Origin of the sequence: Streptococcus sp. 20925_1_44 (assembly GCF_041432435.1) — a bacterium.
Lineage (GTDB): Bacteria > Bacillota > Bacilli > Lactobacillales > Streptococcaceae > Streptococcus > Streptococcus infantis.
Window position 1 is genome coordinate 1 of the sequence record NZ_JAPVZQ010000007.1, and the last position, 46,026, is coordinate 46,026.

The window sequence follows — 46,026 nt, forward strand, 5'->3', positions numbered from 1 at the left end:
CAACTGTAAATTTACCAACGCCTTCTACTGTCTTAGTTGTTGAACCATCGTCAAATGTTGCTGGAACATCTTCGTTGATTGGAACAGTCTTTTCAACACCGTTAACTTCAACTGTACCACCCTTGAATTCAGGTTTACCTGTTTGTGTTGCACCTTGGATGTCTTTTGTTTCTGCTGGTGTTGCGGTTGGTGTTACTCCTACTACAGTTGGTGTGTACTTAGCTGTAGCAGTCTTAATGTACTCCTCTTGAACCTTACCATCTTTGTTTCGACCAACTGGTGCTGACAATGTAACTTCAATGCCTTTAGCTGTTCCGACAAAGCTTGGTTCTGGAGTGAAGGTTACTTCACCTGTTGAAGGATTGATCGTGTATGTTCCTTCTCCTGCTACTGTTACAGATGTCGCATCAGTAGTAAGACCAGTTGCTGGGTCTACCAACTTAGCAGGATATTCTGCACTTGGAGTGACTGCAATCTTGTCACCATTTAAGTTAGTAGCAGTTGTGTTAAAGGTTGGTATTTCTTTTTGAGTTGCACCTTGAATATCTTTAGATGTCTTGTCAACCCCTTCAATTTCAATCGGAGTGACTGTTGGAACGTATTGACCATCCATGGTATTCAACTGACCATCAATATTTGGTTCTTGGTCTGGGAATTTTGATGACCAACCAGTATCGTAACCGTTGTTATCTACACGACGGATTGAGATACCATCAGCAGTTCCAAGGAAGTTATCCTCAGGAATAAACTCAACATCTACATCTTTACCTTTAGCAGTAATCTTGTACTTACCTTGTCCTTTAACGACGTAGTAACCGTCTGCATCAAGGGTTGCACGATTGCCATCTTTGTCAACGATGTATGGTGCTACTGTTTCATCGATGACTGCCTGAGAGTTACGTTGATACTTGTGCTCTCCACGTGCTGTAAAGGTTACTGTTGCTGTTTGTTTAGTAGCTTGAGGACCAGAAGTTTCCTTGAATTCCCCTTTAGGTGGGTGGGTGATTTGAGTCTTGAAGTCTTCTACTTCCCCTGAAAAGGCCATACCCGTTGGGCTTTCAATCTCAGTAGCTTTCTTAGCAATACGGACACGAGCACCAAGCTCGTTGACGCTAGGATCGATGTAAGTCTTGCTGTTTGCAAAGGTCAACTCGACTGTACCATCTTGTGTGATTGTAGCGAGATTTGAGCGTTCATCCTCATCGAATTTACCATTTTGGTTAAAGTCTACCCAACCATAGATATGTGCTTCTGAAGCTCCATCCAAATGGGCTTGAACTGACATCTTGTAGTTACCTGGGCGTGTACGGTCCATCTTGATCATCTCATTGGTTGTCCCTTTGAGTTCATCTGGAAGTAATTGGTCAATTCCTTCATCGGCCGTAGTTGCCTTATCATCACCGAACCAGTCAAGAGTCGTGTTTTCATCCATATCAGGACTCACGTTACCAAGATACGGTTGATTTACTTTAGCTCCAGTAACACCGTCTACGGTTGCAATGGTATGAACTGCCTTACCATATGACTCAGGAGCATCCCCTTCATCAAGTGGGAAGAATCCTAGCATAGCAGACTGTTTACCACCTGAAGCAATGTAAAGACCAATCTCAGAAGCCCCCCTAGTCATAACAAGAGGAACATCCACATCAGCAGCAGAAATATTTGGTCCGAAGATCCCTGTTCCGAGACCTCCAGTTGTTAAATCGGCACTTCCAAAGTACTTCCAAGCAACTGCTTTTTTATCTGGCCCAACTTGATTTGCTCTTCGAAGTTGGTCAAGGTTGATCCTATTGAAATTCATGCCATTTATTTTAGTGGAAGGGTTCGAACCAAATAAATTGTCTGTGTCTTGAGGAATATAAGTTACATTATTTCCTCTGACCGATTTTTTCCATTCCCCTATATGTTGCCATCCTTGTCCGTTTGTGGTGAACATAACCAATTCACCGATGCTAGCAGATTCCCCATCCGCCATAACAATGGCAGGTTTGACCACTTTTCCACGGAAGGTCGCAGAAATTTCAAACTGGACTCCAATGTTCCCACCATTTAATTCTGAACTAATGGTAGTTTTCTTTGTCCCAGTATCAATACCTTCGAATTTAATTTCAGTCCAACGGTTTTGAGCCTCGGCAATAACCTTTGCTTCGTGACCAGCGTTCAATTCTGCAAGCGCTTTTTGATCAGTAGTCCCACTCACATAACCATTTCTGGCATTTGGATCATAGGTAGCCTTTTCAGCTGCCGTCGCTCCTCGGTCTTCTAAGCGCTTTTTGTAGATTTCTGTTGCTTGGAAGGGTTTCAAAGATTTAACTTTGACGGTTACCACGTAACCCGGCATAATTTCCTTAGTATAGGTGGCACCAACTTGAAGGGCAAGATCCCCATTCGACGTTGTTGTAGTACCCGTCCAGTTGGCTGTATCCCCAAAGTCCAACCAAGTAATCTGTCTAGTCATAGATTTGGCATCAAGATTTGTTGTATATCCTGGTTTTTCAACCTTTGGAGTTGATGTTGCGTCTACAACGTCTGCACCAATTCCAGTAGCTGTTGCAGCATCTGCACGGAAGGCAGTATTCTTATCAATCTCTTTACCATTACGAGGGTCGTTTTTCCCTGTATTTGCGATTGCGTTAGTGCCTTCAGCTGGCTTTGTGTTTTCTGCAGGTTTACCTGTAGTGGCTTCTGTCTTTTCAGTAGCTGCTACTTTTTCTTCGGCTACAGCTTTTTCTTTGTTTTTAAGTTTAGAATTGACAATAGTTACAAGTGATTGGTAAGCTGCGTCAAGTTCAGCTTGGCTTGTAGCAGAAGTAAGTGCATTTTTAGCATTAGCAAGACCTACCTTAAGAACTTCAACACTCTCGTCTGTCTTGTTGCTGTATTTGCCATTTGCCACGTTTGCTTCAATTTCAGCAACGTAAGCTGCCAATTTGTCGCTATTTAGCTCAGGTTTTACTTCAGTAGAAACTGCAGGGGCTGCTTCTGCTTTATAAGTTACTTCTTTAGCAGGAGCTGCTTCTGTAGTTACAGGAGTTTCAGCTTTGTCTACTTCTGTTGTAGCCGCAACTCCGTCAGCTTGTTTTTCTTCAGTTACTTCATCAGCTCCGACACCTGTAGCAGTTCCGAGCATTACCAACGTTCCGAGTAAGACCGAGCAAACTCCTACATGAAGCTTACGGATCGAGAATCGACTAATTCGGTCGTTAAACAGATCATTTTTCATGATTTACCTCCATCACCCTTTCGGGAGTGTATATATTGTTATATTTTATGCATTGTTTTTTTCAAAACCCTAAACATGCAACGCTTCTATTTTAGCACTATTGTACTTAAAAACCAAGCATTATGCTTATTATTTTGAAAGTTGAAACTAATATGCATTTATTCCATTTTTTCAAGAAAATATGCATTACGTTTTCATTACCTATACACACCAAAAGAGGGAAATCCCCTCTTTTGGATAAATCGGTTTATTCACTTGTTTCAACAGTCTCGACTTGGACATCCACTTGCTCTTCTTGTGAATCTGCAAGGAGGGATTCTTCGTTGACTGCTTGTGGTTCAAGGTTGCGGTAGCGAGCCATACCAGTACCCGCTGGGATGATCTTACCGATGATAACATTTTCCTTGAGACCAAGGAGATGGTCTTTCTTACCACGGATAGCCGCATCTGTAAGGACACGAGTTGTTTCCTGGAAGGAAGCAGCTGACAAGAAACTATTTGTTTCAAGTGAGGCTTTGGTAATTCCCATAAGGACTGGGCGACCAGTTGCTGGAACACCACCTGCGATAAGAACATCTTTGTTGGCATCTGTAAAGTCGTTGATATCCATGAGAGTACCCATAAGAAGGTCTGTATCCCCTGGATCCATGACACGAACTTTGCGGATCATTTGACGAACCATTACCTCGATGTGTTTGTCACCGATTTCTACCCCTTGGCTACGGTAAACTTTTTGTACTTCACCGAGGAGATAAGTTTCAACTGACAAGACATCACGTACAGCAAGGAGACGTTTTGGTTGGATAGAACCTTCTGTAAGAGCTGCACCACGAGAGATTTGATCGCCAACTTCTACACGCATACGTGCTGTGAATGGTACCACGTATTCGCCTTCTCCAGTTTCACCTTTAACGAAGACTTTCTTAGTACGAGTTGAAGCATCTTCTTCGATTGCTGTAACTTCCCCTTTGACTTCTGTGATAACCGCTTCCCCTTTAGGATTGCGGGCTTCAAAGATTTCTTGGACACGAGGAAGACCCTGAGTGATATCGGTATTTGAGGCAACCCCACCCGTGTGGAAGGTACGCATTGTAAGCTGTGTACCAGGTTCCCCGATAGATTGGGCAGCGATTGTACCAACTGCTTCACCAACCTCAACCGCATCACCAGTCGCCAAGTTGATACCGTAACAGTGACGGCAGACACCATGACGAGTGTTACATGTAAATACAGAGCGGATGGTTACTTCTTCAACACCGGCATTAACAATTTCACGAGCCTTGTCTTCTGTGATCAATTCATTTGGACCGATGATAACTGCACCAGTTTCTGGATGTTTAACAGTTTTCTTAGTGTAACGACCATTGAGACGTTCTTCAAGAGACTCAATCATCTCTTTACCTTCAGTAATAGAACGGATCAAGAGACCACGGTCAGTTCCACAGTCATCCTCACGAATGATAACGTCTTGGGCAACGTCAACCAAACGACGAGTCAAGTAACCTGAGTCGGCTGTCTTAAGGGCCGTATCGGTCATACCTTTACGGGCACCGTGAGTTGAGAAGAACATTTCGAGTACTGACAAACCTTCGCGGAAGTTTGAAAGGATTGGCAATTCCATGATACGTCCGTTCGGAGCAGCCATCAGACCACGCATACCGGCAAGCTGTGAGAAGTTTGAGATGTTACCACGGGCTCCAGAGTCCATCATCATAACGATAGGGTTCTTAGGATCTTGGTTGGCAACCAAACGTTTCTCGAGTTTTTCACGGGCAGCACGCCATTCAGCTGTAACAGCATTGTAGCGCTCGTCGTCTGTGATCATACCACGACGGAATTGTTTTGTGATTTGTTCTACACGTTTGTGTGATTCTTCGATGATTTCAGCCTTGTCTTCAACGACTGGAATATCGGCAATACCCACTGTCAAACCTGCAAGAGTTGAATGGTGGTAACCGAGGTTCTTCATGCGGTCAAGTAGGGCAGATGTTTCTGTCGTACGGAAACGTTTGAAGATTTCAGCGATGATATTTCCAAGGTTTTTCTTCTTGAATGGCGGGTTGATTTCAAGTCCTTCAATAGCTTCCTTGATATTTCCACCTAATGGCAAGAAGTACTTAGCCGGAACACCTTCTGTCAAGTTAGCGTTAGTTGGTTCTTGCAAGTAAGGTAGCCCTTCTGGCATGATATCGTTGAAGAGGATTTTACCAACAGTTGTAAGCAAGATTTTGTGTTTTTGCTCTTCTGTCCATGGTTTGTTCAAGCTATCTGTTGCGATACCAACACGTGAGTGGAGGTGAACATAACCATTACGGTAAGCCATGACCGCTTCATCACGATCTTTGAAGACCATACCTTCGCCTTCACGACCAGCTTCTTCCATAGTCAAGTAGTAGTTACCTAAAACCATATCCTGAGATGGAGTAACAACTGGTTTACCATCTTTAGGGTTCAAGATATGCTCAGCAGCAAGCATCAAGATACGAGCTTCTGCTTGGGCTTCTTCTGAAAGCGGTACGTGGATGGCCATTTGGTCCCCGTCAAAGTCGGCATTGTAGGCTTCACAGACAAGCGGGTGCAAGCGAAGGGCTTTACCGTCAATCAAGACAGGTTCAAAGGCTTGGATACCCAAACGGTGAAGGGTAGGTGCGCGGTTAAGAAGTACTGGGTGTTCTTTGATAACTTCTTCGAGGATATCCCAGATACGTTCATCTCCACGTTCTACCAAGCGTTTAGCCGCTTTAACGTTTTGAACGATATCGCGCGCAACGATTTCACGCATAACGAATGGTTTAAAGAGCTCGATTGCCATTTCACGTGGCACACCACATTGGTACATCTTAAGAGTTGGACCAACGGCGATAACAGAACGTCCTGAGAAGTCAACACGTTTACCGAGCAAGTTTTGACGGAAGCGTCCTTGCTTCCCTTTGAGCATGTGGCTCAATGATTTAAGCGGACGGCTACCTGGCCCTGTGATCGGACGACCACGACGGCCATTGTCAATCAAAGCGTCAACCGCTTCTTGAAGCATACGCTTCTCATTTTGAACGATGATACCTGGCGCGTTCAACTCAAGCAAACGAGCCAAACGATTGTTACGGTTAATAACACGACGGTAAAGGTCGTTCAAGTCAGATGAGGCAAAACGGCCACCATCCAACTGCAACATTGGACGAAGATCTGGTGGAATAACTGGAAGGATGTTAAGAACCATCCATTCAGGCTTGTTTCCAGACTTGTGGAAAGCATCCAAAACATCCAAACGACGGATAGCTTTCACACGTTTTTGTCCAGTAGCTGTTTTCAACTCTTCTTTGAGTTCAGCAATTTCTTTTTCAAGATCTACTTGCTTCAAGAGGTCTTGGATAGCTTCGGCACCCATCTTGGCAACGAATGAACCATGACCAAACTCACGCAAGCGCTCACGGTATTCGCGCTCTGTCATGATAGACTTGTGCTCAAGTGGAGTATCCTTCGGATCAATCACCACATAAGCAGCAAAGTAGATAACTTCCTCGAGGGCACGAGGACTCATGTCAAGGGTCAAGCCCATACGGCTTGGAATCCCCTTGAAATACCAGATATGAGATACAGGAGCTTTTAACTCGATGTGTCCCATACGTTCACGACGAACTTTTGTACGCGTTACTTCAACACCACAACGGTCACAAACAATCCCTCTGTAACGAATGCGTTTGTATTTACCACAAGCACATTCCCAGTCTTTTGTAGGACCAAAGATCACTTCATCAAAGAGTCCTTCACGTTCTGGTTTCAACGTACGGTAATTGATTGTTTCAGGTTTTTTGACTTCTCCATAAGACCATGAACGGACTTTACTTGGAGAAGCTAGTGTGATTTGCATACTTTTAAAACGATTTACATCAACCACTATTTCTTCCCTTTCTATTATAAGTGAACTGCTTATTCTTGTTCAGCAGCTTCTTCTGTTGTTTCCGCTTTTGCATTTTCTTCTGCTTCAAAGGCTGCTTTAGCCTCTTGAGCTGCTCTTTCGCGGGCTTTTTCAAGGTCATCTACGTGGATGACATCTTCGTCCATTCCTTCATCAAGGTCACGAAGTTCCACTTCTTGATCGTCTTCGTCAAGGACACGCATGTCAAGACCAAGAGATTGCAATTCTTTTACAAGAACTCGGAATGATTCTGGAACACCTGGTTTTGGAATTGGTTTTCCTTTTGTAATAGCTTCATAAGCTTTCAAACGTCCGTTGATATCGTCAGACTTATAAGTCAAGATTTCTTGAAGGACATTTGACGCACCATAGGCTTCAAGCGCCCAAACCTCCATCTCACCGAAACGTTGTCCACCAAACTGAGCTTTACCTCCGAGTGGTTGTTGCGTAACAGTTGAGTATGGTCCAACTGAACGAGCGTGCAATTTATCATCAACCATGTGGTGGAGTTTGATCATGTACATGACACCAACTGACACACGGTTATCAAATGGTTCACCAGTACGACCATCGTATAGGATAGTCTTAGCGTCGCTATCCATACCTGCTTCTTTGACAGTGTCCCAAAGGTCTTCAGAACTTGCTCCGTCAAAGACTGGTGTTGCGATGTGAATACCAAGAGTACGAGCCGCCATACCAAGGTGAAGCTCCATAACCTGACCGATATTCATACGTGATGGTACCCCAAGTGGGTTCAACATGATATCGACTGGAGTTCCGTCTGGAAGGTAAGGCATGTCTTCTACAGGAACGATACGAGAGACAACCCCTTTGTTCCCGTGACGTCCGGCCATCTTATCTCCGACCTTAATCTTACGTTTTTGTGCGATGTATACGCGAACCAGCATGTTGACACCAGATTGCAATTCATCACCGTTTGCACGTGTAAAGATTTTAACATCACGAACGACACCATCGGCACCGTGTGGTACACGAAGGGAAGTGTCACGAACTTCACGAGATTTGTCACCGAAGATAGCGTGCAAGAGACGCTCTTCAGCAGAAAGGTCTTTTTCACCCTTAGGTGTGACTTTACCTACAAGGATATCCCCTTCTTTAACCTCAGCACCGATACGGATGATACCCATTTCGTCAAGGTCTTTAAGGGCGTCTTCACCAACGTTTGGAATTTCACGAGTGATTTCTTCAGGCCCAAGCTTTGTATCGCGTGTTTCTGATTCGTATTCTTCGAGGTGAACAGATGTGTAAACATCGTCTTTCACCAAGCGTTCACTCATGATAACGGCATCCTCGAAGTTGTACCCTTCCCATGTCATGTAGGCAACGATTGGGTTTTGTCCAAGCGCCATTTCACCTTTTTCCATAGAAGGACCATCAGCGATAAAGTCACCTTTTTCGATGACATCGCCAACTCGAACAAGGGTACGTTGGTTATAAGCAGTACCTGAGTTTGAACGACGGAATTTTTGAATGTGGTAAACATCAAGGGATCCATCTTCACGACGAACTTCTACTTTGTCCGCATCCGCATAGGTAACCTTACCATCATGTTGTGCAATAACTGCAGCTCCTGAGTCATGGGCTGCTTGGTATTCCATACCAGTCCCAACGAAAGGCGCTTTAGGATCGATCAACGGAACAGCCTGACGTTGCATGTTGGCTCCCATGAGGGCACGGTTGGAGTCATCGTTTTCCAAGAAAGGAATACATGCTGTCGCAACGGCAACTACCTGTTTAGGAGAAACGTCCATATAGTCAACGCTTGATGCTGGATATTCTTGGTTAACCCCTTGGTGACGTCCCATGACAACTTTTTCAGCAAAAGTTCCATCTGCGTTCAATTTAGAGTTAGCCTGAGCTACTGTGTATTCATCTTCTTCATCGGCAGTCAACCAAACAATTTCGTTGGTAACTTTACCAGTTGCACGGTCAACCTTACGGTATGGTGTTTGAATGAAACCATACTTGTTGAGGTGTCCGTAAGAAGACAAGTTGTTGATCAAACCGATGTTTGGTCCTTCAGGCGTTTCGATTGGACACATACGACCATAGTGAGTGTAGTGCACGTCACGCACTTCATATCCAGCGCGGTCACGTGTCAAACCGCCAGGCCCTAAGGCAGACAAACGACGTTTGTGAGACAACTCAGAAAGTGGGTTGTGTTGGTCCATGAACTGTGACAATTGTGAAGAACCAAAGAATTCTTTGATCGCTGCAGTCACTGGACGGATGTTAATGATTTGTTGAGGTGTCAATACTTCGTTATCTTGAACAGACATACGTTCACGAACATTACGTTCCATACGTGAAAGTCCAAGACGTACTTGGTTGGCAAGCAATTCACCAACAGCACGAATACGACGGTTTCCGAGGTGGTCGATATCATCGATACGACCGATGCCTTCAGCCAAGTTAAGGAAGTAGCTCATTTCAGCAAGGATATCTGCCGGAGTGATAGTGCGAACTTTATCATCTGGATTTGCATTTCCGATGATTGTTACAACACGGTCTGGATCAGTTGGTGCCACAACCTTGAATTTTTGAAGAACAACTGGTTCTGTCAAAACAGCTGAGTCATTTGGAGTGTAGACAATCTTGTTCAAATCGCCATCCAAGTGACTTTCGATGCTTTCGATGACATCGCGAGTCATAACAGTACCTTTTTCAACCAAGATTTCACCAGTTTCAGGGTCCACCAATGGTTCAGCGATTGTTTGGTTGAGCAAACGAGTTTTAATATTTAATTTCTTGTTAATCTTGTAGCGTCCAACAGCTGCCAAGTCATAACGACGTGGGTCGAAGAAACGAGCTACAAGCAAGGTACGTGAACTCTCAGCAGTTTTTGGTTCACCTGGACGAAGACGCTCATAAATTTCTTTCAAAGCTTCGTCTGTACGAGAGTCCATTGGGTTTTTATGGATATCTTTTTCAACAGTGTTGCGAACCAACTCGCTGTCCCCAAAGATATCAAAGATTTCATCATCACCTGAGAAACCAAGTGCACGAACTAAAGTCGTAAATGGAATTTTTCGTGTACGGTCGATACGAGTATAGGCGATGTCTTTTGAGTCACTTTCCAGTTCCAACCAAGCTCCACGGTTAGGGATAACAGTTGAACCGTAGCCCACTTTACCGTTTTTGTCTACTTTATCATTAAAGTAAACACCTGGAGAACGCACCAACTGTGATACGATAATACGTTCACCACCGTTGATGATGAAAGTACCCATCTCAGTCATGATTGGGAAATCTCCAAAGAAGACTTCTTGAGTTTTGATTTCGCCAGTTTCTTTGTTAATCAAGCGGAAAGTTACAAAGATTGGTGCTGAATAACTTGCATCATGGATGCGAGCTTCTTCAAGCGTATATTTAGGTTCTTTGATTTCGTAGCCAACAAATTCCAACTCCATTGTTTCTGTGAAGTTTGAAATTGGCAATACATCTTCAAACACTTCCTTCAGACCATGGTCTAGGAAATCTTTAAATGAATCAGTTTGAATTTCAATCAAATTTGGTAAGTCAAGAACTTCTTTAATTCTTGAAAAACTACGACGGGTACGATGTTTCCCGTATTGAACGTCATGTCCTGCCAAGATGATTCTCCTTTGTAAATAAAGTTCCAAGCTTAGTCGCCTAAGCTAATAATTATCGTTTAGTGGTTCTAAAACCTCTATCAACTTATCCCCCTTGACTAATTTTTCAGAATCTTTAAATCTCTGTTACAGATGCAAAAAATACCGAAAAAAAGCACAAAAAGAGCAGTTAAATCTGACTTTTTTCAGGAGATTTAACTGCTGTGAGCCTTGTCCGGACAATATTTCAGACAAAACCTACGACAAATGATTACTCATATTATACCCGATTTTCTCTAATTTTTCAAGTCCTTTGAAGGATTTTTCTTGCTTTAGTATAGTTGTGGCTTGTTTTCAGAAAAGGTGATTTTCATGATTGTTCTTCTCTCTTCCTAAACTTTTTATTCTCCACTCCATATTTCAATGTTTTTATATTTTTCCTAAGCATCTTTTAAGGAGAAAGTTTATGTGCTTCTCACTAAAAACAAGAGGCGATATTTTATAAACTATCTAAAATCATGTAAAAATTCAGTCATAAACTAAAGAAAATACTTTTTTATGATAGAATATTAGCTGGAGGATTTTTATGATATGAAACGAGTTTTAACAAACTTGATAGAACAACGAGTCTATTACTCATCTTGTCTCATTGGCGCCTATCTTCTGATGATATTGGTCGAATTGTTAACTTCGACTCCCCATGATATTTTTCTCAGTTTGGCTCCTATTTCCACTCTAAGCTTAGGAATCTTTTTTGTAGTTGGATCCAGCTTGATCCTTTTTACTGAAAAAATCCCTGCTTTTAGCATTTCCAAAGTCAATATCCTGTTGACGAATATTGTCCTATTAATAGCCATTTATAAAAGTATGTCTTTTTTCTTGTCTCTAGGGCTGCTATTATCTGCTTTCGTGCTATATACAGGTAGTTTTCTAAGAAAAGAGAAATTGTCCTTACTATATCTACTAGTAATTGTATTTTCAACACCCCGTCTCTTGACTTTAGCTACTTCTAACTTTCAGGATACGGCACTTAAGTTTCATACTTTCAACCTAGCCGACACTCGATTTAACATCATTATTTGGTCTGTAATTTTTGCCACTATTCTATCTGGAGCTGTCCTTCTGTTAATCCATAACTCTCCTATTAAGCAATATTTAGAACGCTACAGAAAATTACTAACCTATGTTATACTTTCACTAGCCACTCTCTATGTAGTCTATCTATCAGTCGTTTTTGTTTATAAAGTGAAAACCTTTGATGGTTCTACCTTTGATATTGGTCTATTCTCACAGATGTTTCATCGCATGAGCACCGACTTGAGCGCTATCACAACACTCGAGCGCGATCGAGTATTATCTCACTTTGCAGTTCACATCTCACCCATTTTCTATCTGATGTTACCTTTCTATAAGCTTTTCCCACATGTTGAAACTTTAGAAGTGCTACAAATTTGGGTTGTATTCTCTGCAGTAATTCCTCTAAGATTGCTTCTCTCCAAATTGAATCTATCGAAATTGGCAAACATTTTGACAATTCTTTGGTTCGTACTTTTACCTGTATTAACTACAGCAGGAGGTTATCATCTGCACGAAAATTGTTTCTTGGTCCCTTTGATTTTTTGGGTATTCTATTTCATAGTAAATGAAAAGAAGTGGGGGATTCTCATATCCACTATCCTACTACTTTTAGTCAAAGAAGATGCCTTTATCTATGTCTTCAGCATAGGAATATTCTTCTTAACCCAGAAACGTTTTAATCTTACCACCAAAACTAAGAAATGGCTAATTATTACTGAATTCCTTTTGCCAGTTCTATACTTCACTCTAGCATTGTTAATCCTGAGCACATTCGGAGAAGGCGGGATGGTCTCTCGATTCGATGCGTTCTTACTAAAAGATGAAAGTGGAATTTTAACCGTATTTAAAAATTTAATTCTTCATCCAAGTTTTGCTATTAGCCATTTGTTTATGGCTAAAAAACTAGGCTATTTATTCCTGATGTTAGCTCCCATGTGCTTCCTACCACTATTGCAACGGAACTGGTCAACTTATTTTTTAGCTATACCTTTAGTAGTTATCAATTTATTGCCGGATTGGCCTTATCAATACGATATCGGCTTTCAATATAGTTATGGCAGTGGAGCCTTACTCTTCATAATGGCCTTGCTAGCTTTAGAAGACCTGAAAGAACACAAACTCATTAAAGAAAAAATGGTGATTTCAGTCATTTTTATGGGTATTATTTTTTCTGGTACTTTTCTTCATCGTTTCACTCATGCTTGGTCTTCTAATATTACCTATTACCAACAAAACAAGGACAAATATGATGCAATTAGATATGGCCTAGAAATTCTGCCAGAAGATGCCTCAATCGTTGCAGAAGGAGGCTATACCCCTGCACTGAGAAAACATCAAGCCCTTTACGATATTTTCTACCACAACCAGCGAAAAGCTGACCCATCAATTGATTATATTGTAATTCCACGAGAACAAAAAGGGAAAAACGATGTCTATGATTCTGTAATTGCCAGTTATGAAACACTAGGATATAAGGAAAGTAAGTACGCAACAAAAGAACTTTTCATCCTCGAAAAACCTGAATAAAAAAGAGAGCAGTTCAAACTACTTCTAAAGTAGACTGAACCGCTCTTTTCTAATGCACGATTGATTCAAAATCTCCAACCCAAGCAACTGATGATAAAATGCTGTCTGACTTTCTAAGTCCTTGACATTTAAAGCTACTTCAGCCAAATAAATCTGACTATTATATTCGTAAACCATAGAAAACCTCTCTTTGTTGTAACTGTTTTTATGACATCTATTGTACTCCCTTCTCAGCCAATGTCAATCCAGATGCTCAACGCTGATAAAACAAGAAAAATCCTCCCCATGTAGGAAGGATTGTTTGGATTTAATGAGCTAACATTTCTTGAGCAATCTCTTGACCTGATAAGCCATCTGGATAGTAGGTTGGCCAGTTGTCCATCTCTTCAAAGAGGGCTTCTTGGCTAGTGCCTCCAAAGAAGATATGGAAATGCTCTGCCTTGACCGGAGCGATATTGTGGTCGCTAAACTGAACATACTTAAATTGTCCAGCGTCTGCATCAGTCGCTTCAAAGAGGAAGCGTACTCCACGATTCCCTTTCTTATAAGTCAAGATTTTCTTGCCGACATACTTGTAAGTATATTTCTTGCTTTGGCCACCTTGGATGAATTCCATAGTGTTATCCGTGATGTTAATCTTGGTCACATCTGTTTGGTAACCTTTTTGATAGTAAGCCTTATACTCATCCTTGGTCATCTTACCAGTCAATTTAGCCTTGTAGTCAAATACTTGGTCAAGAGTCCCATCCTCAAGGAAAGGATAGACAGACTGCCAGTTGCCAGCATAATCACTTAGGGTACGGTCCTTAACATCTGCATCCTCAAAGTAGCCATTTTGAACGGTTTTAGTTTCCTCTGCCTTTTCTGGTTCAATCTCTGCTCCTGCCTGATCAGTTGTCTGCTTGAGAGACTTGAGATTTTTCTCCATGATAGAGATATAGTTTTCTCCAGCCTTCATGTCCTCTTCGGTCAAGCTTTCAAGAGGATTCAGAACATCTAACTTCACTCCTGTTTCTTTTGAGAGAGTATTAGCCAGGGCTTGCGAGGCATTTTCTTCAAAGTAGATATAAGAAATCTTATTTTTCTTGATGTACTCGGTCAATTCTGCCAAACGGCTTGCTGAAGGCTCCGCATCTGGTGAAAGACCTGAAATAGAGACTTGATTGAGTCCGTAGTCCAAGGCTAGATAACGGAAGGCTGCGTGTTGAGTCACAAAACTCTTTTGTTTTGCATTAGAAAGCCCTTCAGTATAGGCCTTGTCCAAGGCTTGTAGTTTTTCGATATAGGCTGCTGCATTTTTTTCAAAAGTCGTCTTCTTATCTGGATAGTCAGCTGAAAGACTATCACGGATATGTTCTACAAGTTTGATTGCACGCGCAGGAGACAACCATACATGAGGGTCATACTCGTGATGATGACCTTCTTCACCATGGTCACGGTCCTCCTCTTCTTCACTTCCTGGAAGAAGCAACATATCTCCAGTAGCTTTAATGGTTTTTACTTTTTTTGCATCTAGAGATTCTAAAAGTTTAGGAACCCAAGTTTCCATATTTTCATTCTCATAAACAAAGGCATCAGCATCTTGGATTTTAGCGACTGCCTTAGGTGATGGTTCATATTCATGTGGCTCTGTTCCAGCCCCGATTAAAAGTTCGACATTGGCTGTATCCCCTGCTACTTGCTTGGTAAATTCATAGACAGGGTAGAAAGTTGTAACGATATTTAATTTCCCGTCTGCTTGTTTTTGATTGGAACAAGCAACTAAGAATAAGGTCACAAGACTTGCCAAAAGTAGACTTAGTTTTTTCATTTACTTCTCCTATTTGATAAAACGTTTGAGTAAGCTGACTCCTAAGAAGACAACTACAAAGATAAGAGTGATACTTGCACTTGGTGGTGTCTCTGCATAGTAGGAAATATAAAGTCCTGCCACCATGCCTAGAAAACCAATGACGCTAGCAAGTATCATCACAGAACTAAAGTTTTTACCTAGACGCAAAGCAATACTTGCTGGTAAGACCATGATAGTCGATACCAAAAGTGCTCCCGCAGCTGGGATCATGAGGGCAATAGCCACACCCGTTACCATGTTAAAGAGAATAGACATGGTACGCACTGGAAGACCATCGACAAAAGCTGTATCCTCGTCAAAAGTTAGAATATACATGGGTCTTAAAAAGAGGAAGGTCAGGATTAAAACAACCGCTGCAATAACAAAGAGCCCAATGACCTGCTCTTGACTAATGGTCACGATAGAACCAAAAAGGTACTGATCCAGACTCATCGAGCTAGAGCTCTTACCCTTACTCATGACAATAAGTGAAACTGCAAGTCCTGTAGACATGAGGATGGCTGTCCCAATCTCCATAAAGCTTTTATAAACCGTGCGTAGATACTCAAGGAAAACCGCCGCAATCAAAACAATCACAATAGTTGAGATGGTCGGAGAGATCCCTAAAACCAAGCCAAAGGCAACCCCTGAAAGGGAGACGTGACTCAGTGTATCACTCATAAGACTCTGGCGACGCAAGATAAGGAAGGTCCCAAGAACTGGTGAAAATAGGCTCATGGCAATAACAGCCAAAAAGGCTCGCTGCATAAAATCATAAGACAATAGATTAAGCATGCTCCACCTCCTGGTCACTTTCATGGACATTGAAGCAACGCCATGGGGAATCTTGGTCTCGGACCAGGTGAATATTGCGATCTGCGTAGTCCTTAACTTCTTCAGGATCGTGAGTAATCATCAAAACAGCCTTGCCATGATGGTGGGCACTGTGGTGCATAAGTTCATAAAACTCATCCTTGGTTCCCGCATCCATCCCTGTCGTCGGCTCATCCAAGATAAAGATATCAGGATCTGAAGCAAACATACGTGCGATAACAGCCCTTTGCTTTTGCCCGCCAGAAAGGGAGCCAATGCGTTTATCCCGATGTTCCCACATACCAACAGAGTTTAAACTAGCCTTGATATGTTCATCATCATGGGCATTCAAACGACGGAACCAACCTTTTCTTGGATAACGACCTGATTTGACAAATTCATAAACTGTACTTGGAAAGCCTGCATTAAAACTTGCAATCTGTTGAGGAAGGTAGGCGATTCTTAGTTTCGTCCCACGAGTGTTGGTCTTTGAAATGGTAACTTTGCCAAATCTTGGTTGTAAAATACCCAGACTAGCCTTAATTAGCGTTGTCTTGGCTGCTCCATTTTCTCCAGTAAGGGTGACAAATTCCCCACTATCAACACTGTAATTGATATGCTCAAGCACAGGTTCCTTGTCATAATAGAAGGACAAATCCTCTACTGTGATGTATCTCATTACTTGATTTCTCCTACTAAAGCAGTTAAAAACCGCTGGATAATTTTTTGCTCTTCATCTGAGAATTGACTGGCAACTTGTTCATAAGTCGAGAGGGTGTGCTCATGATGATGGTGATGCTCCTCAGCAATCGGTCGAGCTAGATCTGTCAATTGATAGAAAATCACTCGAGCATCCTTTGGATCCTTAGACGTTTCCAGCATCCCCTCTTTAATCAAGGACTTAATGGCCTTGGTGACAGCTGCTTGACTGACATTGAGACGGCGAGCCAACTCAGAGTTAGTTAAGGACTCCTCTGATAAGAGCATAAGAATATGCTCCTGGGTATTGGTCAAAGCCACATTACTGGTACAATGGCCAATAAGGATTTCATGCTGATTTTCAGCTTTCAGGATTACTTCATTTAAAAAATGATCAATGTCTTTTGCTAATTGTCTCATGAACTTCTCCTTTCCTAGTTATCTTTTTCCTAAAACAATATAGAACACCGCAGATTCTTTACTGGTTAATTATATCATAAACCAAAAAAGAATCAAGAAAAAAGATGAAAACACCTGAGATGTTTTCATCCTTTAGAATTATTTTTCTTGTTTACGGCTAGTCCAGAGGGCTGTCGCTCCAAGAATCATACCAAGTAGCATCATGAAAATAGATTGCTCACTACCTGTATTTGGAAGTACTTTCTCTGAGACTACTGGTTTCTTAGCAAACTCATCTGCAACCTTATAATCAACTTTTACAGTAGAAGGTTGAGTCGGTTTTGTTGCTTGGTCTTCTACTGGTTTAGCTGGATCTTGCTCTTTACCTTCTTCAGGAAGTTTAAAGGTTTTTGAGTCCACAGAAATCGTGCGTGAATTTGGATTTACTTTTTCATACTGAGTCAAATCAGCTGTTTTAAGATAGTCTTCAAAGGCAGCATCCATTGAAGGACCTTCTTCTCTAGCACCACCAAGCATGGTATAACCGTCACCACCTGCTGCAAGGAAGTCATTGGTTGCTAGGTAGTAGATTTTCGCCAAATCTAGTTTTTCATAAAGACCAGTTGCACGATTCTTCACTTGAATAGCCAAGACGCGTTTACCTGCGACTAGGTTTGTATCGTAGTAGACCTTGGCTCCTGAAATCTGTAAGAATCCACCACTTGGTTCGAGCAATGGTTGACCATTTTCATCCAAGACAGTTTTTCCTGCCTTATCAACCTGCAAGATAGATCCGAGTGATTTTTCAAACATATCCAGAACTTGCTGACCAGTTACTTGAATTTGTGAGATTGTGTTTCCAAATGGCAAGACTGCAATGACATTTCCTTTTGTAATTGGTTTGTCTTTAGCAATTGTCTCACGCAAGCCACCACCATTTGTCACAGCGATATCTGTTGGATGACTAAATCCTGTTTGACCATACTGGTAGAGAGAATCTGCGACGACATTTCCAAGGTTTGTCTCGCGGACACGGACATTTTCACGGTCACCGTTTAGTTCAACAGGACTGTTAGACACAACCTCAACTGCATTTTCAGCATCGTATTTTTGTTTAATGTCTTTGACTAGTTTTTCAACTGTTGGATTGGCTGGTAATTTTTTAGCATCAGCAGCCGCAATCTGAGTTGGATTGCCCAAAAGCTGACGGGATTTATAAGTAATTTTACCAACGTTATGGAGATAACTTCCAGTTTGGTTGTAAGTCACATTATCTCCGTAAGTAGTTGATTCTACTGTATGAGAGTGCCCATCAATGACTGTTACACGTTTCCCCTTCAAAAGAGGGTTCTTAGACAGGGCTTCTGCTAGTGTTGAGCCACGCCAAGCTACTGGCGTTGTTGTATCAACACCCAAGTGGGCTAAGACTACATAATGCTTATAATCCTTACCTTCCGCCTTAGCCTTGGCTTGAACTTCTTCAACGACCTTATTAACCTCTTCGATTGGCTCAGTAAAGGTTACTCCTTTAACATTTTTAGGGTGAGTTTTCGTTGCTGTTTCCGGCGTTGTCACACCTATCACTACAAACTCATCGCCTTCAACATCCTTATTCTTGTCAACAATAGTAGAAGCTTGGAAGAGACGAGCTCCATCTACATAAGTATTTGAGCTTAACAAGGGGAATTTCAAAATTTCTTTGTATTTTTTAGCTTCATCAAGTCCGAAATCAAACTCGTGATTTCCTACAGCCATGGCATCATACTGCATCTGATTGAGAATTTCAGCACGTGCTTCACCCTTCGTAGAGTTGGAAATCGGTAAACCTTGGAAGGCGTCTCCCGCATCAACAACTAGAGTATTTTGATTTGATTTCGCGCGTTCCTGCTCAATGACAGTCGCTAACTTAGCATCACCAATTACTCCCTTCTCCTCTACAATACGACCATGGACATCATTGGTGTGTAAGATAACAGTGTCCTTTTCTTCGCTTTTAGGAGATTCAGCAGGATCTGACGGAGCTTCTGCAGGTGCAATCGCTTCTGAAGTTGCCGATGTTTCCAGTACCGCAGGGCTCTCAACAGGAGCTGGAGTCGCCGACGGAGCTGGAGTTGCTGCGACAGCTGAACTTTCTGCAGGAGTTGTTGCTTCTTCAGCGTATACTTGTCCAGCTAAGAAGGCTGGAGCTAATAAAGCTGTAGATAGGATGGGTAATAAGAACTGTTTCTTCATTTTGAAATCCTTTTCTTTTCTTTTTCTCTTTTATATTATACGCTATTTCTAAAAATTATGAAACTTTTGACCTATTTGCATCTTAAATATTCGCCATTTAAACAAAAAAGCTTGGATTAAAATCCCAAACTTTTAGCTCATTTTATTGAAAATCTTTGATGTTACCATCGTAATCCGCCCAATCTTGGCTAAAGAAGCGGTCATTCATTTGATAACTAGGTGCTGTTGTTGGATTGCTCAAAAAAGGATTTACAACCTTATCAAACGCCAGCCAGCCTAACCAACCGATATGAATCGTATCCTTGACAAAATAAGGTTCATCACCGTTTTTTGAAAAATCAGCAATATTAGTAAAACCTTGACTCTCCAACTGGTAACGAATTTTTTCGACAGAGTGTTGATACATTTCCTCACTTAATCCGGTATAATTCATCCATTTTTTATTGACAGGTTGAAAGACAAAGAGTACATTCACCTTAGATTTGGCAAATTGATTGAGCACTAACTGCAAATCATTGTATTCCCTTGACTGGAGGAAGTTGTAATTTTTTTGATACCCTTCCCACTTTTTTAAATCTTTCTTTAGTTGAGTATTGTAAAAGTGGTTATCCATCCCCAAATCATTATTGGTCGTATTTTCCTCTGCATCCTTACGTGCAATATTTTCCAATTCTTCATAAGAAAATTGATCTGGGAGACTGCTCAAATATTTTTCAATATGATCTTTATACTTTAATCGGCCTCGGATGGAGAATTGACCAAAAAGGGCAGCTTGTCTTTCATTGAATTCTGCAGAAGCTGTAATTATTGAATGATCAAAGTCTGACAACTGTTCATTCTTAGCCAGTTTCTCAACAATCCCCTTCATCGGTACGCTTGGATTCTGCTTCAAGAGTCTATTAGCCGCATATTGAGAAGCTACGTCTCCAGATTGATTCTCTAAAAAGGCAGTCAACTGGTCGTTGTTAAAATAGGTTTGAAAAGTAACTGGATCTTGATCTTCCTTTGTAAACCACTGTGGAGAGATCACAAACACCGCTTGTTTATTTTCAAGTTCAGATTTGATTTGTTGCATCCCAAAGTACTGGCTAAGAGAAGCTGCTCCTGCCTGCCCCATAAAATACGGACGGTAGGAGCGATTATACTTTTCAGCCAACACTCCTGGATGCATACTATCAAAACGAATCCATTCACTCGACCCAAAGAAAGGGACAAAACGCATATTAGGGTCTGTTAGAGCTCTCACTTTTTGGCTTCTCTCCTTGAAGCTTTCTGCACTTATAGAGGCTGCAGAGTATTTTTCCTCCATAAGATTATGGTTCTTGCTACTTGGATAGAAACAGATAAGAAGAAAAACCAATAATCCCGCTACAAAGATAGGCCCAAAGATTAACCACAGGCGTTTAAGCATTCTTTAACTCCGTAATTCCTGCCACGATTTTATTGGCTGTATTCCAGTCATCACGGCCAAATTCTGTAACCGGGACACGAATATCAAAGCGATTTTCGATTTCCACGATCAATTCAACTGTTCCCATACTGTCCAAGACACCTGCATCGAAAAGATCTTCATCCATCATGTCAGAAACATCTTCCATAAATAATTCATCGATAATTTCAATAACTTCTGATTTGATATCCATTTTTTAATTCCTTTTATTTTTTAAACCATAAATCATTCAAAAATCCAGAAAAGATTAAGAATGAAACCATTACGACATGGAAGGTTATCACCATGCCAAGCAACTGAGCCCAACGATTTTCAAGTAAGGGAGGTCGCCCTGCTTTTTTCCGTTCTTTATTGAGCGTTTTTTTCTTTCTGACCCAGGCATCATTCATCACTAAGCCTATCCCATGAAAGAGTCCGTAAGCGATATAAAACCATGTTATCCCATGCCAGAAGCCCATAAGGAGCATGTTCAGGACATAGGCAACACTTGAAGTCACATTTCGATTCTTAAAAAGCTTCTTTCTCGTCATCACCATGACCATGCGCATAAAGACAAAATCACGGAACCAGAAGGATAAACTCATGTGCCAACGATTCCAAAACTCCTTCAAATCCCTTGATAAAAAGGGTTTGTTGAAGTTAATCGGACTACGAATCCCCATCAGATTTGAAATAGCTATAGCAAACATAGAGTAACCTGCAAAGTCAAAGAAGAGTTCCAAACCAAATGTGTACATGATGGCCACTACATAATAGTTAAAGACGCCACCTGTTTGTAAAGCTAAATTCTTTAGCGGTGGTAATAAAATCTCGCCTAAAATATGGGCTAGGATAAATTTATACAGAAATCCCCACATGATATACCGAACGGACTCGGCTAGCATATCTAGCAACTCATCGCGCTCTGGTATCGTCTGATAATTTTCATTAAAACGTTTGAAACGATCAATAGGACCACTTGAGAAAGTCGGCATAAAGAGAAGAAAACGCAAATATTCCCACATTTTCAAATCCTTTATGACTCCATCTCTAAGTTCGATGATGATTCCTACCGAACGAAAGGTTAAATAGGAGATTCCTACAAATCCTAGTAGAGACTGTGTGCCATTAATAGCTGGTTGCACCTTGACAAAGATGATGGGAAGCAATGATAATAGACTTACTAGATAGAAAGTCCATTTACCGTCTCGACCTTTTCGATACTGCTTGTAAAAAAGAACCAGTACAATTTGCCAAATCAGATAAAGCCCTAAGGCGGCTAATTGATTGGTCTTTCCACCCGTCAACATAGTGACGATAAAGAAGAGACTAACCAATATTTCATACCAGGCAAAACGTTTTTTGAAAAAAAGACCGATAAAGATTGGTAAAATTGCAGCAATCACATACAAAAAGTACTGCGGATTCCCATACGGCTCAATATGAGGCAGCTGTTTCAGGAAATCCATCATCTATTATTCACCTCGTTAATCAATCCTTTAATGTCAATCTTCCCATTTGGAGTCAGTGGCAATTCCTCTCTATAAAGGAACTTAGATGGCATCATATAAGACATCATAATATCTTCCAAGTCTTCCTTAATGGCTTTCGTAATATCGATTTCGCGCTCAAATTGTTCTTTGACCCCATCTTTTAAGATGACATAGGCCAAGAGATTTTGGACCTTGTGATCCTTGTTGTAACGTGGAACTGCAACAGCCGAGTCAATGTACTGAGATTTGTTCAAGTTTTGAGAAACATCCTCTAGTTCAATACGATAGCCATTAAACTTGATTTGGAAATCCATCCGTCCACCGTAGAGAAGAAGACCTTCATACGTCATGGTTCCAACATCTCCCGTATGGTAGGCTGGCAGACCTTCAAATTCGAAGAAAGCTTCTGCTGTTTTCTCAGGATTATTCATATAACCTTTTGAAACAGCCGGTCCAGACACGATGATCTCACCTTGCTCACCATTTGGCAATTTATTTCCTACCTCATCAATGATGAAGGTTGGAGAATCTTCTTTGGTATAACCAATTGGCAAGCGTTTAAGTGTCGCTAGCATCTCATCTGTGATAGCAACCGCCGACAAAGCAACCGTTGCTTCCGTCGGCCCATAGGCATTGATGATACGCGCATTCGGGAAACGCTCACGCAGTTTTTGAGCCGTTTTAACCGTTAACTCTTCCCCATCAAAGTAGAAATGGGTAATGCCTGGCATCTTTTCAGCATTGAAATCTTCAGATAGCATGGCCATATCTGCAAAAGATGGTGTTGAAGTCCAGATAGCAATCGGAAGTGAAAAGATGGTCGCAAAGAGTTGTTTAAAGTCTTGAGTGATTGCTGACGGGAGAGAAAAAAGCGTTCCTCCAAGAGACAAAGTTGGTGCCCAGTACATAACAGATAAGTCAAAGGAATAGGGTGGTTGCGCCAACATTTGCGGACGCTCTGGCGTCGCAAATTCCTTGTCTGTAATCATCCAGTTGGTGAAGCTGAGCAAGTTATCATGCGAAATTTGTACCCCTTTTGGTTTCCCAGTTGTCCCCGAAGTAAAGATGATGTAGTAGTTATCATCCCCTTTGACCGGATGTTGCAAATCATAGGCATGCTGAGCCGCATAAGCTTCACGTACTTGCTCCAAGGACATGATTGGAGTAGCTGGGTTTTCAATTGGAAACTCATTGATGGCGATGATTAAAATTGGCTCAGCTACTTCAACAATGGCAGACACGCGCTCCAAGGCAGAGTGGCTATCAATTGGGATATAAGCATGGCCAGATTTGGTCAAGGCCACAAAGGTTGCTAACATTTCATATTCTTGCCCACCAAAGACCACAACAGGTGACTTTTCAGGAAGTCCCATTTGGTCAATATGGGCTGCTAAGCTATCTGAATCAGCCTTCAATTGGCCATAGGTATACTCTTCTCCCAGGACATTGTAGACAGGATAGTCTGGTTGCAGTTGGGCGTATCGCTCAATCGCCTCAATCATATCAGTAATTGGTTGGTTTGACACGGTAAGGATCTCCTTTAGAATTCATTGTAAATAAAGCCGCCTTGACCCTGACCAAGATAGCTAAAGAAGTAAAGCAAACCCAGTAAAATAATAAAATACAGGACAGTTTGTCCAAAAAAAACATAGTATGGCTTCTTTTTATTCATATTAGATTCTTTTCTGTAAATTTTCATTATGTTTTCACAATATACAATTACTATTTTATCTTTCTCCCATTTTACCACTTTATTCTCTTCATTTTCAACTGTTTACCATTTTTAAAAAGCACATTTTAGCTTAATTTAATTCTTTCTTCATTATTTCACTGATGTAAATAAATCAGTTTAAAGCGATAGCAAACACACCACTCCCTCTTTGGGCATTTTTATGCTAAAATAGTAGCTATGGATAAAATTATTAAAACTATATCAGAAACCGGGGCTTTTCGTGCTTATGTACTAGACAGCACTGAAACTGTCCGCACTGCTCAAGAAAAACATCAAACCCAAGCTAGCTCAACTGTAGCGCTTGGCCGTACCCTTATCGCCAGCCAAATTCTCGCTGCCAACGAAAAAGGAAATACCAAGCTAACCGTCAAGGTTCTTGGAACTAGCTCCCTCGGTGCAATTATCACAGTTGCAGATACCAAGGGTAACGTCAAAGGCTATGTACAAAACCCTGGTGTGGATATTAAAAAAACTGCAACTGGTGAAGTACTAGTGGGACCTTTTGTCGGCAATGGACAATTTCTAGTTATTACTGATTACGGCACTGGAAATCCTTATAATTCCATGACGCCCCTTATCTCTGGAGAAATTGGCGAAGACCTAGCTTTCTACCTGACAGAAAGCCAACAAACTCCGTCAGCAGTTGGACTTAATGTCCTTTTAGACGAAGACGATAAGGTCAAGGTTGCAGGCGGCTTCTTGCTACAAGTATTGCCAAATGCCAAGGAAGAAGAAATCGCCCGTTTTGAAAAACGTATCCAAGAAATGCCAGCTATTTCAACACTGCTAGAGAGTGACGACCATATCGAAGCCCTTCTCAAAGCTATCTACGGCGACGAACCGTACAAACGTCTGTCTGAAGAAGAAATTCGTTTCCAATGCGACTGTAGCAAAGAACGCTTTATGGATGCTCTTGCCAGCCTTCCAAGTTCAGATTTGCAGGAAATGAAGGATGAAGATCACGGGGCTGAGATTACTTGTCAATTCTGCCAAACTACTTATCATTTTGATGAAAACGACCTGGAGGAACTCATTCGTGGCAAATCTTAATACACCTTTTATGATTGGTAATGTTGAGATTCCCAATCGTACTGTTTTAGCACCCATGGCGGGGGTAACTAACTCTGCCTTTCGTACCATTGCAAAAGAGCTCGGAGCTGGCCTTGTGGTCATGGAAATGGTCTCTGACAAAGGTATCCAATACAACAATGAAAAGACTCTTCACATGCTTCATATCGATGAAGGAGAAAACCCAGTTTCGATCCAACTTTTCGGAAGCGACGAAGATAGCCTAGCACGCGCAGCAGAATTCATCCAAGAAAACACCAAGACCGATATCGTCGATATCAACATGGGCTGCCCAGTTAATAAAATCGTAAAAAACGAGGCTGGTGCTATGTGGCTTAAGGACCCAGACAAGATCTATTCTATCATTAACAAGGTTCAATCAGTCCTTGATATCCCTCTCACTGTCAAAATGCGTACTGGCTGGTCTGACCCATCCCTAGCAGTAGAAAATGCACTTGCCGCTGAAGCTGCAGGTGTTTCTGCTCTTGCTATGCATGGTCGTACCCGTGAGCAAATGTATGCTGGTCATGCTGACCTAGAGACTCTTCACAAGGTTGCACAAGCTCTGACTAAGATTCCATTTATCGCTAATGGTGACATCCGCACCGTCCAAGATGCCAAACAACGCATCGAAGAAGTCGGTGCTGACGCCGTTATGATTGGGCGCGCAGCTATGGGAAATCCTTACCTCTTTAATCAAATCAATCATTACTTTGAAACTGGAGAAATCCTGCCTGATCTGACCTTCGAAGACAAGATGAAAATTGCTTACGAGCACTTGAAACGCTTGATTGACCTTAAAGGTGAGAATATCGCTGTCCGTGAATTCCGTGGGCTGGCTCCTCACTACCTTCGAGGCACATCTGGTGCTGCTAAACTCCGTGGAGCCATTTCACAAGCCAGCACTCTGGCAGAGATTGAAGCACTCTTACAATTAGATAAAGCATAATCTTCTATCTCACAAAAAAGGCAAAGCTCAAAAAGAGCCTTGCCTTTTTATATATTTTCATCTTGCAAATCTAGTTGCTTCACTCTAGCTATATAGTAGGACATAATCAAAAATAAATTGAAGCTGACAATCCAAATAGACCATTCATGGAAAAAATGCATCGATACAGCCAAACTAATTGCCCCCACTACAAAACTCCCTACAACAATCCCATAGTTTAAGGCTTGACGACGATATTCTTGGATGTTTCCTTCTCCCCTAGTTATGCGATACAAAGCGGTCAACATCTTTCGGTAATTTCCAGAAGTCATAAAAATGACATAAGGATGATCTTCAATCAAACTACCCGTAAATGTTAGCATCATCATACCTGTTCCAAAAGCAATAAAAGGAACTTCTAGTAAGGGAAATCTCGAAAAGAAGGGCAGAAGAAGAGTTCCAATAAATAAGGGAAGCAGCATCTTAACCCGCCAATAGGCTGTTTTACGATATTCCTTCACGTGTAAGGAAAAAACAAATCCTAGGGAAAAGAAAATAATGGAGCAGAATCGCAACATGGTATTGATAACATGTGAATCGTGCCAATCTGATATCAGTAGGAGAATATTCCCTGTCTGTGTAGCTACCAAACTATGGTACTGAATGTGACAGAACACATCCAAAGAACCTCCTATAAAGCCAAGAAACACTCCCATGAGTCGTGTATTTTGAGGTAAAATTAATTTATCCGCCATTGCTTTGTCACTCATTCCCTTTCGATGCATTTATTATACCACTTCTCTTTGAGAAATTAAGTGAAAAACAGTCAGACTACTCTTTGTAGAACTAAGTCTAGACAAGACTTGAGGGTCTTTCTATGGTTGAATCAAGACAACACTAGAAACTTTACCATCTGCTCCTGTTGTAATTTGGATGATTTTTCCACCACCAATTTTGGCATTATATTTACCATCATCAAGAGTATAGGCATAGCCTTGGATAGAGTAGTTTTCTTTCTTGCCATCAACAGATTCTACTGTAAATTGACCACCTGATGAGACAGTGATAGTCTCGCCATTGGCACCCTTCCAGCTTCCTGCTGCTGCTGAAAAATCACCATCGACCATGGTTAAAACACCTTTATAACGTTTATTGTGTTCTGCCTGCTGGTCTTGTAATTTGCGGTCAGTCGTTGGGTCATAAGTTGACTGGCTTGCTTGATTAGATTGACTTTGTGAAGCTTGCTGATTCGAAGATGGTTGAGATGGAGTTTCCTGTTGCTGAGGAGCTTGGGGAGTTGGTGCAGCTTGGTTGGATTCTTGACCCTGAGTTGTAGGACTTGAAGCTTGTTCAGAGGAAGCTTTAGCTTTTTCTGAAGTAGTGGTGCTTGTTGAAGCTTGAGTTTTACTTTCTTTGTTTGAAGAACTTGCCTTTGAACTTGACGTAGTTTGTGTTGTTTTATTTGCATTGTCGTTTTTAGCTTCTTCTTTTTTATTACCACATGCTCCTAAAAGCAAAGTTGAAGCTAATACTGCTACTGCTAGTAAACGGATTGAATGTTTTGTTTTCATGATGCGCCTCCCATGTAATCTTTTTGAAATGTTATGAAACACTTTTGTAATGTTATTGTAATATTTGTTTTAGTGTTTGTCAACTATTTATATATGGTTTTGGTTTTTATTTATATTTGTTCTTTTTTAATCCTCCTATATCTTTTATTCGTAAAGAATTAAAAAAACAGGAAAATTTTTCCTATGAGAATACTATATTTTATAAGTGTAATCGCTTGCATTTTTTTCTTGAAGGGCTATAATAAAATTGAAATAGGATATTGGAGGTGCAGGTTTATGTCAAAGAAATATTACAAATATCTTCCTTGGTTGATTTTAGCTGCTTTCGTTTCTTATGGGGGTGCTACTCATTACGCTCAAACAACATTTGATTTGTTCTACCTAACTGCCATTTTCATGATTGTCTACGTGGCTTTATTGTATTTACACGAACATTATTTAAAATATAAATACAAAGATTTATTCATTCGAATCATGAGCAATTCTAATAAAGATAAACATCCTTAAACAAAAAGAGGTCGGGACAAAATCCCGACCTCACTTTTTTATGACTAATAAGTCTTTGAAACGATGGCTGAATTGACTTTTGACACAAACTTTATTTTCTCTATTCTCAAGTTCAACCAGTCATCGGACTTGTTGAAACTTCTCAGGACTGAAACTAGGAAACCAAGACTTGGGTTATCGATTTCTGCTCTCAAGCTTTTTATTTCAATCGATAGGTTTTTCTTGGTTTCTTTTTAGGCACTCGTTTGAGCCCAACTTCTTCTACATACTCACCGTATTTTACGAGAAAGTTATTGCTGACGATTTGGCGTCCTGGGTTGATGAGATTGACTAATTCGGTTCCTTCATAGACAGTGAATTCCTCCTCTAGCAGATAGAGAAAGGTCGGATTCCAGTCAAGACGCCCCTGGATTCGTTTAATAGACTCTTGGATAATGGCATAATGGTCAAAGGCGAAGGCTTGCTCGTCCAGCTCCACTTCCTCTAGGAAGCATTTGCCTGTCTGGAAATCGACATCTACGAAAACGACATCCTTGGCATCATCTCCGGCCTGAACGAGATCTAATGCGCGGCTTGGCAAATAAACCAAGTGGGCAATGGTCACCGTCCAGCCCCGTGGATCACGACCAGGAGTAGATACTGTCATCAACTGTTCGATTTTTTCCAAAGGAAGGTCAAGGTTAACCTCCTCTCTCACTTCACGCTGACAAGCATGGGCAGCATCTTCCCCTTTATCCATAAAACCACCGACCAAGGCCAGACAGTTCTGATAAGGATGGGCCTTACGGCGGATTAGTAAGAGTTTGATTTTCCCTTCCACAAAGCAATAAGCGACCATATCCACCGTCACGCTCGGTTTTTCATACTGAGGAAGCTCCTGTTTGTAGTACCAGTCTAAAAATTCCTTCTCAGTCGCATGAAACTCAAAATATTCTCTTTCTGTCATTCCAGCCGGGATTATCGTTTCAGTCATCTTATCCCTCCTTGACTGCCTTAGTCCATTGGTACCAACCGACTAGACTATTGATGGTGTAGACCCAGTACATCCCTTGAATATGGATGTTTTCACCCCACCAGAGGTAGATACTAAAGAGATTGGTTGCAATCCAGAAAATCCATTGCTCACGGTAAAGACGTGTCATCAAGAGCTGACCAACACCATTGGTCGCATCGGTAACACTGTCACGGAAAGGACGAGCACTGCTGATACTTTGGTAGGCTAATCCCATGCCAATCCAGATGATAGCAGTCAAGGCCAAGTACTTGAGCCAATCAATCAGACCGAGTTTCTTAGCTTCAAAATGAGACTCCTCTGGTCTTCCCTGCTCATTGATCCGATTAGACAACCAAGTATAGAGACCAATAGGCTGCATGACAAAGAAATAAACTGTTGTCAAAACTTCACCGTAGAAAGTCGCATTCATAGCTAGGACCAAATAGATTGCAGAGTTAATAGCTCCAAAAAGGTAGTTACTAGCTCGACCTTCAGCTACTAAGATTACGCAGACAATCCCTGTCCAAGAGGCCAAGAGACCAATCCAGTCATGACTTTCTGTGTTTTGTGTAAACTCCAGAATAAGAGGAACACTTGATAAAGCAATCAAATAGAGCCACTGGAAAAGACTACGGCCCACAAATAGGTCTTTCCAAATCAAACGCATAACTCCTGCAAAACCAATTTTACGAGCTTCTGCGTGAACATTTTTAAAGTTTTCAATAAATCGTGTGATTTTTTCAGTTATTTTTTTCATTTTCTTCTCCTAATCTGCTTGGTAAATGGCATCAATAGCTACTTTTGCTGCTTCATAATTTCCTAGATAGTCATCAGCTAGATAAATATGAGGGATATTGCCTAGATATTGCTCCCTCATCATATCCAAATGCTGAGAAAAACTGTGACGGATATGGTCTTCTGCCATGGTCATGTCGCGAAAACCATCATTGACATAAGAGCCAATAGGTTGCACAAAGAGGATTAAATCCCACTTTTCCTTGGCTACGATGGAAACAAAGAGATTATCAAAGGTCTCTACGGACAAGTCCTCCTGCTCTTCGCTTTCCATGTAGTAATCGTAGTAGCCCTTGGTTACTAGTGAGTTGGTATCTGCAATGACTAGGCCTCGATTGGCATTGCTATCGATTAACTTGGAAGTTTGATCATATTGGCCCAAAAGAAGGTAATAATAATCTTTTGGGGTAAGCTCATCATCTCGGACATTATTTTTTATCTGATACTCACGAGCATACTCCAGACTGACTGGCGCGTCATAAAAGCGAGCTAAATCCTTGGCTAGAGTTGTTTTCCCATTACTAGCACTTCCCATAATCAACACTTTTTTCGTAAACTGACGGCGGAAAGGTTGAGCGATATATTTCCAATATTTGCTTGGATTTTCACGAATCATGCTAGCCGAAATTCCAAATTTTCTTTCCTGTAGAACAGTCTCGAAGCCACGTTCTGACAATTCTTGTTGGTATTCGGACTCTCCTACAAAAAAGATTAGTTCCTCACCAGTCTGATCATAGGAAATGGCCTGCAACATCTGATCCAACCACTCCTGCCAGCCTATTGGATAGCGTGGAATATTGGTTTCGTCAAGTTTACAAACAGAGATCAACTCATCATCTCGAAATGCTTCACGAATATAGCGAAACCTCTTTTGTAGTGTAAGTCCAACCTGTTCACCACGATCTCCCTTATAACCTGAAACTACCACCCATACAGCATCGCATTGTCGTTTTGCTCTTTGGATTAAATCAATATGCCCCTGATGCAAGGGAGCAAAGGTTCCAAAAACCACTGCTATCCTTTTTTTCATGTCTTTTCAACCTTTTTATAATTTTTTATATTTTATATCATACTACTCCTTCTATTGTTTGTCAACACTTTTTTATTAATTTTTATAAAAATATTTTCTACATGATCGGATTTTTTCTTGATATACAAAACTTGATCAGTAGAAATTCGTTTTTGAACTCCTTAAACTAAATGCACAATTCAAATGCTTATTTGAGTAACAACTTCCCAAAAAAAGAGGCTGAAACAATCTGTTCCAACCTCACAATTTTAAACAATCTCAAATTTCAATTGACCAGCTTTGACGCCAATCTTAAGTGTCTTACCTTCTTTCAGTTCACCTGTAAGAAGGAGCTCTGCTAGTCTGTCTTCTACTTCTGTTTGCAGGGTTCTGCGCAGTGGGCGAGCTCCCATCTCTGGGTCATATCCCTTCTGAGCTAGAAGCTTAAGGGCAGATGCTTGGAGTTTCAAGTCAATTCCTTTTTCTGCCAGGCTTGCAATCAATGGTTTGACCATAATCTTGACAACATCCTGCATATCTTGACTTGATAGGCTATGGAAGACCACTTTTTCATCAATACGGTTGATAAACTCTGGGCGGTAAGTTTTTTTCAACTCTTCGAATATCCGTTTTTCCATATTTTCCTGATCAAAACGAATGTCTTTAGCTCCAAAACCGACTGTCTTGTCATCACGAAGAGCTGTCGCACCTAAGTTTGACGTCATGATAATAATGGTATTTGAGAAATCAACCTTGCGACCCTTACTGTCTGTTAAGACACCATCATCCAAGACCTGCAAGAGCACATTAAAGATATCTGGGTGTGCCTTCTCTACTTCATCAAAGAGTAGAACAGAGTATGGCTTATTACGGACTTTTTCAGTCAACTCTCCGCCTTCTTCGTAGCCAACATAACCTGGAGGAGCTCCATTGAGACGACTAGCTGCGAATTTCTCCATATATTCACTCATGTCAAAACGAATGAGGGCTGACTCGTCATCAAAGAGAACTTCTGCCAAGGCTTTGGCCAATTCTGTCTTACCAACACCTGTTGGTCCTAGGAACATAAAGGATCCAATTGGACGTTTGTTATTGCGAATACCCGATTGATTTCGACGAATGGCACGACTGATGCTTGATACCGCTTGTTCCTGTCCGATAACACGTTTATGCAGTTCAGTTTCAAGATTGAGATACTTCTTGGCATCCGTTTGTGTCAATTTTTGAACTGGAATACCAGACAAGCGACTCAAGGTTGTCAAAATATCAGACTCTTTTACTAGATCTTTATAGACTGGAACTTCCTGTTCTTTTGAAATGAGCTGAGCTGCTTGTTTCCATTTGCCATCCATCAAGGCCTTGTCTGCAGGTGTTAAGCCTGACTCATCTTTTTTAGCGTGCTTTGATTTATTTTGGACAGTTGCTGCCGCTTCATCCAAAAGATCAATCGCTGAGTCTGGCAAGTGACGACTAGTCAAATAGCGATGTGCCATTTTGACAGCTGTTTCGACTGCATCATCTGTAATTTGAACATGGTGGTGTTTCTCATAAGTTGCTTTCAAGCCACGCAAGATAGCCATACTATCAGCCACACTTGGTTCCTCAATCATCACTTTTGCAAAGCGGCGAGAAAGGGCTGCGTCTTTTTCGATATGTTTTTGGTATTCTTCCTGAGTGGTTGCCCCAACAGTTCTCAGAGTTCCACGCGCTAGGGCAGGTTTCAGGATATTGGCCGCATCCAAGGTCGAATCAATACCACTTCCTGATCCCATAATGGTATGAAGCTCATCGATAAAGAGGATAACCTTACCGTCTTCCTCGATATCTTTGATGATATTGTTCATACGTTCTTCAAAGTCTCCACGGAAACGAGTTCCCGCAACCACATTCATCAAATCAAGTTCTAAGACACGCATCTTAGCCATTTCATCAGGCACATTTCCGTTGGCAATTCGCTGTGCAAGGCCAAGTGCTAGAGCTGTTTTACCAACACCTGCATCTCCAACTAGAACTGGATTGTTTTTTGTTTTTCGACTCAAGATTTGAATCATACGAGAGATTTCTTGGTCACGTCCGATGACTGGTTCCAACTTGCCAGAACGCGCTTGCTCTGTAAGATCATGAGTGTAATCTTCCAAACCACCACTTGGAGTTTGAGGCATACCCATCATATTGGCCATAGAATTTTGCTTATCTGCTACTGATCTGTGGCGCTGACGCAGAGCCTTCAAATCTTCCTTTGTCCAACCAGCACGCGCTTCAAGACTACGACGAAGCCCAGCAATCTTGACTTGATCTTTCTGGTCTTCATAAGAAAATCCTGCTTTTTCTAAAATGCGAGTAGCTAGGGCATTGCCATCATGCAAAATAGCGTAGAGAAGATGCTCTGTTCCCAATGCTTTGGCATGTACAACCGAAGCAACATGTTCCGCCTCCAACATCAAGACGTTCAAACGATAGGAAAATGGGAGCTCCTTATAATCTTCCTTATGGTTAAAGTTTACTTCTGTTAATTCTACAGCTACTTCCTCTAAACGATCAATCTCATACGGGAATTCATTTAAAGTTGCTCCAGCAACACTGTAGCTATGATTGGCCATGGCAATCAGCAAATGCCAAGACTCTAGGTAATCTGCATCAAAGCGACTCGCTACCAAAAAGGCGCTATCGATGCATTCTCTCAATGCTTTTGAATATTTCATGTCGTTTTATTTTCCTTTTCTATCTACTTCATGCAACAACTGACGAAGCATATTGGCACGAATATAATTAGCTTCCTCACCTAGAATTCGGTCTGTCCCCATAGCTAATAATAGATTCATCTCTTGGCGGGTCATGAGTTCTTGTTCGACTAAGAGTCTTAAGACATCTTCAAAGATGACTTGGTTCACCTCATCACCCACTGAATACAACAAATCGCGGAGCATATCATGATGGTTAGAGAATTCAATTCGACCAATACGAATATAGCCTCCACCACCACGTTTACTCTCAACTAGATATCCTCTACTCTCTGTAAAACGAGTCTTAATCACATAGTTGATCTGGCTAGGTACGACTTGAAAGGTATCCGCTAGCTGACTTCGTTGCAATTCGACGATACCAGATTGTTCTAAAATCGCCTTGATATAAGCTTCAATATGGTCCGATGTATTTTTAAATTTCATAGCTTGCTACCTCCTTCTTAAACTTTGACTATCTTTGACTATACTATCATTTAAGACTCTATAAGTCAAATTTTTAAGGCTATACTGAGTTTCTTTAAAAATAATTAGGCATTAAATCGCCTTAGTTTTTCTTGAAAGTTCCTAAAAAAGTCTACAAAAAGAGCCCTAAAAGGGCCTTGAAAGCAAAATAAAAATCCCTAATCTAAACAAATATTTTACAACTTTCTATCCGAGAAAAAATCTCTCCAAAACGGATTTTCGCTATCAAAAGTTTTAACCTCTTCTTCAGTCATATTGTGAGGATAGTCAAGAAAAAGGTTATAAATTTTTTTCTTATCAAAGCTGAACAGAAACTCTCCTATAACACCTATCTTATCAATCCACCAAACTTTTGAATCTTCACTATCTTTGTAAAAATCACTGTACCCTTCAAGATTAGACTTCGAAAAAATGGGTTCATCTATTTCATCGAATGGGTCTTGTTTGCTGTAGTCATTTAGTTCATTATTTAACATTATTTAGGGCCTTTCCATCATCTATTGAAATAAAATGTGACCATATTTTGATTTTATGATACTTGTGGAAAAATTTCATCCCATATATCAACTAAACTTTTCCCGTCAAAAACTTTAGCTTCCATAGCTTGATCAATTGTATCAAACTGCTGGCCTTCATAATCATATCCAACTACACAAATGCTGGATAAGAAACAAGCACCTCGGCCATTAACATTGAATTCAATATCTGTGTCTAAATACTTTTTAATTTCTTCTTTTTTCATCACATCACCATACGTCAATTATATCACTTTTTATCTATCAGGATTTCCATTTATAGACAAAAGAGAGCTGGCAAAGTATAAACTTCACCAACTCTCTTCATTTCTAATTATTTAATCCCAATTCCGCTAAAATCTGGCGTTTGTAGGCAATTTTTTGAACTTCCTTGTCTTCGCCTTCAGACCAATCAAGTTTGACTTCAGAAACAATCTGGCCCGGCCTATTTTTTAGGATGTAGATTCGATCACTGAGATTGAGGGCCTCCTCTATACTATGCGTGATAATTAAGGTCGTCAGGCCTAGCTGTTTATGAATATCAAGATACCAGGCATGAAGTTCCATCTTAGTCATCTCATCCAAAGCGCTAAAGGCCTCGTCTAGAAGAAAGAGCTTATGCCCGAAAAGGTAGGTACGAAGTAAGGCCACACGCTGGCGCATCCCACCACTGAGTTCATGAGGATACTTATCCCTTACAGCCGTCAACTGAAAGGTAGCAAGAATGTCATCTGCTTTGGCAATGGCTTCTGCCTTGTCCACCTTTTGGATCAAGAGGGGCAAAATGATATTGCTAAGGACAGTCTTGTGTTCTAGGAGCAGATCCTTTTGGAGCATATAACTCACGCGCCCCTTGGGATTTTCCTCACCATCAAGAATGATTCGTCCAGACTGGACTTCTAAAATCCCTGCAATCAGGTTAAAGAGAGTAGTCTTTCCTACACCACTGGGGCCTAGGATAGAGACCACTTCACCTGAAGTTACCTGTAGGTTGATGTTCTCTAAAATCTTTTCATCATCGTAGGCATAGCTTACGTGTTCTAGTCTAATTTCTGTCATTATTTTACAAATTCGTTCGTGAAACCTTTATCAGTCAAATCTTCCTTGAGGATACCATTTTCTTTATCCCATTTGTAGAAGGCATTCCAGCGATCAGCATCAAATTGTCCCCATTTTTCCTTGTCGCTTGCGTATTCTTTTGACAAGTATTTTTGAGATTCAATGACAAAGTCACGTTTATCCTTTAACTCTGGGGCATTTTTGATGAGGATATCAGCTGCTTCTTCTGGGTGATCCATAGCGTATTGGTAACCTTTTTTGATAGCTTGGATGACTTTACGAGCTTCTTCTTTGTTGTCTTTTAGATAGTCGTTGTTTGCGATGATAACTGGTGAATAGTAGTCAAACTCTTTGACATAGTCTTTCAAATACATGAAGTTGGCATCCACACCTTGAGATTTAGCAAGAATACCATCCCAACCATAATAAATCCAAGCAGAGTCAAAAACTCCATTGGCAATCGGTGTGATCGAGTTCGAGTCGTTGTTTGGTACTTTTTCAACCTTCTCAAAGTCTCCACCTTGAGATTCTACCAAGGTTTTCAACATCGCAAGTTCAGTTGGGTCATTCCAGGTTCCGTATTTCTTCCCTACCAAGTCTTTAGGGCTATTGATATTGTCAGACTTACGAGAGATAATCCCTGATGTATTGTGCTCAACGATTGCTGCAACTGCAGTAATGCCTGCCCCTTTTTCCAATTTCTTAGCCATGTAATCTTGGAAATAGATAGCAAACGGTGCCTTGCCATTGATAACCAAGTCTGACGAGCTTTCTTCAGGTGGCAATTTCAAATCAACATCCACTCCAGCTTCTTTGAAATACCCTTTTTCTTTAGCTACATAAAGTCCTGTATGGTTGGTATTTGGTGTCCAGTCTAGGATAAAGTCAATTTTTTTGAGTTCTGCTTCTTTGTTATCCTTAGAAGCTGTTCCTTGGCCACAAGCCACAAGCACGACAGCTAGAAGAGCTGTTACAATCGTTAAAAACACTTTCCATGTTTTCTTCATTTTTATTTCCTCTTTTCTTTTTCCAAAACGCTCTATTTTAAGTACGTTTCCATTTAATCACATATTTTTCACTGATATCGACTAGCTTCATCCCCAGAAGACTGATCAGCGATACCAGAATAATAATCGCAAACATGGTATCATACTGAAACAGTTTTTTGGACTGAATCATGTAGACACCTAGTCCTTCAAAGCCTCCTAACCACTCAGATACCACTGTTGTGATAAAGGCATAGGAGACACTGACCCTCAGTCCTGCATAAAAGTAGGGCAGGCTGACAGGAATTTTAAAATGCCACAGGATTTGCCAAGGATTGGCTCGCATCAGACTAAACAAGGTCAGCATATCCTTGTCACAGTGCCTAAAACCATCCAAAATACTGACGATGATAGGGAAGGTTGTTGTCAGGATAATCAAGACAATCTTGGGCAAGATTCCATAACCCAACCATAAAACTAGGATAGGGGCCATGGCAATGGTCGGTATGGTCTGGACAACTACCATCATGGGGTAAATCAAGTCATTGAGCCAACTCAGGCTATCCATAAGGACTGCCATGATACAGGCTATCAAGACACCCAAGACCAAACCTAGTAAGGCTACTCTCAAGGTCGCCCAACTATGGTACCAAAGAAATTCTCTGTCACGAACAAAAGACTGGAGAATTTCAAGTGGTGTCGGCAGGATAAACTTTGGTAAGAGTTTTAAGAATCCCGCCACCTGCCAAGCGGATAAGACACCCAAAAATCCTAGCAGACTAATATGCCGTCTCATTATACTTTTCAAGTTTCTCATCGATGCTTAAAATCTCTCCTATATTTATTTTTACATTGGCAAAAACATTGTCTGCTCCTTGACCTGCCACTTCTAGCGCTTCTTTGAAAATGCGCATAAGCTCATCAAACTCCCCCTCCAAGACCGTTTCAAATGGTGTCACCACCATGGTCACTTCTTGAGATTGCAGATAGTCAATGACCTTATCAATTACAGCTATGCGGTCAATCCCCTGTGATAGGGGCAGGACTTGTAAAGCAATGCTTGCTTTCATTAAAACCTCCTTCTAAGTTACAGTTTTTCTTTGTAAAAAAAGAAAAACCTCTTCCATATATGAAAAAGGTGCAAAATTAGGCCAAGTATCGTTCCCTACGCTGGCATTACCCAGATCAGGTGCGGTCGAAGTTTAACACTTCCTCTCAGACTGTACACAGACTCCCATATATTATATGGACATATGATAACGAAAAATAAATAAGATGTCAAGGAAACTGCTTACAGAAAAAGAGAGTGGGACAGAAATCGGTAATTCGTTAGAATTCGATTTCGTCGTCCCACCTCCGCACAGTTGAGTAGGTCTGTAAAAGCTGATGAAATCAGCGTAGTAAAGCCCACTCAACCACTGCGTCTTGCTCGACAATCCAAAGAAAATTGAGAGGCTAGGATTTTTGTCCCAACCTCTCCTCTAATCATCTATTCTCAATTAATTCTTCCACTTAAAGCATCGGTGCAAATAACTGCGTGACTTCTTTAATTATCATTTGATACCAAGTAGGATTTATGGTATCCGAGAAAATTTCTTGTGACACTTCAAAAATATCTTCAAAATCTTGGCGAATATCTGCTATTGACTCTGTTTTGTATAGTAATACTGCATTTTCATAGTGGTGAACCAAGCTGCGATAATCCAAGTTAATAGTCCCGACAGCCGCAAATCGATCATCAACAATCATTTGCTTACTATGAATAAAACCGGGTGTGTATTCAAAAATACGAACACCAGCAGATAAAAGATCTGGATAAGCTCCCCGTGTTATCAGTTGAATGATCTTCTTGTCTGGTACAAAGGGTGTGACTATTCTCACATCTACGCCTCGCATCGCCGCATTTTTTATATCCTCTGTTAAATCATAATCGATAATGAGATAAGGCGTTGTAATATATACAAAATCTTCTGCTTGGTTAATCAGATTTTGATAAACAATCTTCCCTACCTTAGTCTTATAGATCGGCTTAGGTCCACTGCCGTATGGGATACAAAGACCGCTACCAAATCGTGTCTGATTTTCCAAATGATACTGATCAAAGTCAGTGATTTCCCCACGGTTGATGTACCAGTTCATGAGAAATAGTCTGGTAAATGCTTGAGTCGCCGGACCATCAATCCGAATCCCACTATCTTTCCAGTGTCCAAAACGTTCAATATGATTGATATATTCGTCTGCAAGATTGATTCCTCCAGTATAAGAAATTTGTCCATCAATCACTAATATTTTCCGGTGGTCACGGTTATTATAGGCCACTGTCATACGAGGAATCACCTTATTAAATTTATGAGCATCAATCCCTTTAGAACGCAAATGAACAGTATAATCCCCAGGCAAAGTCACCATACAACCGATATCGTCATAGAGCATCTTGACTTCGACTCCCTGAGCTGCCTTTTCTTCCAGAACTTCGAGTATGCTATCCCACATCAAACCTTCGTCGACAATGTAGTATTCTAGAAAAATAAATTTTTTAGCTCTTTTTAGATCCTCCAGCATCTGCTTCCACATTTCTTCTCCATCTGCGAAAAATTGTGAATCTGTCTGGTCATAGACTTCTGCATTAGTATCCATATGTAGCAAGGCATTGATAATTCCGTAAGCTGGTTTGTCTGTCTCCTGTAGTTGCAAATGGAGTTGGCGCCCATTATTCTCATGAAATGCAATAGAATTCAATTCCTGGAGTTGTTTCAGTTCTTTTTTTGATAGTCTTCTCTCACCGAACATGAGATAAAGCAGTGGACCAAACACCGGTACAAAGGTCACAATCAACCAAGTCACTTTGCTTTCAGGTGACATCGAACGATTGACAATCGCTATAACGGTTGCTACGCTAATCAAAAATACAAGAGTCACCCAAATAATCGGTGCAATCTGGCTCATGTAAAGAATAATTCCGAAAACAAGAACTAATTCTATTAGAATAATCGCAATACTAAAGCCATACTTGGACATCAATAATCGAAATTTTCTGATTCCCATATCTCCCTCTCAATTTCTAAGTCTACTCCCTAATTCAACGTCTGAAAACGCTTGTCACCTTCTAGTATACTTAGTTTCATAAAACTTATCAAGCTTTTTCTGTATAGGCCGATAGTTCTACGTTTAAAATTAATTTAAAAAGCAGGCCACTTATAGGTGCCTGCTATTATTTTACAATTTTAAAGCCAACATATTGACCGTCATACCAGCTGCAGTTCCCATCAAGAAGATGGTATCTCCTTCTTTTACATAGCCATGATCGAGTGCATAGGCTAAACCAAAAGGTACCGCAACGGAAACCATATTTCCATAATCCGTAACGAGATTAAGGTACTTGTCTTCATCTACACCCAGTTTTCCCATAACCAAAGGAAGAGCGCGACTGGCTTGGTGGGGAATAATATAGTCTACAGCATCTTTAGAAATACCAGATTTCTCTTGGAATTCTTGGAACATTTCTGGGATGACACGAGCAGAAAGCAAGAGAATTTTCTTGCCTTTCATGTCAAACATGAAATTTGTCTTAGTCTCTTCAGAGTATTCTTTTGGTTGATAAGAAGTCAAGCCTCCACGAATCTCTGTATCGTGAGCCCCCTCTGACCAAGTACGTTGAAGACTTGCTATCACTCCCTTGTCCTTTTCACTTGATTGGAAAATAAAGGCCGCTGCCCCATCACTAAATAGCTCAAAACTTTCTTTTTGCTTTGGATTAAGACCCAAGCTACCAACTTCACTAGATACGATTAAAACACGATGGTATTCCCCAGCTTCAATCAAATGCGACATGGTTGATAGGGCAGAAATAAAACTTGTACAAGTCGTATTGATATCCATAGCTGGGATAGAGAGCCCTTTTGCTACGCGCTCATGAATCAGGGCAGCCGTACATGGAATAGGCTGAACACCAACCGCACTAGCTGATACAAGGCAACCAATGTCTTTCATATTCAAATTTGCATTTTTCAGTGCTGCTTGGATAGCTGCTTCTGCCAAATCTAGCTGTGTTTCTTCATTTTCAACCACACGATGACGGGTCTGGTCTTTAAATTGCACCGTATTTTTTGGGAGGCAGACTCCATATCCTACAATTTCTACATGTCTTTTTACTTCTGTCATAATTTTTTGTCCTTTCATAAACGTTGGATACGTTTGAGCTTACGACTTGTATCCCAGTGATAATCTGAAAATTGTATTTCAGGTTCTTTAAACTCTTTTTGTTGCGCCAAAAGTCGAAACTGCTCTGTAATCGCTGTTTCAACCTGCTCATCTCTTCGACTCAGACAAACTTCCACTAGCTTCTCAGAATGTTGCTTGACTTGATAATCTCCAACATTCTCCACAAAGAGAATGCAACGTCTGATAAAGTCAGGATAAATCGTTACCTGATCTCCGTCCTGTCCATCAAAATAGAAGATGTCGTCAGAACGCCCTTCGACCTTGTCAATCCTTGTGCAATGAGATCCACATGGACAAGGTTCAGGATTCTCAACCAAGATATCGTTGAGCTGGTAGCGATAAACAGGCTGACTGATTCGTTTAAAGTCCGTAATCACCGGATAAAAACGTCGGTCATCCAAGTAGTGTTTTTCCACAAAAATGATGTCTTCATTGAGATGAAGATTCCCAGCAGAGCAAGTGCAAGCTAGGAAACCTTCGGTTGCCTGGTAGACTTGGTCAATAATCGGCAACTCAAAAGCGCTCAAAATTCGCTCTTTATCACTATCTTCCAAGATTTCAGCCACCGAAACGATTTTTTGTGGGTGTATGACTAACTCCCCATCTTTTAGACGCTTGCTCAATTCAATCAACATAGAAGCAGGCGCTACCACAATGGTCGGTTGATAACTATTGAGACGCTCTATGTGCTCATCTGTATTCTTGAAAATATCAAAGTACTCTAAACGAATAAGTGCCGTATTGATGGTCTGATAGAGTTCATTATCCGCTCTGAGGAAAAAGGCTATGCGGTGCCCAAAAAGTTGGCCCTTGGGCAACATCTTTGCCAAGATAGCTGCTGCCCACATACTTCTCTCTTTTTCAGTTGTGATAAAGAGTCCCCGGTGTCCAGATGTTCCAGAAGACAACCCAACAGCTATTTCTCCCTTAAGCTCTGTAAAATTCCTGGTCTTTTCACTTTCGATAGCCAAAGCCAAGGCCTCGTCTCGATCTACACCTTGAGTATTAAGATCATTGAAATGCGTCATCATAAAAGCCTTATCCATATGGTCAAAGTCACTAGGTACACCATTTTTAAAATAAGGTGACTCACGTTTGAGAAAGTCCATATAGGCAACCAGTTGCTTCTTCTGATAGTTTTCTAAAGCTTCTCGAGACTTAAAATTATGAAGCCAGCGAGTTTGGATAAAAGTTTTAAGAAAGGTTATTTTTTTCATACAAAATCCGCTCAATCCTTTCTACAGGGTCATGGCTAACTAGCACTTCTATTCCATCCTTTAAAAGCTCTTCCAAGAGCTCCGTTCCTTTGATATAGTCATCCTTACTATCTTGCACCAAGGAAGGAATCAGATGCATCTGTTTGGTGTAAGGTAAGAGGTCTATTCCCCAACAAAGATCTGCTGCGATGAAGAGATGATAATCTGGCATAAAGAGACAGGCTTGGCCCTTGGCATGCCCATCAATAGAAGATACAAGGATACTTCCGTCTCCAAAAAGATCGATGGTAGGGCGATACTTAAAGTTAGCATTTTGCTGATTTGCCTTGATGACTGTCAATCTTTCCTCGAAGTCACTCGGCAAAAATTCTTTAAAAATTAAATCTTTTAGTTTTGTTTTCTTGTAAACATCATAGACTTCCTGGGTCAGGATAAAGTTTGCATTCGGAAAGAAGCTAGCCCCTCCCAAATGATCTGGATGTAGATGAGACAACAAGACATAGTTAATTTCTTCTGGCTTGATCCCTTTAGCTTTCAGCAAGTTCAAAATCTGATCCTTCTCCGTCATTTGAACTGGCGTTCCTAGACGGTAGAAGCCATAACGAAGTTTCGTCTTAATATCATAGTGATAGCCAGTATCATAGAGCAGATAGCCCTTATCCCTGTGCTTGATAAGGAACACTCCTGCGGGGAAAGTCATCTTTCTATTCTTGACACCCTTGAATAGCAAACCAGCATAACTAGTACAATATCCTGCTGGGAAATACTCAATGCTTTCGATAATCTTGGACATATTGCTCAATCCCTTCTGAAATACTAATTTTCGGATGATACCCCAATTCCCTCTCGGCCTTGCTAATATCCAGCGTTTGACTATAGCGAAGCAGATAATAGGTATATCGTGTCAGAGGTGGCTCCCCTTTAAGGTTCAAGGTCTTGTATATAAATTCTAAACTACTTGCAATTCCTGATAAGAGAGATGCTGGAATTTTTCTATATTTGATTGGATAACCCAGACCTGTCAAACTTTCCTCTAGCAAATCTCTAAAAGACCTCGGTTCACCATTAGTAATGTTATAAACTTCACCTTTAGCTTCTGGAGCTTCTATGGCCAAACGGATTGCCAGAGCAACATTTTCCACACAAGTCATGTCCATGAGCTGACGCCCATCTCCAATCAAAGGAATTCCAAGTTTTTGACTCAGATTGATCACCCGTGGCAAGATGCTAGTGTCCCCAATCCCAAACAGGCCCCGAGGTCTCAAGATGATACTCGGAACATCTGGATAATCTTTAAAAAGTTTCTCTGAAGCCAATTTGCTACGGATATAGTTATTGAGATTATTTTCCTCTGGAGCATCACTTTCTTTGATAGCCAACTGATCCTTAGGAGCAGCATAGATGCTTGGTGAGGATACATAGACTAAACGTTGAGTACCTGTTTGGCGACATGCCTCGAGAACATATTTAGTTCCTAAAACATTAGCCTGATAAAAATCTTCCCAAGGGCCCCAAACTGTTGACAGGGCTCCCGCATGAACGACCAGATCCATCCCCTTACAAGCCTCTAGCACATCATCAGCTTTGGTCAAATCACCCTGAAAAAAACTAACCGAAGAATTCTCTAAAGAGCGACCAACCTTACTGTTTCTACCAAAAGCTCGAACCTGATAGCCATGCTCGACTAATTCATCTACAACATATTTACCCAAGAAACCTGTCGCTCCAGTTACTAAAACTGTTTTCATTTTTCCTTCTCCTTATTTACCAGCAGACGATGGATTTCGCTCTCTAAGATTTCCGTCGGATGATAAGACTGTGCTGCTTGGCGCAAAGTCTCTAATTCTGGCCAATTTTCTTTAGCTAACAGCTCCTCAAAGGCTTGTCCAATGGCCTTTCTATTATCTCTTTTAGCTGAGAAAGCAACACTGGCTTCAACCCCACGAACGGCATAATCAAATTGATCATAATCATGAGGCAATATCAAAGCTGGTTTACCATAAATGATACATTGATAAAAAATCCCAGCTCCCCCATGATGAATCACGTAATCCATCTGGGGAATGTACTCCTTATAAGGTAGATAAGAAACTACGGAAAGGTTCTCCATGAGATTTTCACATTGGAAGGCTTCTCCACCCACACCACGTGTCACAAAAAAATGACAGTCTGGATGAGCTTTTGCAAGTTGCTTAGCTTGATAGATAAGGTTTTCTTTAGCCCAAGCTAGTTGTGTCCCACAAGTCATCAAAACTTTCTTTCGCTCCATAAAAGGAGACAAATCTAAAGGATAATCCTCTCCTGCCTCAACTGAAGCACCAGAAGGACCAATCCACTTGTAGTGTTTTGGAAATCCCTTTTTTAATTCTACTTCTTTCATACCAATACCAAGAATTGAATATGGAGAATAAATGGTCTCATGACCGAGTTGATTATACAATTTAAAATGATATCTTTTTAAGCGATCACGAAGCAGAAAAGATACAATTCGTTTCACTAAACGAGTTGCTTTTCTCCCAACATATTGTATTGAAGCGTCCCAACCATTCTTAGGACTCCCCATACCACCAATTAAACACGGAGGACCATCAGTAGTCTCTAAAACAAATTGTGTAGCCATGGTAGTGATCCAAGGAATACCAAGCTGATTAGCTACAAGGCCACCAGATAGAGTTATAAAATCAGCAATAACGATATCAGGGCGATTCTCTCGCCACTCTTCCAATAATTGATCAGAAACTACATTAATTAAATTAATACTAGAAGAAAGTTGTTGATAAGCTGATAGTATCCCTAATTGCTGATCATTATTAGCTGCACGTTCAAAATCCTCAATGTGATTTTCTAGTATTGGAACTACATGAAAACCTGCAGACTCAGCAACAGCTTTTTTTTGAGGACCAGTGAACAAGCGAATATCATATCGAGGGTTATTAAGTAAGGGGATTAATAAATTCATTGTTGGGTACAAATGTCCACTTAAAGGAACAACTACAACATCAATTTTGATTCTTTTCATATGTCTAGGATACCAAATTTTAAAAAAAAGAACTATCGATAAGATAATTCTTTACACATTTATTAGTTTTGACATGAAAAGATAACGAAACATTTAAAAAAATGAAATGTAGAATTGCAGATAATAATAATCAAAATCAAATATAAAAATAAAAAAAAAGGCAATTGCCTCAATTTAAGTATTGACCAATCGGGAAGACAGGATTCGAACCTGCGACACCTTGGTCCCAAACCAAGTACTCTACCAAGCTGAGCTACTTCCCGAATTAAATGTTTAATGCACCCTAGAGGAGTCGAACCTCTAACCGCCTGATTCGTAGTCAGGTACTCTATCCAGTTGAGCTAAGGGTGCTCTTCAATATATGCCGAGGACCGGAATCGAACCGGTACGATCGTTACCAATCGCAGGATTTTAAGTCCTGTGCGTCTGCCAGTTCCGCCACCCCGGCCTCTATAAGCGAACGACGGGATTCGAACCCGCGACCCCCACCTTGGCAAGGTGGTGTTCTACCACTGAACTACGTTCGCATCGACTCTGGTTTATATTAAAAAAAATGCCGGCTACATGACTTGAACACGCGACCCTCTGATTACAAATCAGATGCTCTACCAACTGAGCTAAGCCGGCTGATTTCTATTATGCGGGTTAAGGGACTTGAACCCCCACGCCGTTAAGCGCCAGATCCTAAATCTGGTGCGTCTGCCAATTCCGCCAAACCCGCAAATATGACCCGTACTGGGCTCGAACCAGTGACCCATTGATTAAAAGTCAATTGCTCTACCAACTGAGCTAACGAGTCAAATAACTTTCGTTATTACGGTCCCGACGGGAATCGAACCCGCGATCTTCGCCGTGACAGGGCGACGTGATAACCGCTACACTACGGGACCTATGGGAGTTAACGGGATCGAACCGCTGACCCTCTGCTTGTAAGGCAGATGCTCTCCCAGCTGAGCTAAACTCCCTC

The 46,026-nt window shown here is 41.0% G+C and carries 36 protein-coding genes, 9 tRNA genes, 1 pseudogene and 1 riboswitch; of the genes and pseudogenes, 4 read left to right on the forward strand and 42 right to left on the reverse strand.

Features of this window, described 5'->3' with window-relative positions; genetic code table 11:
• The 3 genes from O3643_RS07965 to O3643_RS07975 form a co-directional block, all read right to left on the reverse strand.
• On the reverse strand, positions 1–3,223 hold a 3,223-nt coding region (locus tag O3643_RS07965), incomplete at its 3' end, for a CshA/CshB family fibrillar adhesin-related protein (protein ID WP_371501040.1).
• A 247-nt stretch (positions 3,224–3,470) separates the two neighbouring features.
• On the reverse strand, positions 3,471–7,118 hold the full coding sequence (gene rpoC, locus O3643_RS07970; RefSeq protein ID WP_371501042.1) for a DNA-directed RNA polymerase subunit beta': 3,648 nt from the start codon (positions 7,116–7,118) through the stop codon (positions 3,471–3,473).
• Positions 7,119–7,150: 32 nt separating this feature from the next.
• Positions 7,151–10,753 carry a DNA-directed RNA polymerase subunit beta gene (locus O3643_RS07975; protein WP_371501044.1) on the reverse strand — a complete coding sequence of 1,201 codons (3,603 nt, stop codon included), beginning with the start codon at positions 10,751–10,753 and terminating at the stop codon, positions 7,151–7,153.
• Positions 10,754–11,323: 570 nt separating this feature from the next.
• Here O3643_RS07975 and O3643_RS07980 point away from each other — a divergent pair.
• Positions 11,324–13,336, forward strand: a complete 2,013-nt coding sequence (locus O3643_RS07980) for a DUF2079 domain-containing protein (protein WP_371501046.1) — start codon at positions 11,324–11,326, stop codon at positions 13,334–13,336.
• Between the two features lie 57 nt (positions 13,337–13,393).
• On the opposite strand, the pseudogene O3643_RS07985 reads toward O3643_RS07980, so the two are convergent.
• The 11 genes and pseudogenes from O3643_RS07985 to O3643_RS08035 all read right to left on the reverse strand — a co-directional run.
• Positions 13,394–13,513, reverse strand: a pseudogene (locus tag O3643_RS07985) (VOC family protein); the annotation flags it as partial.
• Between the two features lie 130 nt (positions 13,514–13,643).
• Positions 13,644–15,146, reverse strand: a complete 1,503-nt coding sequence (locus O3643_RS07990) for a zinc ABC transporter substrate-binding protein AdcA (RefSeq protein ID WP_371501048.1) — start codon at positions 15,144–15,146, stop codon at positions 13,644–13,646.
• Between the two features lie 9 nt (positions 15,147–15,155).
• Positions 15,156–15,962: a metal ABC transporter permease gene (locus tag O3643_RS07995; protein ID WP_006152441.1), complete on the reverse strand. Its 807-nt coding sequence runs from the start codon at positions 15,960–15,962 to the stop codon at positions 15,156–15,158.
• Positions 15,955–16,659, reverse strand: a complete 705-nt coding sequence (locus O3643_RS08000; RefSeq protein ID WP_371501051.1) for a metal ABC transporter ATP-binding protein — start codon at positions 16,657–16,659, stop codon at positions 15,955–15,957. Before O3643_RS08000 ends, O3643_RS07995 begins: the two co-directional genes overlap by 8 nt.
• A complete protein-coding gene (gene adcR, locus O3643_RS08005) occupies positions 16,659–17,099 on the reverse strand; it encodes a zinc-dependent transcriptional regulator AdcR (protein ID WP_371501053.1) in 441 nt (146 codons plus the stop codon). The genes O3643_RS08000 and adcR overlap by 1 nt, the downstream gene beginning before the upstream one ends.
• A gap of 138 nt (positions 17,100–17,237) precedes the next feature.
• Positions 17,238–19,310 carry a cell surface ecto-5'-nucleotidase Nt5e gene (gene nt5e / locus O3643_RS08010; RefSeq protein WP_371501055.1) on the reverse strand — a complete coding sequence of 691 codons (2,073 nt, stop codon included), beginning with the start codon at positions 19,308–19,310 and terminating at the stop codon, positions 17,238–17,240.
• A 142-nt stretch (positions 19,311–19,452) separates the two neighbouring features.
• Positions 19,453–20,721 (reverse strand): D-alanyl-lipoteichoic acid biosynthesis protein DltD, encoded by a 1,269-nt coding sequence (dltD, locus tag O3643_RS08015; protein WP_371501057.1) that lies wholly within the window; start codon positions 20,719–20,721, stop codon positions 19,453–19,455.
• Positions 20,714–20,953, reverse strand: coding sequence for a D-alanine--poly(phosphoribitol) ligase subunit DltC (dltC, locus tag O3643_RS08020; protein ID WP_000351968.1), 240 nt, complete (start codon positions 20,951–20,953; stop codon positions 20,714–20,716). Before dltC ends, dltD begins: the two co-directional genes overlap by 8 nt.
• A gap of 13 nt (positions 20,954–20,966) precedes the next feature.
• Positions 20,967–22,211 (reverse strand): D-alanyl-lipoteichoic acid biosynthesis protein DltB, encoded by a 1,245-nt coding sequence (gene dltB, locus O3643_RS08025; protein WP_371501059.1) that lies wholly within the window; start codon positions 22,209–22,211, stop codon positions 20,967–20,969.
• Positions 22,208–23,758 carry a D-alanine--poly(phosphoribitol) ligase subunit DltA gene (gene dltA / locus O3643_RS08030; protein ID WP_371501061.1) on the reverse strand — a complete coding sequence of 517 codons (1,551 nt, stop codon included), beginning with the start codon at positions 23,756–23,758 and terminating at the stop codon, positions 22,208–22,210. The genes dltB and dltA overlap by 4 nt, the downstream gene beginning before the upstream one ends.
• Before the next feature lie 14 nt (positions 23,759–23,772).
• Entirely contained in the window at positions 23,773–23,904 is a 132-nt protein-coding gene (locus tag O3643_RS08035) for a teichoic acid D-Ala incorporation-associated protein DltX (RefSeq protein WP_247913377.1), read from the reverse strand.
• Positions 23,905–24,141: 237 nt separating this feature from the next.
• Here O3643_RS08035 and hslO point away from each other — a divergent pair, with 237 nt between their 5' ends.
• Positions 24,142–25,014 (forward strand): Hsp33 family molecular chaperone HslO, encoded by an 873-nt coding sequence (gene hslO / locus O3643_RS08040; RefSeq protein ID WP_371501063.1) that lies wholly within the window; start codon positions 24,142–24,144, stop codon positions 25,012–25,014.
• Positions 25,001–25,981 carry a tRNA dihydrouridine synthase DusB gene (dusB, locus tag O3643_RS08045; protein ID WP_371501065.1) on the forward strand — a complete coding sequence of 327 codons (981 nt, stop codon included), beginning with the start codon at positions 25,001–25,003 and terminating at the stop codon, positions 25,979–25,981. Before hslO ends, dusB begins: the two co-directional genes overlap by 14 nt.
• A gap of 47 nt (positions 25,982–26,028) precedes the next feature.
• Here the strand turns inward: dusB and O3643_RS08050 are convergent, their stop codons facing one another.
• A complete protein-coding gene (locus tag O3643_RS08050; protein ID WP_025169283.1) occupies positions 26,029–26,715 on the reverse strand; it encodes a YoaK family protein in 687 nt (228 codons plus the stop codon).
• A gap of 120 nt (positions 26,716–26,835) precedes the next feature.
• On the reverse strand, positions 26,836–27,531 hold the full coding sequence (locus O3643_RS08055; protein ID WP_371501067.1) for a hypothetical protein: 696 nt from the start codon (positions 27,529–27,531) through the stop codon (positions 26,836–26,838).
• A 276-nt stretch (positions 27,532–27,807) separates the two neighbouring features.
• Here O3643_RS08055 and O3643_RS08060 point away from each other — a divergent pair, with 276 nt between their 5' ends.
• A complete protein-coding gene (locus tag O3643_RS08060) occupies positions 27,808–28,038 on the forward strand; it encodes a hypothetical protein (RefSeq protein WP_049495427.1) in 231 nt (76 codons plus the stop codon).
• A gap of 199 nt (positions 28,039–28,237) precedes the next feature.
• On the opposite strand, the gene O3643_RS08065 is transcribed toward O3643_RS08060, so the two are convergent.
• From O3643_RS08065 to O3643_RS08190, 26 genes are all read right to left on the reverse strand, one after another.
• The gene (locus O3643_RS08065; RefSeq protein ID WP_371501069.1) at positions 28,238–29,011 is read right to left on the reverse strand and encodes an NUDIX domain-containing protein; all 774 of its coding nucleotides are present in this window, start codon (positions 29,009–29,011) and stop codon (positions 28,238–28,240) included.
• Between the two features lies 1 nt (position 29,012).
• Complete coding sequence (pnuC, locus tag O3643_RS08070; RefSeq protein WP_281138047.1) at positions 29,013–29,789, reverse strand: nicotinamide riboside transporter PnuC; 777 nt, start codon at positions 29,787–29,789, stop codon at positions 29,013–29,015.
• 9 nt (positions 29,790–29,798) lie between these two features.
• The gene (locus O3643_RS08075; protein ID WP_314945142.1) at positions 29,799–30,857 is read right to left on the reverse strand and encodes an AAA family ATPase; all 1,059 of its coding nucleotides are present in this window, start codon (positions 30,855–30,857) and stop codon (positions 29,799–29,801) included.
• Positions 30,858–31,105: 248 nt separating this feature from the next.
• Positions 31,106–33,538 (reverse strand): ATP-dependent Clp protease ATP-binding subunit, encoded by a 2,433-nt coding sequence (locus tag O3643_RS08080; protein WP_371501072.1) that lies wholly within the window; start codon positions 33,536–33,538, stop codon positions 31,106–31,108.
• A 6-nt stretch (positions 33,539–33,544) separates the two neighbouring features.
• Positions 33,545–34,003 (reverse strand): CtsR family transcriptional regulator, encoded by a 459-nt coding sequence (locus tag O3643_RS08085; protein ID WP_006147752.1) that lies wholly within the window; start codon positions 34,001–34,003, stop codon positions 33,545–33,547.
• A gap of 215 nt (positions 34,004–34,218) precedes the next feature.
• Complete coding sequence (locus O3643_RS08090) at positions 34,219–34,518, reverse strand: hypothetical protein (RefSeq protein ID WP_371501074.1); 300 nt, start codon at positions 34,516–34,518, stop codon at positions 34,219–34,221.
• Positions 34,519–34,571: 53 nt separating this feature from the next.
• Positions 34,572–34,784 (reverse strand): hypothetical protein, encoded by a 213-nt coding sequence (locus tag O3643_RS08095; protein WP_371501076.1) that lies wholly within the window; start codon positions 34,782–34,784, stop codon positions 34,572–34,574.
• A gap of 103 nt (positions 34,785–34,887) precedes the next feature.
• Complete coding sequence (locus tag O3643_RS08100) at positions 34,888–35,616, reverse strand: ABC transporter ATP-binding protein (protein ID WP_371501078.1); 729 nt, start codon at positions 35,614–35,616, stop codon at positions 34,888–34,890.
• Positions 35,616–36,623: an ABC transporter substrate-binding protein gene (locus O3643_RS08105; protein ID WP_075564999.1), complete on the reverse strand. Its 1,008-nt coding sequence runs from the start codon at positions 36,621–36,623 to the stop codon at positions 35,616–35,618. Before O3643_RS08105 ends, O3643_RS08100 begins: the two co-directional genes overlap by 1 nt.
• A gap of 37 nt (positions 36,624–36,660) precedes the next feature.
• Positions 36,661–37,419, reverse strand: coding sequence for an ABC transporter permease (locus tag O3643_RS08110; RefSeq protein ID WP_281138040.1), 759 nt, complete (start codon positions 37,417–37,419; stop codon positions 36,661–36,663).
• Positions 37,382–37,672 carry a thiamine-binding protein gene (locus O3643_RS08115; RefSeq protein WP_281138039.1) on the reverse strand — a complete coding sequence of 97 codons (291 nt, stop codon included), beginning with the start codon at positions 37,670–37,672 and terminating at the stop codon, positions 37,382–37,384. Before O3643_RS08115 ends, O3643_RS08110 begins: the two co-directional genes overlap by 38 nt.
• Positions 37,673–37,747: 75 nt before the next feature.
• Positions 37,748–37,850, reverse strand: a riboswitch (TPP riboswitch).
• Positions 37,851–38,114: 264 nt separating this feature from the next.
• Positions 38,115–39,647, reverse strand: a complete 1,533-nt coding sequence (gene cls / locus O3643_RS08120; RefSeq protein WP_371501081.1) for a cardiolipin synthase — start codon at positions 39,645–39,647, stop codon at positions 38,115–38,117.
• A 171-nt stretch (positions 39,648–39,818) separates the two neighbouring features.
• The gene (locus O3643_RS08125; protein ID WP_371501083.1) at positions 39,819–40,763 is read right to left on the reverse strand and encodes a 3-oxoacyl-[acyl-carrier-protein] synthase III C-terminal domain-containing protein; all 945 of its coding nucleotides are present in this window, start codon (positions 40,761–40,763) and stop codon (positions 39,819–39,821) included.
• Positions 40,764–40,777: 14 nt separating this feature from the next.
• Positions 40,778–42,040 carry a F390 synthetase-related protein gene (locus O3643_RS08130; protein WP_371501085.1) on the reverse strand — a complete coding sequence of 421 codons (1,263 nt, stop codon included), beginning with the start codon at positions 42,038–42,040 and terminating at the stop codon, positions 40,778–40,780.
• Positions 42,018–42,833 (reverse strand): MBL fold metallo-hydrolase, encoded by an 816-nt coding sequence (locus tag O3643_RS08135; RefSeq protein ID WP_371501087.1) that lies wholly within the window; start codon positions 42,831–42,833, stop codon positions 42,018–42,020. Before O3643_RS08135 ends, O3643_RS08130 begins: the two co-directional genes overlap by 23 nt.
• Complete coding sequence (locus tag O3643_RS08140; protein WP_371501089.1) at positions 42,808–43,788, reverse strand: NAD-dependent epimerase/dehydratase family protein; 981 nt, start codon at positions 43,786–43,788, stop codon at positions 42,808–42,810. The genes O3643_RS08135 and O3643_RS08140 overlap by 26 nt, the downstream gene beginning before the upstream one ends.
• The gene (locus O3643_RS08145; RefSeq protein WP_371501091.1) at positions 43,785–45,059 is read right to left on the reverse strand and encodes a glycosyltransferase; all 1,275 of its coding nucleotides are present in this window, start codon (positions 45,057–45,059) and stop codon (positions 43,785–43,787) included. Before O3643_RS08145 ends, O3643_RS08140 begins: the two co-directional genes overlap by 4 nt.
• A 189-nt stretch (positions 45,060–45,248) precedes the next feature.
• Positions 45,249–45,322: transfer RNA gene (locus tag O3643_RS08150), tRNA-Pro, on the reverse strand.
• Between the two features lie 14 nt (positions 45,323–45,336).
• Positions 45,337–45,410: transfer RNA gene (locus O3643_RS08155), tRNA-Arg, on the reverse strand.
• 11 nt (positions 45,411–45,421) lie between these two features.
• A tRNA-Leu gene (locus O3643_RS08160) sits at positions 45,422–45,507 on the reverse strand.
• A 7-nt stretch (positions 45,508–45,514) separates the two neighbouring features.
• Positions 45,515–45,586 (reverse strand) — tRNA-Gly (locus O3643_RS08165).
• A 27-nt stretch (positions 45,587–45,613) separates the two neighbouring features.
• Positions 45,614–45,686, reverse strand: a tRNA-Thr gene (locus O3643_RS08170).
• Between the two features lie 12 nt (positions 45,687–45,698).
• Positions 45,699–45,780, reverse strand: a tRNA-Leu gene (locus O3643_RS08175).
• Between the two features lie 5 nt (positions 45,781–45,785).
• A tRNA-Lys gene (locus tag O3643_RS08180) sits at positions 45,786–45,858 on the reverse strand.
• Between the two features lie 18 nt (positions 45,859–45,876).
• Positions 45,877–45,949: transfer RNA gene (locus O3643_RS08185), tRNA-Asp, on the reverse strand.
• Between the two features lie 2 nt (positions 45,950–45,951).
• Positions 45,952–46,024 (reverse strand) — tRNA-Val (locus O3643_RS08190).
• Between the last annotated feature and the right edge of the window lie 2 nt (positions 46,025–46,026).

Bases quoted from the DNA above. Each gene is read 5' to 3' on its own strand.
- O3643_RS07980 (WP_371501046.1), top strand. From the start codon at position 11,324: ATGAAACGAGTTTTAACAAACTTGATAGAACAACGAGTCTATTACTCA.
- O3643_RS07990 (WP_371501048.1), bottom strand. From the start codon at position 15,146: ATGAAAAAACTAAGTCTACTTTTGGCAAGTCTTGTGACCTTATTCTTA.
- O3643_RS07995 (WP_006152441.1), bottom strand. From the start codon at position 15,962: ATGCTTAATCTATTGTCTTATGATTTTATGCAGCGAGCCTTTTTGGCT.
- O3643_RS08000 (WP_371501051.1), bottom strand. From the start codon at position 16,659: ATGAGATACATCACAGTAGAGGATTTGTCCTTCTATTATGACAAGGAA.
- adcR (WP_371501053.1), bottom strand. From the start codon at position 17,099: ATGAGACAATTAGCAAAAGACATTGATCATTTTTTAAATGAAGTAATC.
- nt5e (WP_371501055.1), bottom strand. From the start codon at position 19,310: ATGAAGAAACAGTTCTTATTACCCATCCTATCTACAGCTTTATTAGCT.
- dltD (WP_371501057.1), bottom strand. From the start codon at position 20,721: ATGCTTAAACGCCTGTGGTTAATCTTTGGGCCTATCTTTGTAGCGGGA.
- dltC (WP_000351968.1), bottom strand. From the start codon at position 20,953: ATGGATATCAAATCAGAAGTTATTGAAATTATCGATGAATTATTTATG.
- dltB (WP_371501059.1), bottom strand. From the start codon at position 22,211: ATGATGGATTTCCTGAAACAGCTGCCTCATATTGAGCCGTATGGGAAT.
- O3643_RS08035 (WP_247913377.1), bottom strand. From the start codon at position 23,904: ATGAATAAAAAGAAGCCATACTATGTTTTTTTTGGACAAACTGTCCTG.
- hslO (WP_371501063.1), top strand. From the start codon at position 24,142: ATGGATAAAATTATTAAAACTATATCAGAAACCGGGGCTTTTCGTGCT.
- O3643_RS08050 (WP_025169283.1), bottom strand. From the start codon at position 26,715: ATGGCGGATAAATTAATTTTACCTCAAAATACACGACTCATGGGAGTG.
- O3643_RS08055 (WP_371501067.1), bottom strand. From the start codon at position 27,531: ATGAAAACAAAACATTCAATCCGTTTACTAGCAGTAGCAGTATTAGCT.
- O3643_RS08060 (WP_049495427.1), top strand. From the start codon at position 27,808: ATGTCAAAGAAATATTACAAATATCTTCCTTGGTTGATTTTAGCTGCT.
- O3643_RS08065 (WP_371501069.1), bottom strand. From the start codon at position 29,011: ATGACTGAAACGATAATCCCGGCTGGAATGACAGAAAGAGAATATTTT.
- pnuC (WP_281138047.1), bottom strand. From the start codon at position 29,789: ATGAAAAAAATAACTGAAAAAATCACACGATTTATTGAAAACTTTAAA.
- O3643_RS08075 (WP_314945142.1), bottom strand. From the start codon at position 30,857: ATGAAAAAAAGGATAGCAGTGGTTTTTGGAACCTTTGCTCCCTTGCAT.
- O3643_RS08080 (WP_371501072.1), bottom strand. From the start codon at position 33,538: ATGAAATATTCAAAAGCATTGAGAGAATGCATCGATAGCGCCTTTTTG.
- O3643_RS08085 (WP_006147752.1), bottom strand. From the start codon at position 34,003: ATGAAATTTAAAAATACATCGGACCATATTGAAGCTTATATCAAGGCG.
- O3643_RS08090 (WP_371501074.1), bottom strand. From the start codon at position 34,518: ATGTTAAATAATGAACTAAATGACTACAGCAAACAAGACCCATTCGAT.
- O3643_RS08095 (WP_371501076.1), bottom strand. From the start codon at position 34,784: ATGAAAAAAGAAGAAATTAAAAAGTATTTAGACACAGATATTGAATTC.
- O3643_RS08100 (WP_371501078.1), bottom strand. From the start codon at position 35,616: ATGACAGAAATTAGACTAGAACACGTAAGCTATGCCTACGATGATGAA.
- O3643_RS08105 (WP_075564999.1), bottom strand. From the start codon at position 36,623: ATGAAGAAAACATGGAAAGTGTTTTTAACGATTGTAACAGCTCTTCTA.
- O3643_RS08110 (WP_281138040.1), bottom strand. From the start codon at position 37,419: ATGAGAAACTTGAAAAGTATAATGAGACGGCATATTAGTCTGCTAGGA.
- O3643_RS08115 (WP_281138039.1), bottom strand. From the start codon at position 37,672: ATGAAAGCAAGCATTGCTTTACAAGTCCTGCCCCTATCACAGGGGATT.
- cls (WP_371501081.1), bottom strand. From the start codon at position 39,647: ATGGGAATCAGAAAATTTCGATTATTGATGTCCAAGTATGGCTTTAGT.
- O3643_RS08125 (WP_371501083.1), bottom strand. From the start codon at position 40,763: ATGACAGAAGTAAAAAGACATGTAGAAATTGTAGGATATGGAGTCTGC.
- O3643_RS08130 (WP_371501085.1), bottom strand. From the start codon at position 42,040: ATGAAAAAAATAACCTTTCTTAAAACTTTTATCCAAACTCGCTGGCTT.
- O3643_RS08135 (WP_371501087.1), bottom strand. From the start codon at position 42,833: ATGTCCAAGATTATCGAAAGCATTGAGTATTTCCCAGCAGGATATTGT.
- O3643_RS08140 (WP_371501089.1), bottom strand. From the start codon at position 43,788: ATGAAAACAGTTTTAGTAACTGGAGCGACAGGTTTCTTGGGTAAATAT.
- O3643_RS08145 (WP_371501091.1), bottom strand. From the start codon at position 45,059: ATGAAAAGAATCAAAATTGATGTTGTAGTTGTTCCTTTAAGTGGACAT.